The organism is Citricoccus sp. (assembly GCF_035445025.1).
GTDB lineage: Bacteria > Actinomycetota > Actinomycetes > Actinomycetales > Micrococcaceae > Citricoccus.
The window spans coordinates 18,732-61,077 of sequence record NZ_DAOMPX010000008.1 but is presented as its reverse complement, the minus strand read 5'-3'; the positions used below and the strand labels follow the sequence as shown (position 1 = coordinate 61,077).

The window sequence follows — 42,346 nt, the reverse complement described above, 5'->3', positions numbered from 1 at the left end:
GGTGGCGCGGCTCCTGGTTGTGCCACCCTTGATCCCCCTTCGGTGGCGCGGCTCCACGTTGTACCGTCTCCAAGGAGGGCCCTTTGGGCTTCGCCATCAATTCAATAGTCAACCGTTCTGCGGTGGCGTCAGGGTGCCCGAAAAGCGCACCTGATGTCTCCGTCCCAACCCGTACGCCCGTGACCTCGGCCTCGCAGGCCTCAGCGACGATCAATCAGGCTGCGTCGTCATGCCATGAGACCGAGGACTGGTCGTTATCGTCCGCGCGAGTGATCGCACTCGTCCCTGCCCACAACGAAGAACAGGGAATCGCCCAAACCATTGAGGGACTGCGGTCTCAGGCGCGGGTGCCCGATGAGATCGTCGTGGTCGCAGACAACTGCACCGATGACACCGTGAAGATTGCTCGCGCCTACGGCACGACGGTCTTTGAAACGGTGGGCAACACCGATAAGAAAGCCGGTGCGCTGAATCAAGCACTGCGCCAGTACCTGCCGGGCCTCGACGATGACGATCTGCTCCTGATTCAGGATGCGGACTCGATCCTGGACCCGTTATTCATCCGCAACGCCGAATGGCACCTTGACCGGGCCCCGAACCTGGGCGCAGTCGGCGGGGTGTTCTCCGGAGGCCCCGGGGGCGGTTTCGTCGGTCATCTGCAACGCAACGAGTACGCACGGTACGCCCGGGACGTCTACCGGCTCAACGGCAAGTGCCTGGTGGTGACCGGGACCGCGGCACTGTTCCGCGCCAAGACCTTGCGCCACGTCGTCCGAGCCCGCCTCGAAGGCGCCCTGCCTAGCGGGGACGGCAACGGTGGGGTTTACGACACCTCAGTGCTCACCGAGGACAACGAACTGTCCTTCGCCCTCATGACCCTGGACTATGACATCCTCTCGCCGGCCGAATGCCGATTGGTCACAGAGGTGATGCCGACCTGGCGCGAACTGTGGAACCAGCGCCTCCGATGGAAACGCGGAGCGATCGAGAACTGCTTCCAATACGGGTTCACTAACGTCACCGCCCCCTACTGGGGCAGACAACTGCTCACGCTGCTGGGCGTGCTGGTCACCTTCGCCTACCTCGGATCCATCATCTACGCCCTGGTCATCGACCATGGGCTCTTCATCCATCCGTTCTGGATGGGTGTCACTGCCGTGTTCATCCTCGAACGGATCGTGACCATCCGGTACCGAGGCTGGAGGTACATGGCCCTGGCCGCCACCATGTACGAACTCACCGTGGACCTCTTCCTCCAAGTGGTTCACGCCAAGGCCTATCTCGACGCCGCCCTCAACCGCAAGAAAGCCTGGTGACCACCCATGTATGACAACCCTTCAGTTCCCATGACCGCCGGATTCGCCGCCGGCACCGGTGGGCTTGTTGCCGGCGCCGGCGGAGTCGTTACTGGCACCGGCGGAGTTGCCGCTGGTAGCGGTGCAGTTGCTGCTGGCGGCGGCGGAGTTGCCGCTGGTAGCGGTGCAGTTGCTGCTGGCGGCGGCGGAGTTGCCGCTGGTAGCGGTGGACTTGCCACCGGTGCCGGAGAACTGGCGATGACCGGTGCGGACGTGTTCTGGTTCGTGCTCGCGGCGTTCGCCCTGCTCGCACTGGGCCTGGCTCTTCTGCGCATCGTCCCGAGGCGGCACACCGCTCCCAGTGCCGAAGACCACTGGGACGCAGAGACGACGCGGACAGAGCGACGCTGACGCGGTAGGACAGCTGGATCGTTGAGCTGTCCGGAATAACAGTCGCGGCCCCCCGCCATATCCCCCAGGACCCCGGACCGATACGGGCCCTCAGACCGCACCCCTCGCCAGGCACGGAAGGGGTGCGGTCTGCGAGGGGAAGGACAAGTCCCCTCGTGGGATCAGCGTACGTAGATCGATCTGTAGGCCGACGCCCACCGACACGGGGCGTGGCAGAGAGGGCGTCATGGTCGACCCCAGAAGTACCGGATCGCCGGGCCGTGAACGGCGTTTCATCGAGATGATCGTCAGGGGTGTGGCAGAGGTCCTGTTTACCGCCGGGGTCACGCTGTTGCTGTTCGTGGCCTGGCAACTGTGGTGGACCAATCTGGATAGTGACCGCGAACAGGCGTCCGTGGTGAGTGAAACCGCCCGTCAGTGGAGCCAGCAGAGGGCCACTGAGTCTTCTGCGGCCGGGTCCCCGGCCGAAGGGGAGGTATGGGGCATCCTCTATGTCCCTCGTTTTGGGCAGGATTACGCCAAACCCATCGCGGAGGGTATCGACCTGGAGGTTCTGAACTCTGCCGGGATCGGTCACTACCCCGGCACTCAACGGCCAGGCCACATCGGGAACGTCGGCCTGGCCGGCCATCGGCAGTCGCATGGCCAGGTGTTCTGGGCCATGGACACGCTCCAGGCGGGGGACAAGGCCTACATCCAAACCCAAGAAGGCATCTACACCTACACCTACCGCAACACCCACATCGTGTACCCGTCTGAGAGCCAGGTCCTGCTGCCCGTGCCGGGCGAGAGCAACGCGCACCCCACACGGAAGATCCTGACCCTCACGACGTGCCATCCTCCCTTCACCACAGACATGCGCATGGTCGTGCACCTGGAGCAAAGCTCCTTCTCAGCAGCACACACTGAGCCTCCGTCCCAGATCCGCGACGTCGTCAGCCAGATGATCACCCTCGAAGGAGCTTGAGAGATGTACGCCTGGATCTTCCGTCACCTGCCCGGCCCGCTGTGGCTACGTGTTCTACAAGCAGGCGTACTAGCGGGGTTGGCCATCGCCGTACTGATGATCTGGGTCTTCCCCTGGATCAGCGAGTTCTTGCCGTGGACCGCATCCACCCTCGGTTCATCAACCACCCACACCCCTGCCTGAGATGAGCAACCACGCGCCCTCACCGCTGGGGCCGGCCCTCAGCGTCCTTGTCATCACCCCTTTGGGCTGGTGGTATGACAGACCAGGTGGTCCCGTCGGCCGATTCCACGACTACTAGTCTGAGGTCTTCGGGACCACCTTGAGCGGCCTGACGATCACACACCATCCGCACCGCTCGATCGCGGAACTCAGGGGTGAACCTCTGGGGCATGTACCGATTCTCCTGCGTGAGACTCGGAATCAAGCCCAGGGCGCTTCAGCGTGCGCTGTATAGAGTCCGGGCCCGATCGGGAACCCAGTCGCTGGTCCCCCCAGGGGATCCCCTTGAGGCGCAGGCTCGACGCCACGCGGCCGCTCAGTGCCCGAGGTGGTCCAGGAGCTCCCGCTCGGCGGCGTCCAGGTACCCGCGCAGCGCCTGGGCCGCCTCCTCCCGGCGCCCGGCCAGCACGAGGTCCAGCAACCGGAGGTTGCGCTCCGCATAGGGAGCATGGAAGCCCGAGGGGTTCGCCATGCCGTGGAACACCAGTCGCATACGCGCCAGGGTCCGGTCCATCACCGTGCTCAGCGTCGGGGAACCGGACATCGCGACGATCGCGTCGTGCAAGCGCTGGTTCGCGCCCGCCATCGAGTCGGCGTCACCGGCCTCCAGGGCCCCCGCGATCGCCGCCCGGATCCCGCGCAGCTCCTCCTCGCGTTCCTCGGTGAGGTCGCCCCACAGCAGGGCGGCCGGCTCGAGCATGCGGCGCACCTGGTAGACGTCCCGGATGGCCTCGGCGTCCGGCGAGGCCACGAAGACGCCCCGGTTCGGCACCCGCTGCACGATCGACTCCGCGGCGAGCGCTGCGAAGGCCTCCCGCAGGGTGTTCCGTGAGACCTCCAACTCCTCGGACAGGGCCTGCTCGGCCAGCTTGGCACCGGGTCTCAGGTCACCGGCGGAGATGCGCCGGCGCAGCACCTGGGCCACCCAGGCCCCGGTGTGGGCGTGGACGGCGGTGTCCGTGACGGGGTTCACGCCAGCCGCCCCAGTTCCTGCCCCTTGCTGATCCGATCGGCCGGGTGCAGGTCCGCCCGGGAGAACGTGCCGGCGTGGTCTGCGGAGACGGTGGTCTCCATCTTCATGGCCTCCAGCACCGCCAGGCCCTGCCCTGCGGCCACGGACTCGCCGTCCCCGGCCAGCCACTTGACCAGCGAACCGTTCATCGGCGAGGCCACGGCGCCGTCGGTGGCCTCCCCGGCATCGGCGCCGTCCGCCGCACCGGATCCGACGCCGGCCCCGCCCCCGCCGCTGCGCAGCGCGCGCACCAGGTCGGCCGGCAGGCCCAGCCGCACCGCCTTGCCGTCGAGGGTCACGGTCAGTTCGGTGCGTTCGGCTCCCGGGGCCGCGGCCGCCAGGTAGGGCGAGGCCTCCAGGTCCGCGGTGAACTCGGTCTCGATCCAGGTCGTGTAGACCCCCAGCCGCTCCGGGTCGGTGAACGCGTCCTGGCGCAGGACCTCCTGGTGGAAGGGCACCACGGTCGGCAGGCCGCGGATGACGAGCTCGTCCAGGGCGGCTCGGGCGCGGCGGATGGCCTGCTGCCGGTCCTCGCCCCAGACGATGAGCTTGCCCAGCATGGAGTCGTACTCCCCCGGCACGACCGATCCCGAGCGCACGCCGGTGTCCACGCGGATGCCCGCCCCGGTGGGCGCCTCGAACACCTCGACCGGCCCGGGTGAGGGCAGGAAGCCCAGTGCCGGGTCCTCGGCATTGAGGCGGAACTCGATCGCGTGCCCGCGCGGGGCCGGATCCTCGGTGAGGTCCAGCGGTTCGCCGGCGGCGATCCGGAACTGCTCCCGGACCAGGTCCACGCCGGTGGTCTCCTCGGTGACGGGATGCTCCACCTGCAGGCGCGTGTTGACCTCCAGGAAGGAGATCAGCCCGTCCGGGGCCACAAGGTACTCCACCGTCCCGGCCCCGGTGTACCCGGCCCGGCGGCAGATCTCCTTGGCGGAGGAGTGGATGCGCTCGCGCTGGTCGTCCGTGAGGAACGGGGCGGGGGCCTCCTCCACGAGCTTCTGGTTGCGCCGCTGCAGGGAGCAGTCGCGCGTGCCGACCACCACGACGTTGCCGTGGGTGTCCGCCAGCACCTGCGCCTCGACGTGCCGCGGTCGGTCCAGGAAGCGCTCCACGAAGCACTCGCCCCGGCCGAAGGCGGTGACGGCCTCACGCACCGCCGAGTCGAACGCGTGCTCGATGTCCTCCATCCGCCGCACGATCTTCATCCCCCGGCCACCACCGCCGAACGCCGCCTTGATGGCCACGGGCAGGCCGTGCTCCTCCGCGAAGGCGCGCACCTCGGCCGCGTCGGCGGCGGGCCCGTCGGTGCCGGGCACGAGCGGGGCGCCGGCGGCCACGGCGATCTGCCGGGCCGAGACCTTGTTGCCCAGCTCGTGGATCGCCTGCGGCGGGGGGCCGATCCAGGTCAGTCCGGCGTCGATCACGGCCTGGGCGAAGTCCGCGTTCTCGGACAGGAAGCCGTACCCGGGGTGGACGGCGTCCGCCCCGGAGCGCCGGGCCACGTCCAGCAGCTTGTCCATGTCCAGGTAGGTCTCGGCGGCGCTGGCTCCGTGCAGGGCGTAGGCCTCATCGGCGGCGCGCACGTGCATCGCGTCCGCGTCCGGGTCCGAGTAGACGGCCACGGAGGCCAGTTGCGCGTCGCGGCAGGCGCGGGCCACGCGCACGGCGATCTCGCCGCGGTTGGCGATCAGGACCTTCGTCAGCGTGTTCATGGATCAGTCCTCTCGAGGGGGGTCGCTGGGTGCTCGGCGGAATCCGCGCCGGGATCCGCGGTGCCGCGTTCCGGGGCCGTGGCGGCGTCCAGGTGCACGGCCGGGACGAGGGTCAGCGGGGTGACCGGCTCGAAGCGGACGCCCGCCCCGGGCGGCAGTTGCGCGGCCAGGGGCAGGTCCTCCGGCACGACGACGCCGATCACCGGGTACCCGCCCGTCACCGGGTGGTCGGCCAGGAACAGCACGGGCAGCCCGGACGGCGGGACCTGCAGGGCCCCGGCCACGGCGCCCTCGCTGGACAGCTCGCCCTCGCGGACCCGTTCCAGGGGGGTCCCGCCCGCGGGCGCCTCCAGGCGCACCCCGATCCGGTTGGACTGACTGCTCACGGCCCAGTCCTGGCCGCCCAGCACCTCCAGCCCGGCGGCGCCGAACCAGTCCTGCCGGGGTCCGGGCACCACGCGCAGGGTGGTCACCTCACCGGCCCGCGGCAGCCGGCGCAGCGCGGGCTCGGCCGTCCCGACGGCGGCGAATCCGCGATCGCCGCGCACCGGCAGTTCGGTGCCGGAGGCCAGCGGTTCGGGACCGATCCCGGACATGGTGTCCGTGGAGCGGCTGTCCAGCACGGCCGGCACGTCCAGTCCGCCGCGCACCGCCAGGTAGGTGCGCAGCCCCGCGGTGGGTTCGTCCAGGATGAGGGTCTCGCCGTCGTGCAGGGCGAACGGGGTGCGCGGCGGGGCGGGCCGGTCGTCGGCACCGCTGCCCGGGACCGACGTGATCCGGGCCGGGGTGTCGGCCCCGGCCAGCGCGAGCACCACGGACCCGCGGGCCCGCACGCTCAGCCCGCCGAGCAGGGCCTCGATCACGGCCTCGCCCGGGGGATTGCCGACCAGCCGGTTGGCCTGCCGGGCGGAGGCGGTGTCCGCGGCGCCGGAGGCGGACACGCCCAGGTCGCCCAGTCCGGGACGTCCCAGGTCCTGGACCAGGGACTGCAGCCCGGGTGCCTCGACGACCAGGGCGGCGGCTGCGGACTGCACCGGTGGGCCCGACGGTGACGTGGCCGTGCCACCGGCGGCCACCGCTCCCGCGGTGCCGGCCTCCGGGGCCGTCGTCGGCTCGGGCATCGACTCGGGTGCCGGCTCGGGATCACGGGTGACGCGGAGGAGTTCGCGCACCGCCCGGTAGCGCACCCGGTCCCCCGGGCGCACGAGTGCCGGGGAGGACCGTTCCAGGTCCCACATCCTCGCGTCGGTGTGGCCGAGCAGTTGCCAGCCTCCCGGGGAGCTGCGCGGGTAGACGGCGGAGAAGTGCCCGGCGATGGCCACCGAGCCCGCGGGGACGCTCGTGCGCGGGGTGGAGCGGCGGGGCACCTGGAGGGGGTCGTCCTCGGCCACGAGGTAGGTGAAACCGGGCGCGAAGCCCCCGAACGCCCCGGTCCACAGGGTCTGGGTGTGCACCCGCACGACGCCGTCCGCTCCGAGGCCGGTCAGCCGACCGACCTCGGCGAGGTCCTCTCCGTCGTAGACCACGTCGATGTCCACGGTGCGGCCGGACTGCCCGGCGCGGTCGGTGACCGTCAGCGACTGGACGGCGCGCGCGCCGGCCACGGCCGCCGCCCGGTGGGTGAAGGACAGTGTCACGGTCTCGGCGGCCGCCACGGCCTCCACCTGGCCCGGCAGGGGCGCGGCCGTCAGGTGCGCGTGCAGGGCCACGACGTCCGCCAGCGAGGCGCACTCGAGGAGGAACGCCCGGGTGCCGGCCCAGCGCAGGGCGCGCGGCGCCGTCGTCGGCGTCCCGGACGCGGTCGCGGGACCGGTCGTCGAGGTGTCCGGGTCGATCATGCGAACGGTCCCACCTGCACGCCGGCCTCTTCCAGCGCGGAGCGCACCGCCGCGGCCATGGACACGGCCCCGGCGGTGTCCGAGTGCACGCAGATGCTCGAGGCCTCCATGCGCAGGTCGCTGCCGTCGATGGCCGTGAGCCGGTGCTCGGTGGCGAGCCGGACCATGCGGCGGGCCACCTCGGCCTCGTCGTGCAGGACGGCGCCGGGCTCCCGGCGGGAGACGAGCGTGCCCTCGGGGGTGTAGGCGCGGTCGGCGAAGGCCTCGGTCACCACGCGCAGGCCCGAGGCCTCGGCGATCTCGATAGCCGCGGAACCGGGCAGCAGGAGCAGGGGCAGGTCCTGGCCGAAACCCTTGACCGCGTCCACCACGGCGCGGGCGTGCTCGCGGTGGTGGACGATCGCGTTGTACAGCGCGCCGTGGGGCTTGACGTAGCGCACCACGGTGCCGGCCGAGCGGGCCATCGCCTCGAGCGCACCGATCTGGTAGAGGATGTCGTCGGCGAGCTCGGTGGGCGAGCAGTCCAGGAAACGCCGGCCGAAGCCGGCGAGGTCGCGGTAGGACACGTGGGCGCCGACCGTGGCCCCGGCCTCGGCCGCGTACCGGCAGGTCTGGGCGATGATCGACGGGTCCCCGCCGTGGAAGCCGCAGGCGACGTTGGCCGAGGACACGGACCGCAGGATCGCGGCGTCATCGCCCATCGTGTAGGAGCCGAAGGCCTCGCCGACGTCGCTGTTCAGGTCCATGCGCAGCGCGCCGTGCTGGTCCAGGGTGCCCATGTGGTGACCTCCGTCTCATCGGGTGGTCACTCCAGAATGCACCACAGACCCGGATTGTTCAACAATCCGGGTCTGTGGTGCCGGCGCTTCCGGGCGCGTCTCAGGCGTGCGGCACCACGACGGCGCGGCCGGAGACCCGGCCGTCCACCAGCGCCCGGTAGGCCTCGAGGGCCTGGTCCATCGGGTAGGTGGTGTACATCGGCGTCAACTGGCCGGCCCGGAACATGTCCACGACCTCGTGCAGTTCCTCGATGGTGCCCCAGTAGGTGCTGGTCAGCTCCACCTCGTAGGGCGCGGTGAAGAAGGACCACTCGTAGGGGTGCCCGGCGATCCCGACGATGGTGCAGCGGCCCTGGCGGGCCATCGAGGACATGGCGGCCTGGATGGTCGGCTTCACGCCGACGAAGTCGAACGCGGCGTCCACGCCCCGGCCACCGGTGATCTCCCGGATCCGCTCGACCTGCCCCGCTCCCCCGGGCACGGTGACGGCGCCCAGCCGCTCGGCCTCGGCCATCGCCTCCTCCTTCATGTCGGTGGCGATGATCGTGGCCCCGGTGAGGGCCTTGAGGATCTGCACGCCGAGCAGTCCCAGGCCGCCCAGCCCGATGACGAGGGCGTACCTGCCGCCGCCGTTGAGCTTCGGCAAGGCCAGCTTGATGGCGTGGTAGGGGGTCAGGCCGGCATCGGCCAGCGATGCCGCGGCGACGGGGTCGGCGTCGCCCAGCGGGACCAGGTTGCGGGCCGGCACGCGCACGTACTCGGCCATGCCGCCGTCGCGCCCCAGGCCGACGCCGAGGTACGGCATCGTGGCGGCGTTCTCGCAGTACGTGTCCTGGCCGCGGGAGCACGCCCGGCAGCGCTGGCAGCCGACGGGGCCGTAGACGAGGAAGGCGTCCCCGACGGTCAGTCCCTCCACGCCCGGGCCGAGCTCCTCGATCCAGCCGGAGTTCTCGTGGCCGAGGATGAAGGACGGCTTCTGCGCACCGGGCGCGCCCTCGGCGAAGTCCTGGAAGATCGCCACGTCGGAGTGGCAGGCACCCGCGCCGGCCACCTTGAGCAGGACCTCACCGGGGCCGGGGACCGGCCGCTCGACGTCCGTGAGGGTGGGGAAGGTCTGGTAGTTCTCGAACACGACTGCGCGCATGGAGTCCGCTCCTGTTCCTGGTCGGGGATGGGGTCGGGGCCGGATGGCCGGTGGATGGCTGGATGGGTGGACGGGGACGGCGGGGTGGATGGACGGTAATGACGGGTGCCCGGTCCGGGCGGGCGCAGCGGCCGGCACCGGTCCGGCACAGGTCTCAGATGGCGCCGGAGCTGCCCAGCAGCGCGCCGATCGCGAAGGTCACCGCCAGGGCGAGCACGCCCCCGACGACGACCCGCACCGTCGGTCTCAGGACGGGCGCCCCGCCGAGCCAGGCGCCGGCGGCGCCGGTCAGGGCGAGCGCGACCAGGGTCACGGCGAAGGTCAGCGGGATCCGGAGGTCCGTGGGAGCGAGCACGATCGTGAGGAAGGGCAGTAGCGCGCCGATGAGGAAGGCCAGGAACGAGGCACCGGCCGCCCGCCAGGGGCTGAGCACCTCGTCCTCGGAGAGGTTGAGTTCGGCCCGCAGGTGCGCGCGGATCGGATCCTGCGCGGTGAACTCCTCGGCCACACGCCGGGCGGTCGGGGCGGACAGGCCCTGGCCCCGGTAGATCTCCACCAGTTCCTCGAGTTCCCCCTCCGGGTCCTCGGCGAGTTCGCGGCGCTCTTTCTGGATGAGCGCCGTCTGGCTGTCCGAGGAGGAGGAGACGGAGACGTACTCGCCCAGCGCCATGGAGATCGCACCACCGGCCACGGCCGCCACCCCGGCGATCAGCACCGGGGCATCGGCGGTGGTGGCGGCCGCCACGCCCACCACCGTGGCGGCCACGGACACGATGCCGTCATTGGCACCGAGCACGCCGGCCCGCAGCCAGTTCAGGCGCTGCGCCAGGGACTCACCGTCACCGTGGGGTTCATGGCGCCCCGGATGCCCGGGTGCTCCCGTCCCGGTGCCGGCCCGGGTCTCTCGCGATTCGCTCATGGCCCCAGTCTGGCCAGTGACGCGGACCGTCTCCAGAGCCCGGGCCCTGACGACTACGTCACAGCCAGGGGGCGCGGACCTGGCCGGAGGCCTTGACGTCGGCGATGGTGGCGCAGCCCATGAGCTGCATGGCCGTGCGCACCTCGGCGGCGAGCAGCTCGATCGCGCGGGTCACGCCCTCCCGTCCCCCGGCCATCAGGCCGTACAGGTAGGCGCGCCCGATCAGGGTGAAATCGGCTCCGAGGGCCAGGGCGGAGATGATGTCCGCACCGGAGAGGATGCCGGAGTCGAGGATGATCTCGACGTCGGCACCGGCCTCGGCGCGCACCTCCCCCAGGGCCTTCAGTGACACCGGTGCGCGGTCGAGCTGGCGTCCGCCGTGGTTGGACACGACCAGACCGTCCGCCCCGGCGTCCAGGGCGAGCCGGGTGTCCTGTGCGGTCAGCACGCCCTTCACCACGAGCCGGCCGGGCCAGTTCTCGCGGACCCACTCCAGGTCGGCCGCGGAGAGCGTGGGGTCGAACATGGAGTTGATCAGGGTCGGCAGGTCGTGCGTGGTGCCGCTGAGGGAGGCGAACGTCAGGGGGTCGGTGCTCAGGAAGTTGAACCACCACTCCGGACGGTAGGACGCGTCGAGCACGGTGCGTGCGGACAGCCGCGGCGGGATCGTCATGCCGTTGCGCACGTCCCGGAGCCGCTGGCCGGCCACCGGGGTGTCCACCGTGACCAGCAGCGTGTCGTAACCGTGGGCCCACGCCCGCTCCAGCAGCCCCCGGGACTTCTCACGGTCCCGCCACAGGTAGAGCTGGAACCACCGCCGCCCGCCCGGTGCGGCCTGGGCCACCTGTTCGACGGAACGGGTGCCCATGGTGGACAGGGTGAAGGGGATCCCCGCCCGGGCCGCGGCGACGGCCCCGGCGTCCTCCCCCTCGGCGTGCATGAACCGGGTGAACCCGGTCGGTGCGATCCCGAACGGGAGGGCGGAGGGCCCACCCGCGATGGTCGTGGACAGGTCCGCCTCCGCCGTCCCGTGGAGGATCCGGGGCAGCAGTTCCGTCGACTCGAAGGCCTCGCGGGTGCGGCGGGCCGTGAGCTCGTTCCCGGCCGCCCCGTCCACGTAGTCGAAGGCCGGACGGGGGGTGCGCCGCCGCGCGATGGTCCGCAGGTCGGCGACGTCGGCGGCCCCGCGCAGCCGGTGGGCCCGACGGCCCAGGCCCGGCGCGCTGAACCTCATCAGCGGCAGCAGCTCGGAGGGTTGGGGCAGTCGGCGTTTCAGTCCGGACACGGGAGGTCCTTTCGGGATCAGGGAGCGGGAGGGATCGCGGGCGGGGGGCTCGGGACAAGGTCGCGGGATCGGGTCGCGGGACGGGTCAGGCGACGGAAGGAGCGGGCCAGGGCCGGCCGACGGTGATCAGTGCCTCTCGACGTTCGGGGCCAGGAAGACGGCGACGGCCGAGAGCAGGCAGCACAGCGCCACGTACGCCCCGCCCGCCCACAGTCCTCCGAGGGAGGCCACGAGACCGGTGACCACGAGCGGGGTGGTGCCGGCCACGAGCGCACCGTTGGCCTCCCGCGCCACCGCGATCCCGCTGAAGCGCTCGCGCGGCGGGAACAGGCTGGCCAGGTAGGCGCCCTGCGCCCCCGAGGTCAACGCGATGACCAGGACGTAGCCGAGCGCGATCGCCACGGCGGCGAGCACCGCGTTCCCGCTCGACAGCGCCCCCAGCAGGGGGAAGACGTAGAGCGCGCCGGCCGCCGATCCCGCGGCCAGCACGACGCGCGGTCCGTAGCGGTCGGCGGCCAGGCCGCCGAACGGCGTGGCCACCACGCCGGCGAGGGAACCGAGGGTGACGGCGGTCAGGGCCGCGGCCCGGTCGAGGCCGACCTCCGGGGAGGTCATCAGGGACAGGGCGTACACGGCCATCGTGTAGTTCAGGGCGTTGTGCCCGGTCACGCCGAGGAAACCCAGTAGGACGGCCCGGCGGTGCCGGCGGAACAGCTCCAGCAGGGGCACCCGGTCCCGTTCCCCGTGGTCGGCGGCCCGCTCCTGTGCCTGGACGTACTCGGGGGTCTCCTCCAGCCGGCGCCGGATGAAGACCGCCAGGGCGAACAGCACGGCCGAGGCCAGGAACGGCAACCGCCAGGCCCACTCCAGCAGGGCCTCGTCACCGGCCGTCGAGGCCCAGAGGAACGCGCCCGTGGCCAGGGCGATCCCCGCGGGCGGCATCGAGAGCACGAGGGAGGTCAGCAGCCCCCGCCGGTGCGACGGGGCGAACTCCGCCACCAGGGTGGTCGCACCGGCCAGTTCGGCACCGGCGCCCATGCCCTGGAGCAGGCGCAGCACCACCAGCAGGACCGGGGCCAGGACGCCGATGGCCGCGGCCGTGGGCAGCAGGCCGATCCCCACGGTGGCCGCACCCATCACCACGATGGTCAGCAGCAGGGCCGGGCGGCGCCCGTAGCGGTCCCCCAGGTGCCCCACCATCACGCCCCCCAGCGGGCGCGCGAGGAAGCCGACGGCGAAGGTGGCGAACGCCGCGAGGGTCGCCCCGGACGTCGCGCCCTCGAAGAACAGGGGGGCGATGACCAGTCCGGCGGCCGCCCCGTAGAGGGCGTAGTCGTACCACTCGATCAGCGTGCCGGTGACGGCGGCGAACAGGGCACGGCGGGCGCCCGGGGCCATCCGCTCGGAGGCAACCGGGAGGGTGGTGGAATCCATGAAGTATATTTCTAGCACGCTTGATAGGGTCACCCTCGTGACCGAGGATCCCCGCACGCCGCCGTCAGGACCGCCGACCCCGCGTCCGGCCCCTCCCGGCCCCGCCCCCGCCTCCGGGCCGCGCGCGGCGTCCTCTCCCAAGGGCCCCCGCCTGCTGGCCGACCTGCGGCGGATGATCCTGACCGGGGAACTCGCCCCCGGCGAGGTGCTGGTGGAACCCCGGCTGGCCGAGCGGTTCGGCCTGTCCAAGACCCCCGTCCGGGAGGCCCTGCACATCCTCGCCGCCGAGGGACTGGTGACCGTGCTGCCCAAGAAGGGGTACCTGGTCCAGACCATGTCCCCCCAGGACCTCGGCGAGGTCCTGGACCTGCGGATGCTGCTGGAACCGCACGCCGCGGCGGAGGCGGCCCGGCAGGCCACCGCACACACCGTCCCCACGCTCCGGTCGGCCCTGGACCGCCAGCGCGGGCTCTCCGGGGGAGACCCCCTGGAGGCCATGGGCGCGGCCCGGGACTTCCACCTGGCCGTGGCCGGGGAGGCGCGCAACACCCGGCTCGCCGCCGCCCTCGAGAGGGTGCTGGACGACATGGCGCGCGCCCATCACGTCCTGCCGGGACTGCAGGCCCAGATGGCACACCCCCACGAGCTCACCGAGCACGAGGCGATCATCGAGGCCATCGCCGCGGGCGACGGCCCCGCGGCCGACCGGGCCATGCGGAGGCACCTGCACTCCGTGCGCGAGGCGGTGCTGGAGAACCTCCGGCGCACCTCCCCCCTGTGGTCCGGCGCCTGAACGGCCGGACCGTCGGCCTGAGACCGAACCCCCGCGGGCCGGGACCTCAGGCCGGGTACAACGGGTTGTGACCGGGCGTGACCCGCTCGTCCTCGCGGACCGGCCCCGGGGCGGTGCCGTCGCCGAACGGGGAACCACCGAGCTCCTCGCGCCGGTGCTCGCCCAGCCAGCCGGACAGTTCCGGCCCCTTCGGCACGATCCCGGTGGGGTTGATGTCCCGGTGCACCTCGTAGTAGTGGCTCTTGATCTGGTCGAAGTCGACCGTGTCCCCGAACCCGGGGGTCTGGAACAGGTCCCGGGCGTAGCCCCACAGAGCCGGCATCCGGTCCAGCGTGTTGCGGTTGCACTTGAAGTGGCCGTGGTAGACCGGGTCGAACCGCACCAGGGTGGTGAACAGCCGGACGTCGGCCTCCGTGATGGTGTCCCCCATCAGGTACCGCCGGGACGTCAGCCGTTCCTCCAGCCAGTCCAGGGCGGTCCACAACCGGTCGTAGGCGGAGTCGTAGGCCTCCTGCGAGCCGGCGAACCCGCACCGGTACACCCCGTTGTTGACCTCGGTGAAGATGCGGGTCATGACCTCGTGCATCTCGTCCAGGGACCCCTCGGGCAACAGGTCCGGCGCCCCGTCCCGGTGGTACGCGGTCCACTGCGTGGAGAAGTCGAGGGTGATCTGCGGGTAGTCGTTGGTCACCACCGCACCGGTGGGGATGTCCACGATGGCCGGCACCGTGATCCCGCGGGGGTAGTCCGGGAAGCGCGTGAAGTAGTTCTCCTGCAGCCGTTCGGTGCCCAGCACCGGGTCCCTCCCGTCCGGGTCCAGGTCGAAGGTCCAGGACCGCTCGTCATGGGTGGGGCCGGGGGTGCCGAGGGAGATGGCGTCCTCCAGGCCCAGCAACCGCCGCACGATGATCGTCCGGTTGGCCCACGGGCAGGCCCGCGCCGCGACGAGCCGGTAGCGCCCGGCCTCCACGGGCCAGGCCTGGGCGTCGGCGGTCAGCCCGCCGGCCACGTGCCCGACCTTGTCCGTCTCCACCCGGGGGGCGGCCGTGATCGCGGTCGGGTCCGCGACGATCCGGTCCTGGATGTAGTGCGTGTCCCGGGTGAACTCCTGCCCGGACAGCACGTAACTGCCCTGACGGCCTCCCTGGTCCCGGGGCTGGCTCTGGCGGTCCTGTGACTGGTCCATACACTGAGCCTATGGCCTCTCCCGTCCCGGACTCCCACCTGACCTCCGCGGTCCTCGCCGACAATCCCTCGGGCATGACCCTGGAGGGGACCAACACCTACCTCATCGGCGCCCCGGACGCGGATTCCGTGGTGGTGGTGGACCCCGGTCCCGGCGCGGGGTCCGCGGACCACCTCGAGGCGGTGCTGGCCGCCGCCGGCGACCGCCGCGTGGAACTGATCCTGGTGACCCACCACCACGAGGACCACACGGGGGCGGTCGGACTGTTCGCCGAGCGCACCGGCGCACCGGTGCGGGGCGGGTCCCCCGCGTGGTCGCGGGGGGCGGCACCCCTGGCGCACGGCGAGCGCATCCCGGCCGCCGGCGTCGTGATCACCGCCTGGCACACCCCCGGGCACACCTCGGACTCCTATTCCTTCGCCCTGCCCGACGACGGTGCGGCCGGTTCCGTGCTGACGGGAGACACGGTGCTGGGCCGGGGCACGACCATGATCGACCACCCGGACGGGACGCTGGCCGACTACCTGCGCAGCCTGGAGCTGCTCATCGCGCTGGGCGACGCCACGGTGCTGCCCGCCCACGGTCCGGCGCTGGCCTCGATCGCCCAGGTGGGTGTCCAGTACCGGGATCACCGGCACGCCCGTCTGGACCAGGTCCGCGAGCTGCTCGGCCAGCTGGACGCCGCCGACCGGGACACCGTGCGCCGGGGCCCGGGGGCGGGACTGGTCCCGGGGTCCTCGGGCCGGGGCGTCGGGGACGATCCGCAGCGCACCGCGTTCGACGCGCTCGCCGAGCGCCTGGCCGCCACCGTGTACCCCGAGGTGACCGGCACGGTGCGCTCGGTCGCCGCGATGACCATGGCCGCCCACCTGACGTACCTGGGGCGGGAGGCCTGAGCCCGTCAGTGTCCATACCGTGACCTGCCACGCCGCGATGTCGCGGCGGTGCGGGCGAACGTGACCCATACCATGGATGACGGAGGGTGCGGTGCCTCCGGCGCCCGCAGGAATGCGGGTGCTGACGACGAGTCATCACAAGGCGGTAAACGTGGCAGAGCAGCTAGACGAACTCGAGACCCGGCAGGACTGGGAGGTCCCGCTCATGAACACCGACCGGAAGAACGCCCCGACGGCCCTCGTGACCGGGGCCACCGCGGGACTGGGCGCCGAGTTCGCCCGTCAGCTGGCGGGCCAGGGCCAGGACCTCGTGATCACGGGCCGGGACCCGATCGCGCTGGTCGGCAAGGCCCGGGGGCTGGAGGCACAGTACGGCGTCTCCGTGGAGACGCTGACCGTGGACCTGGCCACCCGGGAGGGCGTGGACGTGGTCGCCGCCCGGATCCGGTCCCGCGAACAGCCGATCACGATGCTGGTGAACAACGCCGGCGCCGGGCTCTCCACCGAGTTCCACGAGAGCGAGGCCGAGGACGAGGTGGCCATGCTGCGGCTGCTGGTGGAGGCGCCCATGCTGCTCTCCCACGCGGCCATCCAGTCCTTCCTCGCCCGGGGCGGCGGCCGGATCATCAACGTCTCCTCCGTGGCCGGGCTGATCCCGGACGGCAGTTACGGGGCCGCGAAGTCCTGGGCCGTGGCCTTCAGCCGGTGGGCCAACACCCGCTACAAGTCCTCGGGCGTCACCGTCACGGCGCTCTGCCCGGGGCTGGTGCGGACCGAGTTCCACCAGCGGGCCGGGATCGACACCTCCAAGCGGCCCCGGTGGGCCTGGATGGATGCGGACGACGTGGTCCGCGAGGGGCTCACCGCCGCCGCGGACGGCCGCAGCGTCTGCGTGCCCTCGCGGCGGTATCGTTCCCTCATGACGGCGGCCCGGTTCAGCCCGGACGCCGTCCTGGAGCGGCTCAGCCGTTCCGAGGCCAAGTCACGCAGGACCGGCGCATAGCGCGCGGTCGACCGCCGCAGGGGAACGGGGAGCGCATGACCATCCTGGTGGGCTACACCGGCAGTCACGAGTCGAAGGCCGCCCTGACCGAGGCGATCCGGCTCGCCCGGATCGCCCACGAGGACCTGCTCGTGGTCAACGCCGTCCCCGAGCACAGGCACGAGGCCGCGGTGACGGAGATCGAGCAGGTGGAGCTGCAGCGGATCCTCGACGCCTCCGGGCTGCGCGCCGAGTTCCGCCAGTACGCGCGGGGCCGGTCCACGGTGGACGAGATCAAGGACCTGGCCACCGAGGTCCAGCCCTCGCTCGTGGTGATCGGCATGCGCCGCCGCGGCACGTTCGGGCGGGTCCTGATGGGATCCGTGGCCGACGCGCTGCTGCAGGAACTCGACCAGCCCGTGCTGTGCGTCAAGGAGTCCCCGGACAAGCCCTCCGGCGTCCACCGGGACGAGCCCCCGCGGGACGTCACCGCGGCCGAGGAACCGAAGGACCTCCCCGGTCCCCCGCCGGTCCCGGAGGAGGGCGCCGGCGCCGGCCGGGCCCGCCGCCGCTGAGGCCCGCACGGGGCCACCGGGTACCGCCCGGCCCGGGGGCACGGCCGTGCGGCCCCGCCCACGGGCCGGGGGCGCTCAGTCCCCGTCGAGGCTGACGTCCGGCCGGGCCCGCCGTTCGCTCTCGGCGGCCGGCTCCCGCCCGGGGTCCGGGTGGCCCGAGTCGTCGTCCGGGCCACCGTCTGCCTGGGCCGCCTTCTCCTTGCGTTCCTGGTAGGCCTGTTCGCCCGGGCCCGCGAACTCCCGGTTGCGCTCGATCGCGGTGATCGATCCCGTGAACATCGACGAGTCCTCGCTCGTCTTCGTCAACGGCGTGGACCCGGTGACCGCGGACCCGGTGACCGTGGACTCGGCACCGGTGACGGCCCGCTGCTGACCGGTGGCGGCAGGGGACCCGTTGGACGATCCCAGCCGGGGCAGTGCGCCGGTGGCCGGCCGCTGCTCCCGGCCCGGACGGGCCCCGCCACCGGGCACCGGACCGGCGGAGGCGCCGTCGTGCCGCGCCGCGGATCCGCCGGCGGCCCGGCGGTACGGGTCCGCCTCCGCCTCGCCGGTCTCCGCGTAGGCCGGGGAGAGCACCGAGACGCTCTCGGCCAGGCGCTGGGCGTAGATGGCCTCCGGGTGCTCGCTGCGCAGGAAGGTGACCAGGTCCTCCCGCACGAGGCAGCGCAGGTCCCACAGGTCCCCGGAGTTCCGGGCGGAGACCACGGCACGGATCTTGACCATGCCGCCGAGGGCGTCGGTGATCTGCAGGGACCCCTCCTTGCCGTCCCACAGCTCGGTGGACTCCAGCAGGGCCCGGAGGCGGTCGCGGGCCTCCTCCATGGGCACCCGCCAGTCGACCTCCATCTCCACGGTCCCGGACAGCGCCGAGCCCACGCGCGTCCAGTTCTCGAAGGGGGTGGTGGTGAAGTGGCTGGACGGGAAGATCACCCGGCGGCCGTCCCAGATCTTGACCACCACGTAGGACAGGGTGATGTCCTCGATGGTGCCGTAGACGTCCTCCACGGTCACCACGTCCCCCACGCGGATGGCGTCGGTGAAGGCCAGCTGGACGCCGGCGAAGACGTTGGTCAGGGTGGACTGGACCGCCAGGCCGGCCACCACGGACAGCAGGCCGGCCGAGGCCAGCAGGCCGGCGCCCACCGCTCGCACCTGCGGGATGGTCAGCAGGATCACGGCCACCGCGATGACGATGATCAGGGCCTCGAGGATGCGCCGGATCAGCACCGTCTGGGTCTGGATCTTGCGGTCCCGCCGGTCGTCCTCGCCCGCGCTCTGGTACTTGGCGAGCACCCGCTCCTCGACGATCCGCACGATCCGCAGGGCCAGCCAGGCCAGTGAGCCGATGATCCCGGCCAGCAGCAGGAAGTTCGTCCCCTCGAACCAGTCGTACTCGGAGGCGGTCAGGCCCAGGGCGATCCTGGCGGCCATCAGGCTCAGCGCCACGGCCACCGGGACCCGGCACCGGGCCACCTGGCGCCGCAGTGCCGGCCGGCCGCGCAGCACCACGTTGAGCAGCACGGAGGCCGCGGTCACGACGGCCAGCGCGATGACGACCCCGACCAGCACGGTGGACAGGATCCCCCAGAACGGGCCGAGGGAGTCCACGGCGCCCTGGGCCCCCTCCTCCATGGTGTCCGGGACGGTGGTGGTGATGTCCTCCGGTGTCGCGGTCCCGTCCGGGACCGGTTCGGAGAGGGCACGGAGGGCCGCCCCGGAGGGAACGGCCGCCCCGGGCAGGGCGGGCAGCACGGAGGACAGGGACATCAATGGCATGGTCCCAGTCTGTCACCGGCGCCTGCACCGGACCTGAACGGGTGGAGAATGGACGCTGAGATCGCTTCAGATCACGGCCGACCACTCCAGTACCGGAAGAGGACCCTCATGCTTTCCATCACGGACCTGCGCGGACACGACGTCGACCCGGCCACGGTGCTGCCCCGGGCCGAGCTGGACGTGGCCGGTGCCGTGCCGCGGGTGCTGCCGATCCTGGACGAGGTGCGCTCCGGCGGCGCCTCGGCCGTGCTGGACCTGGGCGAGCGCTTCGACGGGATCCGGCCGCCGTCGTTGCGGGTGCCCGCCCCGGCGCTGGCCGAGGCGCTGGAGGCCCTGGACCCCGAGGTCCGCTCCGCACTGGAGGAGTCGATCGCCCGCGCCCGGACCGTGCACGCCGCGCAGCTGCCGCCCGGGTCCGAGGTCGACCTCGGGGAGGGGGCCATCGTGGAGAACCGCTGGGTCCCGGTGGGCCGGGTGGGGCTGTACGTGCCCGGCGGGCGCGCGGTGTACCCCTCCTCCGTGGTGATGAACGTGGTCCCGGCGCAGGCGGCCGGGGTGCCCTCCCTGGCGGTGGCCTCCCCGCCGCAGAAGGACTTCGGCGGCCTGCCGCACCCCGTCATCCTGGCCGCCTGCGCCCTGCTCGGCGTGGACGAGGTCTATGCCGCCGGCGGCGCCCAGGCCGTGGCCATGTTCGCCTACGGGGTGAACGACGACGACGGCACGCGCCTGTGCGCCCCGGTGGACATGGTCACGGGGCCGGGCAACATCTACGTGGCCGCGGCCAAGCGGGCGCTGCTCGGGACCATCGGGATCGACGCCGAGGCCGGTCCCACCGAGATCGCCGTGCTGGCCGATGCCACGGCGGACGCGGAGTGGGTCGCGGCCGACCTGATCAGCCAGGCCGAGCACGACCCGATGGCCGGTTCGGTGCTCATCACCACGTCCCCGGAGCTGGCCCGGGACGTGGTGGCCCAGGTCCAGGAGCAGGTGCCGGGGTCGTTCCACGAGGAGCAGGTCCGTCAGGCCCTGACCGGTCCGCAGTCCGGGATCCTCGTGGTGGACACCCTGGCCACGGCCATCGCGGTGGCCGATGCCTACGCCGCCGAGCACCTGGAGGTGCACACCGTGGACGCGCTGGCCACCGCGCGCCGGATCCGCAACGCCGGGGCCGTGTTCGTGGGACCGTACTCCCCCGTGCCGCTGGGCGACTACTCCTCCGGGTCCAACCACGTGCTGCCCACCGGCGGGTCCGCCCGGTACTCCTCGGGGCTGAACACGGTCAGCTTCCTGCGGCTGCAGCAGCTGATCCGGTACTCCGAGACCGGGTTGAAGGAGTTGGCATCGAACATCTCGGCACTGGCCGGGGCCGAGGGGCTGCCCGCCCACGGGGAGGCCGTGGCCCGGCGTTTCCGGTAGCCCCCGGTCACCGCCGGGTGCCGTCCCGCGTCGGCGGCAACCGGCTCCGCAGCACGTGACGGAGGTCACCGTCACAGGCGTTCACATCCGCAGAAGGCCTTTGACCCGTCGCCCCGGCCGTCGTTACGCTGAACCCAGAATCACGAGTTCCCGCTGTTACAGCCCTGGCTTGCGGGACGGCAACCCTCTTCACGCAGTAGTGGGGTGCTCCAGGTGATGATTCGGCCTTCCGGGCAAGCCGGCGGGCAAGTACCGCGTCTGAAGCAGGTACCGGAGGGGCACCGCCCGAGGTCACACTGTGGATGCGCCCTCGAACGGAGGACTGACATGACCGCCCTGGCCACCATCGACCTGAGCCGCACCGCCACCCTGGACACCGACCTGTCCGCCCAGACCCTGCGCTCGGCCTTCTCCCACTTCCCCTCCGGCGTCGCCGCGCTGTGCGGCCTCGCCGATGACCAGAAGGAGGGCCTCGTGGCCTCGTCCTTCACGGTGGGGGTCTCCCTCGAACCGGCACTGGTGTCCTTCGCCGTGCAGAACACCTCCCGGACCTGGCCGCGGCTGAAGCGGGCCGAGCGCATCGGGATCTCGATCCTCGCCGAGGGCCACACCGACGTCTGCCGCCAGTTGGCCTCCAAGGACGGGGACCGCTTCGAGGGCCTGGGCGTTCGCGCCTCGGACCGGGGCGCCCTGTTCCTGGACAACGCCGCGCTGTGGCTGGAGACCTCCGTCTACGCGGAGGTCCCGGCCGGCGACCACCACGTGGTCCTGCTCGAGGTCCACGGCGTCCACGACCACTCCTCCGAGCACGAGCCGCTGGTCTTCCACCGTTCGGCCTTCCGCAACCTGCGCACCGCCGAGGGCAACCAGTAACCGGCCCACCCGTATCCTGGTCCGCATGCCGAACGCCCCGCAGCCACCGAGCCAGGTCCGCCTGGACGCCTGGCTGTGGGGCATCCGCATGTACAAGACCCGCTCGGCGGCGACGGCGGCCTGCCGGGCCGGCCACGTGCGTCTCAACGGCCAGCCGGCCAAGGCGGCCCAGCCGGTCAAGCCCGGTGACACCATCCGGCTGCGCCAGCCGGGCCGGGAGAGGGTCCTGGAGGTCACCGGCCTGCTGGCCAAACGGGTCGGGGCCGCCGAGGCGGTGCGCCACTACGTCGACCACTCGCCGCCGCTGATCCCCCGGGAACTGCTGGCCGTCCCCCAGCGCGATCGCGGCGCAGGGCGCCCCACCAAGCGGGACCGCCGTCAGATGGACCGGCTCCGCGGCCGGGATCCTCAGCCCTGAGGAAGCGAAGCGGACCGAAACAGACTCAAAAACCGAGTAGGGCGGCGCCCGATGACGTGGTCGTCGGCAGTGCACGTCGGGTAGTGCCTACTAGTGCCCCATTCACAGCCCTCTCATAGGTTGGGGTGCTACCAGTCCACCCCGGGCTGGATCCAGCGGACGAAGGATCTTCTGATGCAGCACACGACCCCCCTCTACCGACGCACGCCGGCCATCACCGGGATGGCAGCCCTGGGCCTGGTCACGACGGTGATGCTGGCACCCGCAGCACACGCCGACACGGACCTGGACCTCGCGGAAGGGCCTGCCAGCACCATCGTGGTGGCGGACGTGGAGGGTGCGGCCGGGACCGGTGGCGCCGAGGCCACTGTCGAGACCGCACCCGAACCAGTCACCGGAACCGGTGAGGAGGCCCCCGCCGAGACCGGCGAGGCACCCGCCGGCGGCACCGATGAGGCGCTCACCTCCGGTACCGGCGAGGCGCCCACCCCGGAGACGGGTGACGAACCGCCCGTCGGCGCCGAGGCGGGTCCCGCCGACGCGGAACCGGCCGAGGGGATCCCCGCAGCGGGCCCCGCGGAGCAGGACGGCCTCTGCACCGACGCCGCCGCCGGGGACCAGCAGGATGCCGGGACCGGTGACGCGGCACCCACGGACACCGGCACCGGCGACGCCACCATCGAGGCCGGCACGGACGGTACAGATGGCACGACCGGCACGGACAGCCTCGTCGAGACCGCGGCAGCGGCCACCGGTGACGGCGATGGCGACGGCACCCTGACGGACCCGGGGTGCGCCGCCACCGCGCCGGACCAGGCCGGCACCGGTCCCGGCGCCCCGTCCGGGGACGACACGCAGTTGCCGGTCGGGGGCGTCGACGCCGGCCGGGGCGAGGCCGCCGGCCAGAACGTGGTCCTGCCGATCGCCACGGCGGGCGCCCTCGCGGCCGCGGTCAGCCTGGGCGCCTACACGCTGGTCCGCCGGAGGCGAAGCGCGGCATGAGCCCCCGGGACGTATCCACCGTGGACACCCGCCGGCCCCCCGTGCGGCCCCGGCGTCTCAGCACCGTGCTGGCCGGGACCGCACTGGCGGTGTCCCTGGCGGGTTGTTCGATGGATACGTCCGCGTTCCTGAACAACGTGGAGTCGGCATGGAAGGGACCCGCAGACACCCTGGCCACACCTGTCGCTCCCGCCGGACTGGAGATCCCGGCCATCGGCCTGCGGACCGGACTCATCGGGGTACAGGTCCAGGACGACGGGACGCTCGGGGTCCCGGACAGCGGCGAGGACGTCGGGTGGTATTCCCCGGACGAGGATCCGGCCGGAGGCCACCCGACCGTCTTCGTCGCCCACGTGGACACCCCGGCCGGGCCCGCGGTCTTCGGGCGGTTGCCGGAGCTGCGCCCCGGGCACGAGGTACGGGTGACCGACGCCGGCGGGGACGCCCGCGTCTACCGGGTGGATCGCGTGGAGGACCACCCGGTGGACGACTTCCCCACGCTCGAGGTCTACGGAGCGGTGGCCGGTGACGAGATCCGGCTGATCACGTGCACGGGGGTCTTCGACACCGGCCGGGACCAGTACCTGGAGAACCGGGTGGTCTATGCCTCACGCTCCGGGTGAATTCTTGGCCAACGCCGAGGATTCGACCCCGTGGGGCTGTTGTTTCGACCACTCTCACGTAATATGGGCGACGAAGTGTAGTAGCAGTAAGTCCGTCATCACTGCGGACCGGTCAGCTCTCGGGCTGGACGGGGCGTTGGGAAGCGGTTTCGCCACACACCGCTTCGCCCCCGCGGGAATCCCCGTGGGTAAACACCCCAATGAAAGAGGCATCCATGGCCACCGGTACCGTCAAGTGGTTCAACGCTGAGAAGGGCTACGGCTTCATCTCCCCGGACGACAACTCCGCTGACATCTTCGTCCACTTCTCCGCCATCGAGGGCTCCGGCTTCAAGGAGCTGCAGGAGGACCAGAAGGTCGAGTTCGAGGCCCAGCAGGGCCCGAAGGGCATGCAGGCTGCTGCAGTCCGCCCGCTCTGATCTGATCAGACGCCGCAACGGCCGCTCTCCCCGTCGGGAGGGCGGCCGTTGCCGTTCCCGGCCGACTAGGGTGAATCCATGAGATTCAGATACCTCGGCAACAGCGGACTCAAGATCTCCGAGATCATCTACGGCAACTGGCTGACCCACGGCTCCCAGGTGGAGAACGAGACGGCTCACGCCTGCGTCCGGGCCGCCCTCGACCAGGGCATCACCAGCTTCGACACGGCCGACGTCTACGCGAACGGCAAGGCCGAGTCGGTCCTGGGCGAGGCGCTGAAGGGAGAGCGCCGGGAATCCCTGGAGGTCTTCACCAAGGTCTACTGGCCCACCGGCCCCAAGGGTCCCAATGACACCGGACTGTCCCGCAAGCACATCCTCGAGTCGATCAACGGCTCCCTGCAGCGTCTGCAGATGGACTACGTGGACCTCTACCAGGCGCACCGCTACGACGTGGAGACCCCCCTGGAGGAGACCATGCAGGCGTTCGCGGACGTCGTGCGGTCCGGCAAGGCCCTGTACATCGGCGTCTCCGAGTGGCCCGCGGACAAGATCCGCGAGGCCCACGCCATGGCGAAGTCGCTGGGCATCCAGCTGATCTCCAACCAGCCCCAGTACTCCATGCTGTGGCGCGTGATCGAGCCCGAGGTCGTCCCCGCGTGTGAGGACCTCGGAATGTCCCAGATCGTCTGGTCCCCGATGGCCGGCGGCACCCTGACCGGCAAGTACCTGCCCGGCCAGCAGCCCCCGGCCGGTTCACGGGCCACCGACGAGAAGGGCGGCGGTCAGCAGACCATGGCCGCGTGGCTGACCGATGACGTCCTGACCGCCGTCCAGAAGCTGAAGCCGATCGCCCAGGACCTGGACTGCACCATGGGCCAGTTGGCCATCGCCTGGGTGCTGTCCAACCCGAACGTCGCCGGCGCCATCGTCGGCGCGTCCCGCCCCGAGCAGATCGTGGAGAACGTCCGGGCCTCCGGGATCACCCTGGACGAGTCCACCCTCGCGGCCGTGGACGCCGCCATCGGTCACGTGGTCACCGACGACCCGGCGAAGGTCTCGGTCCCCGAACGCCGCGTCGTCTGACCGGCGCCCGGCAGCGCCCGGTCGCGGTCGGTCTGCCCGACCGCGACTGGCCTGGCCGGGCCACGGGCCAGGCCAGGCCGGTGATCCGGCCCCCGGCGGCCTCCCGACGTCGCGGCACCGGGAGGCCGCCGTGATCACCGTGATGTGACTGTGATAGCCAAGGCCCCAACATCACGGTATGATTACGAGTACGCCGGTGCTGTCCGTCACGCTCGACGGGGCGGACAGCACGGGGCCAATGTACTTCAGAGCCGGGGGGCACCTGAATGACCACCACTGCCCACCGACTGGCAACCCCACATCGTCCACGCAACGCGCGCCCTCTGCTGAGCCGTGTCGCCGCCGTCGGGTGCAGCACCCTCCTGGCCGCCACCGCGCTGACCGCCCCGGCCGCCGCCACCGGCACCGAGTCGCCCGCGCCCGAGGGTTCGCCCTCCACCTCCCCCACCGTGGCAGCGACGCCGAACCAGGCCCCGCAACTGACGTGCGGCGGGGTGATGACGCAGAACGGCTCCACCGAGTCCATCCGGGTCAGCGTCTCGGACCCGGACGGGGACCCGGTCACGCTCCGCGCCGACGTCTCCATGCTCGGGGTGCAGCCCACCGTCGCCGGCCACGTCATCACCTATGCGGCTCCGGCCGGTGCGACCGGTCAGGACAACTTCGCCGTCATCGCCTCCGACGGACGGGGCGGTGAGGCCCATTGCGAGATCGGCGTGCTCGTCCAGCCCGGTGCCGCCAGCCCGACGCCGACCCCTACACCGACACCCACTCCCACGCCGCCGCCCGGACCCGCTGATCCGACCCCGGAGCCCACGACGGCCGCCCCCACACCGACCCCGGTTCCCGAGCCCACCAGCGAGGCACCGGCGCCCGGGGACTCCCCCACCCCGACGCCGACGTCCCGTCCGTCCTCACCCGGCACCACCACTGCCCCCGCCACGCCGGGTGACGGATCCGATGACGAGACCGGCACGCTCCCGGGCGGCGCGTCGCCGGCCCCCGGAGCGGGCGATGACGCGGATTCCGGGGCGGTCACGCCCGGTGGCGCGGTCACGCCCGGTGGCGCCGACCGGCCCCGCCCCGGTTCGGAGGGGGCCGGCGGGGACTCGGGCGGCGAGGAGACGGCCACCGATGCAGTCCCCACCGAGGGTCCCACCGGTGGCCCGGCCGTCGTCCTGCCCCCGCGTCCCGCCCCCGAGGCGGGCAGTGGTGCACCGTGGGCCGGAGTGGTCCCGAGTGAACTCGGTGCGGGGTCCAAGCGCGTCCTGGAGGACGCCGAGAGGCTGCTCGACGGCCTCGGCACCGGTCAGGCCGCCGACGGGGGTGGCACCGGGGCCGGTGGGCCGCAGGCAGGCACCCCGGACTCCACAGTTTCCGCAGCGGATGAGGACCGGGACGCCGCGGCCGACGCGGTCCACGTGGACCGGACGGCCGGGACCGGTGCGAGCGGGTGGCTGTTCGGTGGCGTCGGCACGCTGATGATCGCCCTTGTCGGTCTGGCCTTGATGGCCCTGCCGCGCGGGCGCCGCCGACACTAGACTGGAACCACGATGCGGCCGATGGAGGCGGATCAGCCCACTCTCCGGGCCGCCCGAGATCGAGGAGGTCCGTGTTGGCCCGCTACGAAGACGAACTCGAACAGCAGTTCATCGAGGAGCCGGAGAACGATCTGGAGGAACCGGCCGACGGCCGCGACGGCACCGTCGACTTCGGCTCGTCGGATGACCCGGACACCCTGGACGCGATCGACCCCCTGCGCCGGGACACCTTCCTGCTGGACGGTGACGAGGACTACAACGGCATCCCGGACTACCAGGAGGGCGGCCCCGAGGAACCCGGAGCCGATCCCGATGCGGACGGCGAATGGGACGGCGAGGAGGACGAGAACGAGGACTGAGCCCCGTCGGGGCTGAGCCCCCTCAGGACCCGTTCGCCCCCGGGGTGTCCGGGCCGGGTGTGTTCGGGCCGGTGTGACGGCCCAGGATCCGTTCGAGCCCGGAGAGCCCGAGCACCGCACAGGCGAACCACACGCCTCCGGCCGGACCGAGTGGTGCGGCGACGACGCCGGCCACGACCGGCAGGACCACCTGCCCGAGGCGGTTCCCGACCAGGCGCAGGCCGAGTGCGGCGCCGCGCCAGTCGGCCGGGACCGCCTGCGCGATCAGGGTCATCGTCAGGGGCTGGCCCAGCCCGAGGAACGACCCGCCCACGGCCATCAGCACGGCCGCCAGCCACAGGGCGCCCAACGGCTCCAGGGCCAGGGGCACCAGTCCGATCGTCACCGCGGAGACCAGCAGCGCGGCCAGCACCAGCGTGTTCCGGGACCAGCGGGCGGTGAACCACGGCAGGAAGATCCTGGACAGCACGGACCCGGCCCCGCGCACGGCCAGCAGGACGCCCACCCACAGCGGTGAGACCCCGGCCGCCTCGCCCACGAGCGGCATGAAGGCCGTCAGGATGTCGATGACGGCCAGCAGGGCCAGGGCGGCGAGCATGTGGGAGGGCACCCCGGGCACCCGGAGGATGCGCGGCGCCGTCGCCTTCTGCGCCGTGGGCTGAGCGGCGGTCGCGTCGACGGCGCCGCCGGGCCGGGAGTCCGCGGCCGGCGTCGGGTCCGGAGCGGTCTGGGCGCGCAGGGAGAACATGACGGGCACGGCCAGCAGGGAGATGCCCGCGCCGAGCCACAGGGCCCAGGTGATCTCCTCGTCCAGTCCGCCCCCGGTGGCCGCCTGGGCCAGCGGGACGTTGCCGAGGATGAGTCCGGACAGCAGGGGGCCGGCCATCTGGCCGACGGAGAACGCCGCCGTGAACCAGCCGAAGGCCGCGTCCATCATCTCCCGGGGAGCCCGCCGGCCGATGGCGGCCTGGCCGGCGATCGTGAAGACGAGATGGCCCATGCCCAGCAGCGCCGAGGCCGCCATGATCATCACCACCGAGTTCCCCCAGGCCAGGGCGGCCCCGGCCAGGGACATCACGAGGGCGCCGAGGGCGATCATGCCGCGCAGGGAGGGCAAGCGGCCGGTGACCCGGCCCAGCCACATGGCGCTCACCAGCGGCACGATCGCATAGGCGGCGGTCGCCAGGCCCACGGCGGTCTCGTCCGCGCCCAGGGTCAGGAGCTTGTAGCTGGTGACCGGACGCAGCAGGTTCAGCGCGGTCTGCGTCAGGATCGCGGCGACGACCATGAGCCAGAGCCAGGTCAGGGAGCCGCGTTTCGCCATGACCACCAGCGTAGACCGCGCTCCGACCTCGGACGGGGGGAACTAGGATGCCTACGAACCGTGTCGTCCACGGCTCATCCCCCGCCCAGGAAGGCCAGTGATCCATGCCCCCCGCCAGTGCGGTTCCCCCCGGACCGAGCCGGTTGTGGAGCCGGGACTTCATCCTCGCCTCACTGACCAACCTGTTCCTGGCCATGGTGTTCTACCTCCTGGTCACGGCCATGGCCCTGTACGCCGTGGACCGGTTCCAGGCCTCGGACGCGATGTCCGGGCTCGCGGTCGGCGCCTACGTCCTGGGCGCGGTGTTCGCCCGGCTGCTCACCGGCCAGGCCATGGACTCCCTCGGCCGGCGCAGGGTGCTCATCGGCGCCCTGATCGCCTTCCTGCTCGCCTCGACGCTGTACCTGCTGGCGAATACGCTCGCGCTGCTGATCACCGTGCGCTTCGTCCACGGGATCGCCTTCGGCGCGGCCGCCACCGTCCTGGCCGCCTCAGTGATCGGCCTGATCCCGCGCCACCGCCGCAGCGAGGGCACCGGCTGGTTCGGCACGTCCACCACGGCCGGTTCCGCGTTCGGGCCGTTGCTGGCCTTCCAGCTCACGGACGCCTTCGGGTTCGATTCCCTGTTCCTGGCCTGTACCGTCTTCTCGCTCTTCGGCCTCGCGGCCGGACTGCTGGTCCGGCTGCCCGCGCCGCCCCGGCCAGATAGCTCGGGACCGCGACTGCGCTTCTCCGTCCGCGGGATGCTCTCCCCGCAGGCCCTGCCCGTCTCGATCGTCATCCTGCTGGCCGGGACCGCCTTCTCGGGGGTGCTGGCCTTCCTCAACGGCTACGCCCAGCAGGAGGGCATCAGCCCGACCGTGGCCAGCTCCTTCTTCCTGATCTACGGCACCGTCCTGGTGGCGACCCGCTTCGTGGTCGGGCCGATCCACGACCGCTTCGGCGACAACGCCGCCGTCGTCCCGCTCCTGGTGTCCTTCATGATCGCCCTCGCGGTGCTCGCCGCCTGGCCCGTGCCCGCGGGGATCTTCGCGGCGGCGGCACTGACGGCCATCGGCTTCGGCGCCCTGCTCACGAGCCTGCAGGCGATCGCCGTCACGGTGGTGCCGCCCCTGCAGATCGGGGTGGCCACCTCGACCTACTTCATCATGCTCGACCTCGGCATCGGCCTCGGCCCGGTGATCCTGGGGGCCCTGCTGCCTGTCACCGGTTATTCCGGCATGTACCTCGCGCTGGCCTGCCTGATGGCCCTCACCATCGGCGTGTACTGGCTGGTCCACGGCCGCCGGCCCGCGGCCCGGCGGCGGACCCGCGGGTCATGATCGCGGTGCGGCGCCCGGGTGGGTCCCCGGCCCGACGACGGCGCGCGCGGCGGCCAGCACGAGAGCACCCAGGACGAGGATGAGCACCACCTCCGCCCCCACGTAGAGGTAGTGGGTGAGGGACCCGCCCTCGGACTCCCCGGCCAGCACGGCATCGGTCCGCTCGTTCAGGAACGGGCGGATCACGGCGACCTTGACCACCAGCACGGCGGTGGCCGCCCAGCCCAGGGCCCAGAGCCGCTGCCGGCCGGGCCGGCCCAGGCACCTCCACAGCGCCACGAGCAGCAGCACGGCCAGCACGATCTCGACGATGTTCATCGCCAGGAAGACCCGGCGTCCGATGCCCAGGCCCAGCGGGATCGTGATCCCCGGGGCCGTGAACTTCAGCGGCGCCTCGATCAGGGAGATCCCGGCGATCAGCCCCAGCCACACCGAGGGCACCACCAGCAGCGCCGTGCGCGCCCAGAGGGGGCCACCGGCGGGTGCAGGGGCCTCGGCCGCGGCGGGACGAGGGGGACGGTGCGGGCTGGCGCCGGGGGTGTCCATGGCCCCGAGTCTAGGCCGGTGTCACCCGTGGCCGCGGCGGACGGCGGCCGTGCGCGCGCAGGAACAGGGCCATGCCGAAGCAGCCCACGTACATCACCGCGATGACCAGCCAGCCGATCGAGAAGTCCCCGGTGAGGTCCCGCAGGGCGCCCATCACCAGCGGGCCCAGGGCGAAGCCGGAGTACATGCCCATCGAGTTGATGCCGGAGGCGGCGCCGATCCGCTCCGGGGCCACCACCTGCATCAGGCCCGCGTTGATGACCACGTTCGCCCCGAGCACCGTGACACCGTGCAGGGCCGCACCCGCCCAGATCAGGGCCGGCAGGTGCCACAGCCCGGCGGCCAGGAACGCGGCGACCCCGGACAGGGCGCCGGCCGAGATCATCAGCAGCAGCGTCGAGGCCTTGACGCCGGCCGACATCCGCCGGCCCCACCAGATGCGCGAGACCACGCCGATCACGCCGGACACCGCCGTGGCCACGCCGCCCAGGACGAGGGAGAAGCCCACCGCCTCCATGGAGAACAACGGCAGGTAGACGTTGGTCGCCTGCATGCCGAAACCGGACAGCAGCGCGATCGAGGCGAAGATCCACACCGTGGCCGGCAACCGGTCCGCCGACGGCCCGTCCGGGTCCTCGGCCCGGGCATCGCCGGGGGCGGCCGGCGTCGTGCTCTCCGGTCCGGGCCCGGACCGTGCCTCCCGCGCGGCCCGGGCCGCCAGCTCGCGCGGGGTGGGCACCACCGCGAGCCCGTAGGCCAGCAGCCCCAGGGCCACCAGCGCGGCACCGAGCGCGGCACCGGTCCAGCCGAGCCACAGGGACACGGCCGGGAAGAACAGGCCGGAGAACAGCTGGGAGGCCTGCACGCCGGACTGCTTGACGCCGATCCAGCCGGCCCGCCTCACCGGGGGCACGGCGCGGATGATGATGCGGTTGGTGGTGGGGTTGGAGATGGCCTGGGCCGGTCCGGCGAGCACGGCCGCGAACAGCAGCACCCAGTAGTGCGCGGCGAACGCCCCGACCACCAGGGCCACGGCGGTGCCCGCGAAGATCAGCACGAGCTGCGCCCGGGCGCTCATCCGGTCGGCCAGCCGGCCCAGGTAGATGCTGGAGATGGCTGCCGAGGCGAACACCACCGAGACCACGAGGCCGAGCTGGCCGGCCGAGATGCCCAGCTGGTCGATGATCAGGGCCGAGGACACGGAGACGCCGTAGTTGAACAGCGGTCCGACGCCCATCGCGCACAGCAGCACGAACAGCAGCGCGCCCGAGGCCCGGGTGCGGCGGTCGGGGTCGGCGGGCTGCGCGGGATCGGGTCGGGTCATCACCCGATGAGGATAGTCCTCGTCAGCGGGCTCCCCGCGGACTACGAACCGAGCCTGCTCCGGATCGCGGCGAGGGCCGCCGTCGCCGCCGTCCACAGGGTCGGTTCGGGCACGGGCACGAACCGCGGCGAGTGGTTGACGGGCATGGTGCCGGAGTCCACCGTCTCCTGGTCGAAGCCGCCGTAGAACCAGAACACGCTCGGCACGCCGAGTGCCCCCGGCAGGGTCCCGAAGTCCTCCGAGCCCATCATCGGCTCGGCGGCCCGCACGCGGTCCACCCCGAGGGCCCCGCGCAGCACCTCGGTCACGGCCGCGGTCTCGGCCGGGTCGTTGAAGTTCCGCGGGAAGCGGTAGAGCTGCTCGATCCGCGGCTCGGGGGCCCCGGAGGCGGCCGCCTCGGCGGTGATGATGCGCCGGACGGCGGCCAGCACGTGCTCGCGGACGTCATCGTCCATGGTGCGGATGTTCAGGGTGAACTCCGCGGTCGCCGGGATGATGTTCTCCTTCAGTCCGGCGTGGAAGGTGCCCACGGTCACGACGGCGGCGCGGCGCGGGTCGAGTTCCCGGGCCACGATGGCCTGCAGCCGGGTGACGATGTGCGCCCCCTGCACGATGGGGTCGATGGAGTCCTGCGGCTGGGAGCCGTGCGACTGCTCGCCGTAGAGCGTGACCTTGAGCGAGTCGGCGTAGGCCATCGCGGTGCCGGGGACGATCGCCACGGTCCCGGCCAGTCCGGGCATCACGTGCTGGCCGTAGACGACCTCGGGGCGGGGCGCCCTGTCCCAGATCCCGTCCTTCACCATGGCCGCCGCGCCGGCGGCCGTCTCCTCGCCGGGCTGGAAGATCAGCACCACGGTGCCGGACCAGGTGTCCCGGTCCGCGACCAGCACCTCGGCCGCGGTGATCAGCGCGGTGACGTGGGTGTCATGGCCGCAGCCGTGCATCACGGGCACCTCGGTGCCGTCCTCCAGGGTGCCGCGGGCGGTGGAGCGGTAGTCGACGTCGGAGTCCTCCTCGATCGGCAGGCCGTCCGTGTCCGCGCGGAAGCCGACCACGGGTCCCTCGCCGTTGCGCAGCACGCCCACCACCCCGGTGCCTCCGCAGCGGAAGTGCTCGATGCCGAGGGTGTCCAGATGGGCCTCGATGAACTCCGCGGTCCGGTGCTCCTGCATGGACAGTTCGGGGTTCGCGTGCAGGTGCCGGTAGAACTCCAGCATGCGGGCGCGCAGGCCCTCGTCGAGTCCGGCGGCCGGCGCCGGACCCGGTCCTGCGGCCGGTGTTGAGGCCGGCCCGACGTCCGAGCCGAGGGTCTGGAGCTGCTGGTCTGGGGTGGTCATCGCGGTTCCTCTCGCGGGGTCTGTGGGATGTTCGGCCGGTGCCCTGCACGGACACCTCGGATGCTACGGGGCGCGCACGCCGTCAGGGCACCTCGGGCGTGGCGTCCCGGCCCGCGCCCGCCTCGCGCTTGCGGACGAACCACCCGATCACCAGGGTGGTCAGCACCACGATCGCGGTGGCCACCATCGCCAGGGACGGCACGAGCGGCACGAGCACGAACAGCACCAGGACGGCGACCACGAAGGCCACGATGGTGGCCCGGACCTGCTTGAGGCTCACGATCGCCTGGATGATCACGGCACCCATGACCGAGGGCAGCACGTAGATGCGGACCACCTCGGTGACGTCCGGCGGGATCACGCTGATCAGCCAGGTGCCCAGCAGCCCGACGAAGACGAACAGGGAGACCAGGTGGACGGCGGCGGCGCCGCAGATGGCCATCACCGCCGCGAGGCTGCCGCGCGGGGTTCCCGGCTTGGCGCCGATGCTGGACTGGGCGATCAGGGCGGCGGGCAGCAGCTTGTTGGAGATGTTGCCGATCATGAACGCCTGGTACATGGACGCCGAGCCGAGGATCGGGAAGTAGGTCAGCGGTTCGACCAGCCAGATGACGAAGAAGGTGCCGGCCACGGCGGCGAAGGCGGTGAACAGCTGGGTGGCGGTCACGCCGAGGTCGGCGAAGAAGACGAGGTAGAGCGGGCCGGCGAGGGAGAACACGAGCCCGGCGATCATGGTCAGCCGGCCCCATCGGGACGTGGTGCGCTCGAACTCGCCCATGCCGGCGGTGGTCTGCGGGCCTGTGAGGGTGGCGGTCATGGAAGTCTCCTGGGATGTGCGTCAGCGGGAGGAAGCCGGAGGGGAAGGGGTAGCTCAGCCGACCGGGCCGAGCCCGGCCGAGTGGGCCAGGTAGGCCGCCGTCAGCCCGACGAGGATGGCGATGCCCAGGCCCCATTCGCGCAGCCAGCGCAGCCCGGGGACCCGGGCCAGGACCAGGCAGAGGCCCATCACGGCCGCCGAGGTGAGCAGCGTGATCACGTGCACGGGGCTCTTGGGGACCTCCGCCAGGCCGAGGGAGATGAACGCCCCGAGCAGTGCCGCGGCCGGGACCACGGTCATCAGGGCGGGGTTGACCTTCTCCAGCTTGTGCCCGCCGCGCTGGAGCAGGGGCGTGAGGATGAGGGTGGCCAGCATCCACATGGCCCCGCCCATGCTCATGGCGAAGAACACGATGGCGAAGACCTGCGGGGTGTAGGTGGGCCCGCCCAGTTCCGCACCGGTGGTGCCGGCCGCGATGCTCGCCGCCGCGGTCTCGAAGGACACCGATCCGATCAAGCCGATCCGCACCAGGGTGGCCGGCGTGCCGAACAGGGCCAGCAGGGCGATGGCGACCAGGACGACCGCCAGGGAGGGGCCGACCGCGGCGATCGCCCCGGTGCGGAAGGAGGTCCGCAGTTCCTGCGGCGTCATCCCCACGGAGGGGGCCGCCTTGCGGGCCGCCTTCATGTAGATCACGGACTGGACCGCGACCACCAGGAACACGCCCAGGGCGCAGATCCACAGGACCGGGGTGTTGGCCAGCGCCAGGACGGGACTCGGCTCGGCGGCCGCTGCCATCGAGGCCGTGGCCAGCGCGGTGGTGGGGATCATGGGAACCTCCCGGTCGGGCCCACCAACCCCTGGGACGCGAGGTCTGGGGTCGGCAGGATGCGGTGCAGGGTGTGGCTACCATTGTGGTGTGGCGTACATCACCCAGCGGGAAATCCCTGAGAATCTGCACACGAACCGGCCATAGAGGAGAAAGTGAACATCGAGACCCTGCTCACGGAAGAGGACCTCCAACTCGTCCACGCCCTCCAGCTCGGCCCCCGGTTGCCCTGGGGGGTGCTCGGCGAGGTCCTGGACGTGCACCCCACCTCGCTGGCCACCCGGTGGCGGCACCTGGAGCGCAGCGGCCTGGCGTGGATGACGGCGCACCCGGTGGGACACCCCGACCAGATGGCCCTGTCCTTCCACGACGTGCAGTGCGCGCCCGGCCGGCGGCGGGAGGTGGCCGAGGCGGTCGCGGGCATGCCCGACGTGTTCACCATCGAGGAGTGCCACCGGGACCGGGACCTGATGCTGACGGTCATCACGCCCAGCCAGGCGGTCCTCACCGAGTCGGTCTACCCGCAACTGGACCGCGTGCCCGGACTGGCCCGGTACGAGACCGCGTTCTGCACCCGGCTGCACGGCAGTGGCGGCAACTGGCAGCTCGACGCCCTCTCCCCCGACCAGCGGGCCGCCCTGCGCGCCGCCGCCGGCCCGCGCCCGGAGTCCTTCGCCCGCTACGTCACCCCGCCGCCGTCCTTCGGGCCGATCGTGCGTGCCCTGGGGCGCAACGCCCGCACGACCGCGGCCCAGATCGCCGAGGAGACCGGACTGCACCCGGCCACCGCCCGGCGTCGGCTGCAGAAGGTCCTGGACAGCCGCACGCTGTCCTTCCGCTGCGAGGTCTCGCACCGGGCTGCGGGCTACCCCGTGGTCTGCCAGTGGTTCGCACGGCTGCCGGCCGCGGACCACGACGCCGCCGCGGCGGCCCTGTCCTCCCTCGGGGCCCTGCGGCTGTGCGCGTCCACCACGGGGCGGACGAACTTCACCTTCATGATGTGGCTGCGCTCCGCGGCAGACATCATGACGGTCGAGCAGGCCGCCTCGCGGCGGCTGCCGGGCCTGGAGATCCGCGAGAGCGTGATCATCGCGAACATCCCCAAGCGCGTGGGCTGGCGCCTGGATCCGGACGGCGCCCGCACCGGGGAGTTCATCCAGCCCGGTTCCGCCTGGGACTGAGGCCTCAGCGCACCCGCCACAAATCGATGAGCACCCGGTCCGGCTCGCGCCGGCCCGAGCCGATCACGACGGTGGACTCCAGCCAGGCCCAGCGATCACCGCTCACCTCGAAGCGCGGGCAGCACCGGAAGTAGATCCGCTCCGCCGGGACCTCCTCACCACGGACCAGGGCCGCGATGTCCTCGGCCGAGCCCGTGCGGTAGGCGGCGTTCATGACGAACAGGCGGTCGCCGTCGTCGGTCTCGATCACGTAACGGGCGTCCAGGTCCGAGCTGGTGTCCGAGGTGATGAGCTGGAAGTCCGCCCCCGCCGGCAGGATCCGCCCGTTCAGCTCCGGCCCCGTCACCGTGCCGCCCGAGATCGGGATCACGCGCCGCAACCCGGTGCGCGTCCGGCCCACCTCCACGGGGGCTGAGACCTCGACGGCGAGGCTGGCCAGGAACTCCAGGTGCGGAGGCGTGGGGGTGACCGCCCCGGAGGGTGCGGCCGGTTCGGGCAGGGTGGGGGTCTGGGTCATGGAAGCCAGCGTAGGGCGGGCCGGCCCGGGGGGCCATGCACATCCGGTGTGCATGCGATGCACGCAGATGTCCATTGAAGATGTCAACGATTCGGGCAGAGACTGGGTGACATGACTCACAGCACCGTCACCTCTCACCAGCCCCTGGACCGGGCGCCCCGCCGGTCCGGCCGGGGGCGGGACCTCGTCGCCGTCAACATCGGGAACGCGCTGGAATGGTTCGACTGGAACATCTACGCGATCTTCGCCCCGTTCTTCGCCGCCCAGTTCTTCCGGGCCGAGAATCCGGTCTCCAGCCTGCTGTCCACCCTGGCGGTGTTCGCGGTGGGCTTCCTCATGCGTCCGGTCGGCGGGTGGCTCTTCGGCCGGCTGGCCGATGAGAAGGGCCGCAAGTTCAGCCTGACGCTGGCCATCCTGCTGGCCTCGGCCGGTTCGCTGCTGATCGCCGTGGCCCCGACCTTCGACGCCGTGGGCGTGTTCGCCGGTGTCGTCCTGCTCGTGGCGCGGCTCGTCCAGGGCCTGTCCCACGGCGGTGAGACGGGCAGCGCCTTCACCTACCTGGCCGAGATCGCCCCGCGGGACCGCCGGGGCGTGTGGGCCTCCACCCCGTGGCTGGGCGTGGGCGTGGGCACCATGCTGGCCACCAGCATCGGCGTGCTGCTGACCGCCCTGCTGACCGAGGAGCAGATGGCGGGGTTCGGCTGGCGCATCCCGTTCGCCGTGGCGGCCGTGCTCGGCCTGTACGCCCTCTACATCCGCAAGACGATGAACGAGTCGGAGGTGCACACCGAGCGCAAGGCCCAGGACACGGCACAGCACGGGGAGCGGCGCCGGTCCCTGCGGGAGGTCGTCGGCGAGCTCTGCCGCGAGTGGAGGCCGCTGCTGCAGATCATCGGGCTGAGCATCTCCGGGGTGGTGGCGTTCTACACCTGGTTCATCTTCGCGCCCGGTTACGCGTCCCGGGAGTTCGGCATGGACCCGAACGCCTCGCTGGTGGCCGGACTGTGCGGACAGGCGGTCTTCCTGGTGGCCATCCCCGTCATGGGGTGGCTCTCGGACCGGTTCGGCCGTCGACCGGTGCTGCTGGTCTTCGCCGCGGGGTTCGCGCTGCTGGCCTTCCCGCTGGAGTGGATGCTGGGCCCCAGTCCGGTCCTGCTGTTCCTCGCGATGGCCGCGGGGTCCGTCCTGCTGGCCGCCAACTGCGCGCCGCTGGGTGCGGTGTTCGCCGAACTGGTGCCCACCCGCCTGCGTGCCACCCTGATCGGGATCGGCTACGCCACCTCCGGGGCGATCTTCGGGGGCACCGCCCCGTACCTGAACACCTGGCTGTCCAGCATCGGGATGCACGGGGTGTTCGTGGGCTACATGATCGCCCTGTGCCTGATTAGCGTGGTGGTCATCATCAGGATGCCGGAGACCGCCCGCGGCGAGCTCCGCTGACCACGCCGGGCGGACCCGGCGGGAAGCCGAGGACCGTTGCGAGTGACCCTGCGCCAGCTCGAGCACTTCTGCGCGGTGGCCCAGACCGGCAGCATCAGCGCCGCGGCGGCCCGGCTGAGGGTGTCCAGGACCTCCGTGACCGAGGCCCTGGACGCCCTGGACCGCATCACGGGGACGGTGCTGTGCCGGCGGAGCAAGGCCGAGGGCGTCGTCCTGACCCTCTCGGGACAGGACTTCCTGGCCCGGGCCCAGTCCGTCCTCGACCAGGCGCGCGAGCTGGAGGAGATCGACGGCGAGCGCGCGCTGGGAGGCACCCTCGCCGTCGGGTGCTTCGGTTCGCTGGCCCCGACCGCCCTGCCCCTGCTGTGGTCCGAGTTCTCCCGCCGGCACCCCGACGTCACCGTGTCCGTCACCACCGGCGGCCGCCGTGAGCTCGTGGAGCAGTTGGGCCACGGAGTCCTGGACGTCGTGCTCGCCTACAACCTCCATGCCCTGCCGGGGGTGCAGTCCGCGCCCCTGTACGACACCACCATGTACGCCCTGCTCCCGGCGGACCACCGGCTGGCCCGCGCCGGCCGGGCACCGATCACCGAGCTGGCGGACGAGCCCCTGCTGCTCATGGACGTCTCCCCCAGCACCGAGGACATCCTGTCCTACTTCGCCCACCACGGCGTGACGCCCACGGTCCGCCTGACCACGCCCGGCTTCGAGCTGATCCGGTCCCTCGTCGCCCGCGGACTGGGATACTCCGTCTTCATCCAGCGCCCCCGGCAGGACGTGTCCTACGAGGGCCTGCCCGTGGCCTGCGTCCCGCTGGACCCGGTGCCCCACCTGGAGCGCGCGGCCATCGGCTGGTCCGAGCGCCGGCGGCTCCCGGCCCCGGGGCGGGCCTTCGTCACCGTGACCCTAGGGCTCGCGGACCGGATCGCCCCGGCCCCGCTCACCTGACCCGGGCCGTCAGTCGCCGGGAAGCCCCTCCGGGCGGGGCGCGTCGCTGACCACGGGCGTGGACCCCGTCTGGGCGCGCCGGGTACCGCGGTCCTGCTGCGTGCCCTCGGTGGCCGGGCTGGCATCGCGCACCGGGGCGAGGCCGCCGGTGCGCGGTTGCGGCACGCCCTCGTCCGCGCCCCGGCCCCCGCCCTCGGCGGCACTGCGGCCGGCACCCGGGCGGTCCTTCGTGGCGGTCCCGCCGGCCCCCGTCCCGGCGCCCACCGGGACCTTCTCGCGGGGTGCCGCGCCGCCGTCGGGCCCCTCCCCCGCGCCCGGCCAACCGGTGTCCTCGGCCTGGCGCGCGAGGGCCGCCAGCCGCAGGTCCCGCAGGGGCAGTGCGGAGGTCTCCACGGTCAGCTCGTCGCGCCACTGCGGTCCGGCCGCGGAGGGCAGGGGCGCGTGCTCGCCGAAGTGGTCCGGGTCCGCCTCGGCCCAGTCGGCGGCCCAGCCGCGCGGCGGGTCGGTGAGCAGTTCGTCCTCGCGCAGCCAGTGGTAGATCGAGGCGTAGGACCGGGTGGTCAGGTGGTCCACGCGCCGCCGCAGCATCCTCGTGGTGAGCTGGGACGGGTTCGAGACCCCCATCGAGGCCATCATCTGCACCGCCTCGCGCACGGTGAGCTTGTGGTAGTTGTGCACGCGGTGGGACTTGTCCTCCACGTCCAGGGCGCGCACGAGCCGCGGGTTCTGGGTGGCCACCCCCACCGGGCAGTGGTTGGTGTGGCACTTCTGGGCCTGGATGCAGCCGGTGGCCATCATCATGGCCCTAGCGCTCATGGTGAAGTCCGCGCCCTGGATCAGCCGCTTGACGATGTCCGAGCCGGAGATGATCTTCCCGGCCGCCCCGATCTTGATCATGTGCCGCAGGCCGGTGCCCACCAGGGCGTTGTGCACCAGCATCAGCCCCTCGGTCAGCGGGGTGCCCACGTTGTCCTGGTACTCGAGCGCGGCCGCGCCGGTGCCGCCCTCCGAACCGTCGATGATGATGTAGTCCGGGGCTATCCGCTCGGCCCACATCGCCTTGCACATCGCCAGCACGTCCGTGCGGGAGCCGACGCAGAACTTGATGCCGATCGGCTTGCCGCCGGAGAGCTCGCGGAGCCGCCCGATGAACCGCACCATCTCCCGCGGGGTGTGGAAGGCGGAGTGCGAGGCCGGGGAGATGCAGTCCACGCCGACCGGCACCTCGCGGGCCTCGGCGATCTCCTCGGTGACCTTGGCCGCCGGCAGCACACCGCCCAGCCCGGGCTTGGCGCCCTGGGAGAGCTTGATGGTGATGCCCTTGACCTCGGGCAACCGTGCCTTCTCGGCGAACCGCTCCGGGTTGAAGTGGCCGTCGTCGGTCCGGCAGCCGAAGTAGCCCGAGCCGATCTCCCAGAACAGGTCCGCCCCGTTGCCGCGGTGGAACTTGGTCAGCCCGCCCTCACCGGTCTCGTGGATGAACCCGCCCATGCCGGCGCCCTTGTTCATGGCCAGGACCGCGTTCTTGGACAGCGAGCCGAAGGACATCGAGGAGATGTTCAGCAGGGAGATGTCGTAGGGCTGGAGGCAGTCCGGGCCGCCGATGCGGACCGTGGGCAGGGGCTGGGGGGTCGGGACGGGGGCCGTGGAGTGCAGCAGGTACTCGTAGCCGATCCGGTTGGTGTCACGCTCGGTGCCGAAGGCCTTGTGGTCGTCCTGGCCCTTGGACCGGGAGTAGACCAGGGACCGCGCGTCCCGGTCGAAGGGCTTGCCGTCCACGTTCCGCTCGATGAAGTACTGCTGGATCTCCGGGCGGATCGACTCCAGCAGGTAGCGGGCGTGGCCGATCACCGGGAAGTTCCGCAGGATCGAGTGCCGGCGCTGCGTCATGTCCCACACCGCCAGCACGAGCAGCAGCAGCACGATCACGCCGAGGACGATCCAGGCCCAGAGGCCGACGAGGTAGGCGACCACCAGGACGAAGAGCAGGATCACCAGTCCACCGATGATCAGCAGGCGGTTGTTCATCCCCCCATGGTGCCACCGCTGGGCGCTGTGTCACATGGGGCGGGTGCCAACGTCACGGGAGGCCCCGACATCACAGGGGGCGCAGGCGCCACAGGGGGGGCACGTGCCGGCGTCACATGGGGTGGGCGTCGGTGACACGGGGCCGGGTGTCGCCCGCCGCCGGGAGGCTCACCAGAGGTGCGGGGCCGGACGACGGGACCCGGGCAGGGCGACGTCGACGCGCCACTCGTGCAGCCACTCCGGCAGGACCAGGTCCGCCGGGACGTCCTCACCGAGCCCGTCGCGGACCGCGGCGATGATCTCCTCGTTGGACACGGGCCCGTCGGGGCCGACGAGGCGCGAGGCCACGTAACCCCGGGCGCAGACCTGACCGTCCACGACGAAGCGCTGCTCGAGCCAGATGCACTTGTCGTCCAGCCCGATGATGCGGGTCTCGAGCGAGTATCCCTGCCACAGGGTGATCGACGCGCGGAACGCGATCTGCTCGGCCTGCACCACCGGGGTCCACCCCTTCCGGCGGAACAGGTCCCACGCACCCGAGCGGACCATCAGGTCGAACCGGCCCAGGTCCATGAGGGAGAGGTACATGCCGTTGTTGACGTGCATCGCGATGTCGATGTCCGTGGGCAGGGCCCTCAGCGGCAGGGAGGAACTGTCCCAGATGCTCAACCGGGAGCGGCGCCGGGAGGTGATGAGCAGCAGCAGGGTGCGCAAGAGCAGGTGCATGGGACCATGCTCGCACGAGATGTTACCCACCGGTAGGGTCATGCCGGTCAGTTCCTGCCACGTCGAATCATGCCCTGCTGGACATCTCATCCTGGCAACCGGGAGGAGATGTCCAGCAGGGCATGACGAACGCCCGGAGCCGCCCGGAGCCTGCCGGATCCAGCGGCAGGACCGGCGGACGGATCGGCGGGCGAGCCCGCGGCGGGGTCAGAGCAGGTCGTCGGTGAGGTGGTCCGGGGTGCCGAAGCGGTGGGCGGTGATGGAGATCGCCTGCTCGTGCAGGAAGGGCAGCAGCTCCACGTCCCCCGCGGACACCACCGGCCCGGCGTAGACGGCCAGGTCCGGCGAGCCGTCCACCGCCTCGTGCAGGGCGAGGACGGCGGCCCGGGACTGTTCCGCAGCGACCTCCCCGCCGATCTCGACGGTACCGGCCGCATCCGCGTCGCCGCCGGCGGGACTCGCCCCCCAGTCCAGGACCATCCGCACCCGGGGATCGCCGCTGCCCTCGGCCGAAGGTGGCAGCTGGGCCAGCTGGCGGGCGCGGGCGTGGAAGGCGGAGGTCGTCTCCACCTGGACGTCCACGGGCGCCCCGGACTCGACCAGGAAGTCCAGCACCTCGGCGGCCAGCGGCTCGGGGGTGCTCAGGGTCAGCGGCCCGCCCGCGCGCAGTCCGGCGGCGAGCACGCGCAGCAGGTGCGCCAACGGCCCGGACTCCCAGCGGATCAGGACGGGCACCGGCAGGTACCGCAGCACGTTGCGCTCGGCCGTCAGGCCGGAGACGTCCCGGGCCACGCCGAATTGTTCCTGCCATGCCACCGCGTCCAGGCCCACCGCCCGGGTCAGCCAGGCCAGTTCGGTGTCGTCGAGGTCCTCGGCCACCTCGTCCACGAGCCGGCGGGCCGGGCTGTCGTCGGCGCGGGCCGCCGCGTCCGCCACGACCACCGCGCCACCCGGCACCCCACCCGTGGAATCCCCCAAGGGGGCCCCCGTGCCCGTCACGACAGCCGTGCCACCCGTCACGGCCACCGCGCCGTCCGGCAC

Annotated in this window: 40 protein-coding genes, 1 pseudogene and 1 riboswitch; of the genes and pseudogenes, 20 read left to right on the top strand and 21 right to left on the bottom strand. The window is 72.1% G+C overall.

Features of this window, described 5'->3' with window-relative positions:
• The first annotated feature begins 83 nt into the window (after window positions 1-83).
• A complete protein-coding gene (locus PLJ28_RS04730; protein WP_255459488.1) occupies window positions 84-1,316 on the top strand; it encodes a glycosyltransferase family 2 protein in 1,233 nt (410 codons plus the stop codon).
• Window positions 1,317-1,337: 21 nt separating this feature from the next.
• Here PLJ28_RS04730 and PLJ28_RS04725 read toward each other — a convergent pair whose 3' ends face one another.
• Window positions 1,338-1,646 carry a hypothetical protein gene (locus tag PLJ28_RS04725; protein ID WP_324589920.1) on the bottom strand — a complete coding sequence of 103 codons (309 nt, stop codon included), beginning with the start codon at window positions 1,644-1,646 and terminating at the stop codon, window positions 1,338-1,340.
• A gap of 286 nt (window positions 1,647-1,932) precedes the next feature.
• Here PLJ28_RS04725 and PLJ28_RS04720 point away from each other — a divergent pair, with 286 nt between their 5' ends.
• Together PLJ28_RS04720 and PLJ28_RS04715 are read left to right on the top strand one after the other, a co-directional pair.
• Complete coding sequence (locus PLJ28_RS04720; RefSeq protein WP_183528006.1) at window positions 1,933-2,673, top strand: class E sortase; 741 nt, start codon at window positions 1,933-1,935, stop codon at window positions 2,671-2,673.
• Window positions 2,674-2,676: 3 nt separating this feature from the next.
• Window positions 2,677-2,856 (top strand): hypothetical protein, encoded by a 180-nt coding sequence (locus PLJ28_RS04715; RefSeq protein WP_183528008.1) that lies wholly within the window; start codon window positions 2,677-2,679, stop codon window positions 2,854-2,856.
• A 355-nt stretch (window positions 2,857-3,211) separates the two neighbouring features.
• Here PLJ28_RS04715 and PLJ28_RS04710 read toward each other — a convergent pair whose 3' ends face one another.
• From PLJ28_RS04710 to PLJ28_RS04675, 8 genes are all read right to left on the bottom strand, one after another.
• Window positions 3,212-3,868 carry a GntR family transcriptional regulator gene (locus tag PLJ28_RS04710; RefSeq protein WP_183528010.1) on the bottom strand — a complete coding sequence of 219 codons (657 nt, stop codon included), beginning with the start codon at window positions 3,866-3,868 and terminating at the stop codon, window positions 3,212-3,214.
• A complete protein-coding gene (locus tag PLJ28_RS04705) occupies window positions 3,865-5,622 on the bottom strand; it encodes an acetyl/propionyl/methylcrotonyl-CoA carboxylase subunit alpha (protein WP_324589919.1) in 1,758 nt (585 codons plus the stop codon). The genes PLJ28_RS04710 and PLJ28_RS04705 overlap by 4 nt, the downstream gene beginning before the upstream one ends.
• The gene (locus PLJ28_RS04700; protein ID WP_324589918.1) at window positions 5,619-7,460 is read right to left on the bottom strand and encodes a 5-oxoprolinase subunit B/C family protein; all 1,842 of its coding nucleotides are present in this window, start codon (window positions 7,458-7,460) and stop codon (window positions 5,619-5,621) included. Before PLJ28_RS04700 ends, PLJ28_RS04705 begins: the two co-directional genes overlap by 4 nt.
• A complete protein-coding gene (locus tag PLJ28_RS04695; protein WP_183528016.1) occupies window positions 7,457-8,239 on the bottom strand; it encodes a LamB/YcsF family protein in 783 nt (260 codons plus the stop codon). The genes PLJ28_RS04700 and PLJ28_RS04695 overlap by 4 nt, the downstream gene beginning before the upstream one ends.
• A gap of 100 nt (window positions 8,240-8,339) precedes the next feature.
• On the bottom strand, window positions 8,340-9,383 hold the full coding sequence (locus PLJ28_RS04690; RefSeq protein WP_183528018.1) for an NAD(P)-dependent alcohol dehydrogenase: 1,044 nt from the start codon (window positions 9,381-9,383) through the stop codon (window positions 8,340-8,342).
• Window positions 9,384-9,537: 154 nt separating this feature from the next.
• Window positions 9,538-10,302, bottom strand: coding sequence for a VIT1/CCC1 transporter family protein (locus tag PLJ28_RS04685; RefSeq protein ID WP_255459489.1), 765 nt, complete (start codon window positions 10,300-10,302; stop codon window positions 9,538-9,540).
• A 58-nt stretch (window positions 10,303-10,360) separates the two neighbouring features.
• A complete protein-coding gene (locus PLJ28_RS04680; protein WP_221243746.1) occupies window positions 10,361-11,578 on the bottom strand; it encodes an alpha-hydroxy acid oxidase in 1,218 nt (405 codons plus the stop codon).
• 135 nt (window positions 11,579-11,713) lie between these two features.
• Window positions 11,714-13,021, bottom strand: coding sequence for an MFS transporter (locus PLJ28_RS04675; RefSeq protein WP_324589917.1), 1,308 nt, complete (start codon window positions 13,019-13,021; stop codon window positions 11,714-11,716).
• On the opposite strand from PLJ28_RS04675, the gene PLJ28_RS04670 reads away from it, so the two are divergent.
• A complete protein-coding gene (locus tag PLJ28_RS04670; RefSeq protein ID WP_324589916.1) occupies window positions 13,020-13,814 on the top strand; it encodes a GntR family transcriptional regulator in 795 nt (264 codons plus the stop codon). The genes PLJ28_RS04675 and PLJ28_RS04670 overlap by 2 nt on opposite strands.
• Window positions 13,815-13,860: 46 nt before the next feature.
• On the opposite strand, the gene PLJ28_RS04665 is transcribed toward PLJ28_RS04670, so the two are convergent.
• Entirely contained in the window at window positions 13,861-15,000 is a 1,140-nt protein-coding gene (locus tag PLJ28_RS04665) for a glutathione S-transferase family protein (RefSeq protein WP_183528024.1), read from the bottom strand.
• An 11-nt stretch (window positions 15,001-15,011) separates the two neighbouring features.
• On the opposite strand from PLJ28_RS04665, the gene PLJ28_RS04660 reads away from it, so the two are divergent.
• The 3 genes from PLJ28_RS04660 to PLJ28_RS04650 all read left to right on the top strand — a co-directional run bounded on the left by PLJ28_RS04660 (window position 15,012) and on the right by PLJ28_RS04650 (window position 17,453).
• Window positions 15,012-15,896, top strand: a complete 885-nt coding sequence (locus PLJ28_RS04660) for an MBL fold metallo-hydrolase (protein WP_183528026.1) — start codon at window positions 15,012-15,014, stop codon at window positions 15,894-15,896.
• A gap of 151 nt (window positions 15,897-16,047) precedes the next feature.
• The gene (locus PLJ28_RS04655; protein WP_183528028.1) at window positions 16,048-16,899 is read left to right on the top strand and encodes an SDR family NAD(P)-dependent oxidoreductase; all 852 of its coding nucleotides are present in this window, start codon (window positions 16,048-16,050) and stop codon (window positions 16,897-16,899) included.
• 35 nt (window positions 16,900-16,934) lie between these two features.
• Complete coding sequence (locus tag PLJ28_RS04650) at window positions 16,935-17,453, top strand: universal stress protein (protein ID WP_183528030.1); 519 nt, start codon at window positions 16,935-16,937, stop codon at window positions 17,451-17,453.
• 75 nt (window positions 17,454-17,528) lie between these two features.
• Here PLJ28_RS04650 and PLJ28_RS04645 read toward each other — a convergent pair whose 3' ends face one another.
• A complete protein-coding gene (locus PLJ28_RS04645; RefSeq protein ID WP_183528032.1) occupies window positions 17,529-19,229 on the bottom strand; it encodes a mechanosensitive ion channel family protein in 1,701 nt (566 codons plus the stop codon).
• 108 nt (window positions 19,230-19,337) lie between these two features.
• Between PLJ28_RS04645 and hisD the strand changes: the two genes are divergently transcribed.
• The 9 genes from hisD (at window position 19,338) to PLJ28_RS04600 (ending at window position 26,966) form a co-directional block, all read left to right on the top strand.
• The gene (gene hisD / locus PLJ28_RS04640) at window positions 19,338-20,645 is read left to right on the top strand and encodes a histidinol dehydrogenase (protein WP_324589915.1); all 1,308 of its coding nucleotides are present in this window, start codon (window positions 19,338-19,340) and stop codon (window positions 20,643-20,645) included.
• Window positions 20,646-20,783: 138 nt separating this feature from the next.
• Window positions 20,784-20,903: riboswitch (SAM riboswitch) on the top strand.
• Window positions 20,904-20,972: 69 nt separating this feature from the next.
• On the top strand, window positions 20,973-21,518 hold the full coding sequence (locus tag PLJ28_RS04635) for a flavin reductase family protein (protein ID WP_010145727.1): 546 nt from the start codon (window positions 20,973-20,975) through the stop codon (window positions 21,516-21,518).
• Between the two features lie 25 nt (window positions 21,519-21,543).
• Complete coding sequence (locus PLJ28_RS04630) at window positions 21,544-21,936, top strand: RNA-binding S4 domain-containing protein (protein WP_324589914.1); 393 nt, start codon at window positions 21,544-21,546, stop codon at window positions 21,934-21,936.
• Window positions 21,937-22,110: 174 nt separating this feature from the next.
• Entirely contained in the window at window positions 22,111-22,938 is an 828-nt protein-coding gene (locus PLJ28_RS04625) for a hypothetical protein (RefSeq protein ID WP_324589913.1), read from the top strand.
• Entirely contained in the window at window positions 22,935-23,561 is a 627-nt protein-coding gene (locus PLJ28_RS04620; RefSeq protein WP_183528040.1) for a class F sortase, read from the top strand. Before PLJ28_RS04625 ends, PLJ28_RS04620 begins: the two co-directional genes overlap by 4 nt.
• Before the next feature lie 215 nt (window positions 23,562-23,776).
• Complete coding sequence (locus PLJ28_RS04615) at window positions 23,777-23,980, top strand: cold-shock protein (protein ID WP_010145723.1); 204 nt, start codon at window positions 23,777-23,779, stop codon at window positions 23,978-23,980.
• A 78-nt stretch (window positions 23,981-24,058) separates the two neighbouring features.
• Window positions 24,059-25,066, top strand: coding sequence for an aldo/keto reductase family protein (locus tag PLJ28_RS04610; protein ID WP_183528042.1), 1,008 nt, complete (start codon window positions 24,059-24,061; stop codon window positions 25,064-25,066).
• 266 nt (window positions 25,067-25,332) lie between these two features.
• The gene (locus tag PLJ28_RS04605; protein WP_324589912.1) at window positions 25,333-26,607 is read left to right on the top strand and encodes an Ig-like domain-containing protein; all 1,275 of its coding nucleotides are present in this window, start codon (window positions 25,333-25,335) and stop codon (window positions 26,605-26,607) included.
• Window positions 26,608-26,681: 74 nt separating this feature from the next.
• Entirely contained in the window at window positions 26,682-26,966 is a 285-nt protein-coding gene (locus PLJ28_RS04600) for a hypothetical protein (RefSeq protein ID WP_183528045.1), read from the top strand.
• A gap of 22 nt (window positions 26,967-26,988) precedes the next feature.
• Here the strand turns inward: PLJ28_RS04600 and PLJ28_RS04595 are convergent, their stop codons facing one another.
• The gene (locus tag PLJ28_RS04595; protein WP_324589911.1) at window positions 26,989-28,290 is read right to left on the bottom strand and encodes an MFS transporter; all 1,302 of its coding nucleotides are present in this window, start codon (window positions 28,288-28,290) and stop codon (window positions 26,989-26,991) included.
• 104 nt (window positions 28,291-28,394) lie between these two features.
• On the opposite strand from PLJ28_RS04595, the gene PLJ28_RS04590 reads away from it, so the two are divergent.
• Window positions 28,395-29,612, top strand: a complete 1,218-nt coding sequence (locus PLJ28_RS04590; RefSeq protein WP_324589910.1) for an MFS transporter — start codon at window positions 28,395-28,397, stop codon at window positions 29,610-29,612.
• Here PLJ28_RS04590 and PLJ28_RS04585 read toward each other — a convergent pair.
• From PLJ28_RS04585 to PLJ28_RS04565, 5 genes are all read right to left on the bottom strand, one after another.
• Complete coding sequence (locus PLJ28_RS04585) at window positions 29,607-30,158, bottom strand: hypothetical protein (protein ID WP_183528049.1); 552 nt, start codon at window positions 30,156-30,158, stop codon at window positions 29,607-29,609. The two genes, PLJ28_RS04590 and PLJ28_RS04585, sit on opposite strands and share 6 nt — an antisense overlap.
• A gap of 10 nt (window positions 30,159-30,168) precedes the next feature.
• Window positions 30,169-31,482, bottom strand: a complete 1,314-nt coding sequence (locus PLJ28_RS04580; RefSeq protein ID WP_324589925.1) for an MFS transporter — start codon at window positions 31,480-31,482, stop codon at window positions 30,169-30,171.
• A gap of 41 nt (window positions 31,483-31,523) precedes the next feature.
• A complete protein-coding gene (locus PLJ28_RS04575) occupies window positions 31,524-32,699 on the bottom strand; it encodes an amidohydrolase (protein ID WP_298042307.1) in 1,176 nt (391 codons plus the stop codon).
• 202 nt (window positions 32,700-32,901) lie between these two features.
• Entirely contained in the window at window positions 32,902-33,636 is a 735-nt protein-coding gene (locus tag PLJ28_RS04570) for a hypothetical protein (protein ID WP_298042285.1), read from the bottom strand.
• Between the two features lie 54 nt (window positions 33,637-33,690).
• Window positions 33,691-34,467: a DUF5058 family protein gene (locus PLJ28_RS04565; protein WP_298042283.1), complete on the bottom strand. Its 777-nt coding sequence runs from the start codon at window positions 34,465-34,467 to the stop codon at window positions 33,691-33,693.
• A 153-nt stretch (window positions 34,468-34,620) separates the two neighbouring features.
• Between PLJ28_RS04565 and PLJ28_RS04560 the strand changes: the two genes are divergently transcribed.
• Window positions 34,621-35,646: an Lrp/AsnC family transcriptional regulator gene (locus PLJ28_RS04560; protein WP_324589909.1), complete on the top strand. Its 1,026-nt coding sequence runs from the start codon at window positions 34,621-34,623 to the stop codon at window positions 35,644-35,646.
• 4 nt (window positions 35,647-35,650) lie between these two features.
• Here the strand turns inward: PLJ28_RS04560 and PLJ28_RS04555 are convergent, their stop codons facing one another.
• A complete protein-coding gene (locus PLJ28_RS04555) occupies window positions 35,651-36,163 on the bottom strand; it encodes a DUF3237 domain-containing protein (protein ID WP_183528056.1) in 513 nt (170 codons plus the stop codon).
• Window positions 36,164-36,274: 111 nt separating this feature from the next.
• Between PLJ28_RS04555 and PLJ28_RS04550 the strand changes: the two genes are divergently transcribed.
• Window positions 36,275-37,603 (top strand): MFS transporter, encoded by a 1,329-nt coding sequence (locus PLJ28_RS04550; protein WP_324589908.1) that lies wholly within the window; start codon window positions 36,275-36,277, stop codon window positions 37,601-37,603.
• Between the two features lie 42 nt (window positions 37,604-37,645).
• Window positions 37,646-38,551 carry a LysR substrate-binding domain-containing protein gene (locus tag PLJ28_RS04545; protein ID WP_298042273.1) on the top strand — a complete coding sequence of 302 codons (906 nt, stop codon included), beginning with the start codon at window positions 37,646-37,648 and terminating at the stop codon, window positions 38,549-38,551.
• Between the two features lie 9 nt (window positions 38,552-38,560).
• Here the strand turns inward: PLJ28_RS04545 and PLJ28_RS04540 are convergent, their stop codons facing one another.
• The 3 genes and pseudogenes from PLJ28_RS04540 to PLJ28_RS04530 form a co-directional block, all read right to left on the bottom strand.
• Window positions 38,561-40,579 carry an FMN-binding glutamate synthase family protein gene (locus PLJ28_RS04540; RefSeq protein WP_324589907.1) on the bottom strand — a complete coding sequence of 673 codons (2,019 nt, stop codon included), beginning with the start codon at window positions 40,577-40,579 and terminating at the stop codon, window positions 38,561-38,563.
• A 168-nt stretch (window positions 40,580-40,747) separates the two neighbouring features.
• Window positions 40,748-41,305, bottom strand: a complete 558-nt coding sequence (locus PLJ28_RS04535; protein ID WP_298042267.1) for a thioesterase family protein — start codon at window positions 41,303-41,305, stop codon at window positions 40,748-40,750.
• A gap of 207 nt (window positions 41,306-41,512) precedes the next feature.
• Window positions 41,513-42,346, bottom strand: a pseudogene (locus PLJ28_RS04530) (hypothetical protein); the annotation flags it as partial.

What these genes read in the sequence shown, in the direction of transcription:
- PLJ28_RS04720 (WP_183528006.1), top strand. Translation starts at nt 1,933, where the DNA reads ATGGTCGACCCCAGAAGTACCGGATCGCCGGGCCGTGAACGGCGTTTC.
- PLJ28_RS04715 (WP_183528008.1), top strand. Translation starts at nt 2,677, where the DNA reads ATGTACGCCTGGATCTTCCGTCACCTGCCCGGCCCGCTGTGGCTACGT.
- PLJ28_RS04705 (WP_324589919.1), bottom strand. Translation starts at nt 5,622, where the DNA reads ATGAACACGCTGACGAAGGTCCTGATCGCCAACCGCGGCGAGATCGCC.
- PLJ28_RS04700 (WP_324589918.1), bottom strand. Translation starts at nt 7,460, where the DNA reads ATGATCGACCCGGACACCTCGACGACCGGTCCCGCGACCGCGTCCGGG.
- PLJ28_RS04695 (WP_183528016.1), bottom strand. Translation starts at nt 8,239, where the DNA reads ATGGGCACCCTGGACCAGCACGGCGCGCTGCGCATGGACCTGAACAGC.
- PLJ28_RS04690 (WP_183528018.1), bottom strand. Translation starts at nt 9,383, where the DNA reads ATGCGCGCAGTCGTGTTCGAGAACTACCAGACCTTCCCCACCCTCACG.
- PLJ28_RS04685 (WP_255459489.1), bottom strand. Translation starts at nt 10,302, where the DNA reads ATGAGCGAATCGCGAGAGACCCGGGCCGGCACCGGGACGGGAGCACCC.
- PLJ28_RS04670 (WP_324589916.1), top strand. Translation starts at nt 13,020, where the DNA reads ATGAAGTATATTTCTAGCACGCTTGATAGGGTCACCCTCGTGACCGAG.
- PLJ28_RS04675 (WP_324589917.1), bottom strand. Translation starts at nt 13,021, where the DNA reads ATGGATTCCACCACCCTCCCGGTTGCCTCCGAGCGGATGGCCCCGGGC.
- PLJ28_RS04665 (WP_183528024.1), bottom strand. Translation starts at nt 15,000, where the DNA reads ATGGACCAGTCACAGGACCGCCAGAGCCAGCCCCGGGACCAGGGAGGC.
- PLJ28_RS04660 (WP_183528026.1), top strand. Translation starts at nt 15,012, where the DNA reads ATGGCCTCTCCCGTCCCGGACTCCCACCTGACCTCCGCGGTCCTCGCC.
- PLJ28_RS04650 (WP_183528030.1), top strand. Translation starts at nt 16,935, where the DNA reads ATGACCATCCTGGTGGGCTACACCGGCAGTCACGAGTCGAAGGCCGCC.
- PLJ28_RS04645 (WP_183528032.1), bottom strand. Translation starts at nt 19,229, where the DNA reads ATGCCATTGATGTCCCTGTCCTCCGTGCTGCCCGCCCTGCCCGGGGCG.
- hisD (WP_324589915.1), top strand. Translation starts at nt 19,338, where the DNA reads ATGCTTTCCATCACGGACCTGCGCGGACACGACGTCGACCCGGCCACG.
- PLJ28_RS04635 (WP_010145727.1), top strand. Translation starts at nt 20,973, where the DNA reads ATGACCGCCCTGGCCACCATCGACCTGAGCCGCACCGCCACCCTGGAC.
- PLJ28_RS04630 (WP_324589914.1), top strand. Translation starts at nt 21,544, where the DNA reads ATGCCGAACGCCCCGCAGCCACCGAGCCAGGTCCGCCTGGACGCCTGG.
- PLJ28_RS04625 (WP_324589913.1), top strand. Translation starts at nt 22,111, where the DNA reads ATGCAGCACACGACCCCCCTCTACCGACGCACGCCGGCCATCACCGGG.
- PLJ28_RS04620 (WP_183528040.1), top strand. Translation starts at nt 22,935, where the DNA reads ATGAGCCCCCGGGACGTATCCACCGTGGACACCCGCCGGCCCCCCGTG.
- PLJ28_RS04615 (WP_010145723.1), top strand. Translation starts at nt 23,777, where the DNA reads ATGGCCACCGGTACCGTCAAGTGGTTCAACGCTGAGAAGGGCTACGGC.
- PLJ28_RS04610 (WP_183528042.1), top strand. Translation starts at nt 24,059, where the DNA reads ATGAGATTCAGATACCTCGGCAACAGCGGACTCAAGATCTCCGAGATC.
- PLJ28_RS04605 (WP_324589912.1), top strand. Translation starts at nt 25,333, where the DNA reads ATGACCACCACTGCCCACCGACTGGCAACCCCACATCGTCCACGCAAC.
- PLJ28_RS04595 (WP_324589911.1), bottom strand. Translation starts at nt 28,290, where the DNA reads ATGGCGAAACGCGGCTCCCTGACCTGGCTCTGGCTCATGGTCGTCGCC.
- PLJ28_RS04590 (WP_324589910.1), top strand. Translation starts at nt 28,395, where the DNA reads ATGCCCCCCGCCAGTGCGGTTCCCCCCGGACCGAGCCGGTTGTGGAGC.
- PLJ28_RS04585 (WP_183528049.1), bottom strand. Translation starts at nt 30,158, where the DNA reads ATGGACACCCCCGGCGCCAGCCCGCACCGTCCCCCTCGTCCCGCCGCG.
- PLJ28_RS04580 (WP_324589925.1), bottom strand. Translation starts at nt 31,482, where the DNA reads ATGACCCGACCCGATCCCGCGCAGCCCGCCGACCCCGACCGCCGCACC.
- PLJ28_RS04575 (WP_298042307.1), bottom strand. Translation starts at nt 32,699, where the DNA reads ATGCTGGAGTTCTACCGGCACCTGCACGCGAACCCCGAACTGTCCATG.
- PLJ28_RS04570 (WP_298042285.1), bottom strand. Translation starts at nt 33,636, where the DNA reads ATGACCGCCACCCTCACAGGCCCGCAGACCACCGCCGGCATGGGCGAG.
- PLJ28_RS04565 (WP_298042283.1), bottom strand. Translation starts at nt 34,467, where the DNA reads ATGATCCCCACCACCGCGCTGGCCACGGCCTCGATGGCAGCGGCCGCC.
- PLJ28_RS04555 (WP_183528056.1), bottom strand. Translation starts at nt 36,163, where the DNA reads ATGACCCAGACCCCCACCCTGCCCGAACCGGCCGCACCCTCCGGGGCG.
- PLJ28_RS04550 (WP_324589908.1), top strand. Translation starts at nt 36,275, where the DNA reads ATGACTCACAGCACCGTCACCTCTCACCAGCCCCTGGACCGGGCGCCC.
- PLJ28_RS04540 (WP_324589907.1), bottom strand. Translation starts at nt 40,579, where the DNA reads ATGAACAACCGCCTGCTGATCATCGGTGGACTGGTGATCCTGCTCTTC.
- PLJ28_RS04535 (WP_298042267.1), bottom strand. Translation starts at nt 41,305, where the DNA reads ATGCACCTGCTCTTGCGCACCCTGCTGCTGCTCATCACCTCCCGGCGC.